The sequence below is a fragment of the Cloacibacillus sp. genome (genome assembly GCF_020860125.1).
In the GTDB taxonomy this organism is placed as follows: domain Bacteria; phylum Synergistota; class Synergistia; order Synergistales; family Synergistaceae; genus Cloacibacillus.
In genome coordinates this window covers 1-57,671 of sequence record NZ_JAJBUX010000059.1, presented here as the reverse complement: position 1 = coordinate 57,671, position 57,671 = coordinate 1, and the positions used below count along the sequence as shown (strand labels likewise).

Genomic DNA, 57,671 nt, shown 5'->3' with positions numbered 1-57,671 from the left:
TCGTCCCGGCGTCGGAGAGCTCCTTCGTCGAGATCCCCGCCTCTACCGCCTGCGCGGCATTCAAGAGGCTCTCTTTCTCCTTTACGGCGGAGAGGGTATTTTGCGCCATTATCGTAAGCTTTATCGCCGCCGTCGTCGTCAGCGCGAGAACCATGACGGCGACCATCACCTCTATAAGGGTAAAACCTCTCCTTCCCCGCACAGGACAGATCCTTATTTCACCTGGTACTTAAGCTCAAGGGGCTTTCCCTTGCGTTGTACGGTGACATCGAAGCGCGTCCCAGCCATCAGCGAGTTCACGGCGTTCGCGGCATCCGCCATATTAGAAATGGTGACGCCGTTGACCGCCTGTATGACATCCCCCTGCGCGACGCCGACACGGGCGAATACGCTGTCTGGCGCGATACGCTCAAGCTGCATGCCGGAGCCGTCCTCGGCCGGCACCATCCTAAGCTTGCCAAGTTCGTCATATGGGTTCATCAGCAGCGCGTCGACAAGCTCGCGCGGCACGGCCCCCTCTTTTCCCTCCGCTGCCGGTTCAACGCCGGAAAAATCAAGCTTCGGCGAGGCTGCCGGCGGGGCTTTCGGCGAAGCAGGCGAAGGCGTCTGCGCTCTGGGTGCAGTTCCTCCCGAGAGGAAGAGATAGAGCGTATGTTCACCTTTACCGTCGGCAAGTACCACCTCTCCGTATTTTATCTTTTCCAGCGTATAGCCGTTTATAGTCTGCCCCTTCAGGAAAAGCCGCGTTCCCTCGGGATCGCTTATCCAGGCGCCGATGTTCGGCAGTGTTCCCTGAAGCGAGAGGGAGTCAAGCGCCACCGTGCGCGTCGCCGCTTTATCCTCTTTTACCGGCAAATCAGCTTTGAAGGGGTTCGCGGCAGTGAAGTCTCCCAGCCCGCCTCCGCTCTTCGCGTTCGCGAAGGAGGGCGCGCGTCCGCTGACCCTTGAGGCGGCGGCGATGTCGGCGTCAAGGCGCAGAGAGAGCAGCGCGCCCTTTACCATCCAGCATAGGCACAGCCCCGCGAATAGACCGCAGACAAACAGCGCCGGCGTCAGCATACGCGAGCCGTCTCTCTTCACGGCCTTTTCTCCGCCGGTAAATGAGGAGCGGAGACCACCGTAAAATTTTACTATCTGTTCGTAAGAGCCATCGTATTTAAGACGGTCTGTTATCTTGTTTTTTATGGAGGCGATAAAGTTCATCTCTCGATCCTCCATTCCCCGCTTTTGACCTTTGTCAGCGGAACCATTCCCATCTTGCCGGCCATTTCAAGGGCCCGGTCAAGCTCCGCGGGCACCTTGAGCAGCATCTTCGCGCGCGTCAGCTTCCCCGTCTCGCGCGAAAGCTCGGCAAAGCCCGTAACGGAAGTTTTGCCGGTAAAGGCGATATTCTCTACCATCAAAGACTGCGGCGTGAGCGAGATATCCGCCGTACCGCCGTTCCACTCAAGAGCCTGCCGTGTCACGGGCACCACGCTGCCGCGCCCCATCTCAAGCCGGCAGCTCTTCGTCTGCGAGAAAAGCGAGGAGGTTACCGATGGCGTGAGGGTGACCTCTGCCGCGCTGAACCTGAATACCGGAAAATCGGCGTTCACGCCGTTGTATATAAAGCTCTTTGAAAAGAGTCCCGATATGCCGGAGGAAGCGACCGTGAGAAAAATCCCATTTTCCGCCGCTGTGCTCATGGCCATTGAGGCAGAGGTCCCCGCGAGGGTGGACCAAGGGAAGAAGATCAGCAGTCCGCAGAATAATCCAATTATGGCCGCCGCGGCGGCGTGTAAGGTCTTTTTCATTGATCTTCACCAACTATCGTCAGCGTTACGTTGATCAGCTGTCCGTCTTTCTGTCCCGTCAGCGAACGAAGCTCCGCTGTCTTCACCGAAAGGCCGTTTCGCTGGATATCCTCAACAAGCTTGCCCAGCTCCTCGTGATAGAGTCTATTGATCTGCAGCACAAGTCCCGACGGCGAGGACGACAGCTGGTTGACCTTGCTCTGGAGTCCCAGTTTGTCAATTATCTCCGATACCGCCGAAAGCGGCTCTTTACCGGATACGGCGCCCTGCTGCGGGTAAGCTTTTACAGTTATCGCAGCGTTGAGGATCTTCTCCGCGTCGCTGAGCCGGTCTTCGTTTTCACTCATGGCGGAGAGCGCGGCGGAAAAGACAAGCAGCGCGGCGAGCCAGATCATCACCGTAATCAGCGCCGCCCTTTGCAGACGTTTCGCCCCGGGCATCGCACGCAGCTCTTCAAGAGAGAACATCTTCAGCGCCCTCCTTCGGCAAGATTCAGCGTAAAACGCATGCCTCCGCCCGGTATCTGCTGAACATCGCCGAGCTTGACGGCGAAGCCGTTCTTAGCAAGCGCGTCGCGCAGCAGCTGAATATCATCGGTCTTAGGCGCCTGTCCCTCGATCTCCGTGCGCTCGCGTCCGTAACGTATCGCGTCGACCTTGATATCCGTCCCCGCCGGCAGCGTCTTCCAGGCCGCGGCGAAGTTAGCGAGCGTACCTTCCAGCTCTTCAAGAGAGAACATCTTCAGCGCCCTCCTTCGGCAAGATTCAGCGTAAAACGCATGCCTCCGCCCGGTATCTGCTGAACATCGCCGAGCTTGACGGCGAAGCCGTTCTTAGCAAGCGCGTCGCGCAGCAGCTGAATATCATCGGTCTTAGGCGCCTGTCCCTCGATCTCCGTGCGCTCGCGTCCGTAACGTATCGCGTCGACCTTGATATCCGTCCCCGCCGGCAGCGTCTTCCAGGCCGCGGCGAAGTTAGCGAGCGTACCTTCCAGTGTGAGCTGGACACCGCCGCCCGTCAGAAGGCGCTGCCTCTTGGTTATATCTGCGAGGGGACTGCGGCTCACCTCTCCGACTGCGAGCCTGTATACCTCGGAGGGAGCGGCGGCAAAGGACTCCGCCGTGTATTTGTTTTGTACAAGTATGAAAAGCGAAAGAATCAAAAACATCAGCCCCGCCGCCGAGGCGATCTTTATCGCCCGAAAAGCGGCATTGAAAAAGGCCTCATACTGTTCGGCCATCGAGGCTCCGCGGTTGGATAGGTCAAGGCGCGCAAGGCCGGGCGCGGCGGCAAAGGTCGCCGCGGCGGCACGCCGCAGCTCCTCGCGCGAGACATCTTCCGCGAAAAATATGCGGACGTTCTCCGCCGGTATCTCCCCTCCAGTTGAGGATACATAGCTGCGCATCCACTGCGCGAGTTCTTCCGCGCCGCCGGAGGCGTATCTGTAAAGCTGCGGCGTATAGTCCTTAAACCATACGGCGCAGGAGGCCTCACCCTCCTGCCAAACAATAAGGCCGTCGCCGCCTATTTCGGCGGCAAAGGCCGCCGGCGCTGGAAGAAAGATACTTTTTTTGCCCAGCCGCTCCTCATATTCCGATATCTCTTCCCTGGAGACGAACCAGGCCGCGCCGCGCGTGAGGTTCGCGCGCTGCTCGGTGACCTGCGGCACCAGTGAGAGCCGGGACTCCTGTTCGCCGAGGATCGGCCTAAAGGTAAGGGCTATCGCGCTCCTTAAATTGACCTTGCGTCCAAAGGGAAAGGAGAATGGAAATACCGCAGCCGTACGAAAAGGGATAAAGTAGGCTTCGGTCTCGCCAGCCAACAAAAGTTCCCCCCTCTCACAGGAGAGGTGGTAAAACTTTACCTTATTTGGAGCCTTCGCCGGCTTAGCCGCAAAGGAAATTTTTTCCATTATCTTATGACCCTTTATCAGCACTGATCCTTCCTCTCCGGCCGACGCCGCGGCTTCGTCATTATAAACGCGGGGAAAGCTACTCTTCCCAGCTGAATATTTTGCATTTTTTACCGCTGCGTTCCACTATCACCCGATAATTCCTTGTATTGCCGACCTTGTCTTTTACATTTATTTCAAGCAGAAAATGCGTGCTTTCAAAACCGATGACATTCGCCAGTTTCGTCGCCAACGCCGCGGGAAATCCCGGAAGGCGCTTCAGATCTTCCATACTCGTGAGCGGCGAGACGAGACGCTGCGCCGCGATATCCTGCGCGTGTGCGAGAGAGAGGCCGTCGTCCAGCTTCTCAATCACCTCGGGCGCGACGACGTTTATATTTATCTTCTGCCCTCCGGGAACGGTAAGATACCTCGCCAGACCGCCCGGATGCTCCTTGTCGCCCCACAGCACCTTGTCGTTGATCTCCGGCATCGCCTTAAACTCGTTAAGATCCGAGACAAGCCGATTTATATTGCCGTCGCGCTCCGCTCCGCCAAGCTTCTGGTTTTTGTCCTTATCAATAAAGTCAAGTACCGGCGCCGCAAGCTCCGCGTGCTCTAATTCCTCCCAGATCGCGTTCCACGCGGTCTCATATTCCGAACGGAGGGTAACTCCGTCGGGAAGCAGGAGCCCATTCACTGATATTTTATCATTTAACGGCGTGATTTGAACGGAAATATCATAATCACCGATCTCTATTTTCGTTCGCTGCCCAGGCGCGTATAGCGGCTCGGTGAAACCGTCGTATTTATTGTCGTCTGCGGCGATCTTCCGTCCGATGACCCCCACCGCGATCTCGGCGGCGTTGCGGCATTTGAGTATATTCTCGCGTGTCGACACCCGCAGCGCCTCGGTACGCGCAAACCAGGCGAAAGCCGTCGCCGATGTGAGAAGCAGCGTAGTGGAGAGCAAGACGGAGACGAGGATAAAGCCGTTACTTCTCCGCCGCATTGGGAAACCTCTCCGTGTGTGAATAACTGCCCTCTTTAGTGATGATCTCGGTCTTCAGAAGATTCGGGAGCTTTCCGTCATATTCCTGGGCCCATTTGTTCCCCTGCCAGACATAAAACTTCACGCCGATCGCGTCGGCAAGGACAAGCTTCGCCCCTTTAGGATCAAGCTCGTCGGTGTTGACATCCATCGGCGTATCCGGCTCCGAGGGGGAGCGTCCGGAGATGTCTCCCGATACGGTGGCCTCCGAGGGGACATTGGCCAGCACCCAGCGGTAGAGTCCGGGTTTTGCGTTGTTAAGGATGCCTTTCGTCACGATCTTATAGACCACGACGCCGACATTTTTGCCCTCGTACTTGGGGGCGGCGCTCCACATCACGAGGCGGTCGTCGGCCTCGGTCGAAAAACCGCTCTTATGGATGATCTTAAAGGTTGAAAAGGAGGGATTGGGAATGACGCGGCGGATATCGGAATATATTTTATCCACCGCGGCGGCGGTGTTGTGAGAGCTCCCCCACCGCCGTTGCGCATCTTCCAGCGAACGGATCGTAAAGACAAGCGGGGCGAGGGCGGCGGCGGCGATAATGCCGACCAGCCCCACTACAAGCATTATTTCGATGAGGGTAAATCCAGGACTGACGCCGCGCCTCATTCTATTTTGAGAGCGGCCCCACGTCGCCCGAGACAACTCGGTATTCCGAGGGGTGCAGATACCGCACCAGCTCTGAGAGAAGCGCCTGGTTTCCCGTGCGCTGCGCTAAGTTTATCAGCTCAAGCAGCTGCTTTGCCTGCGGTCTGGTCTTGAAGCTCCGATATAGCTGCTCGATACCGGCGGCAAGATCCTCCGGCTTCTTCGTGACGTTTGCCACGGCAAGCAGATGATAGGCCAGCTGTTCGTTCGCCTCGTCCCTGCCCATCAGGCTATGGCGCGCCTCGTCTATGCGGTAGCGCTGCAGTGAAGCGCTGTTCGTCAGCGAAGCCGCGCGCAGATACTTATCGGCGCGGCAGCCCGAATAGAGAAAGAGCATCCCCATCACGGCGACCGCCGCCATAAAAAATCCTAGCAGCCGGTAGATGAAACCATGGCTGATCTCACTGAATTTCGCCGAAAGCGGCAGCAGCTGCCGGTTGGCTACCGCAAAGGCCAGTGACAGCCAAATGACATTCTCTATCCGGTGGAACGGACGGCTGAATATAGCGTCGAACCAGATCAGATAGACAAAGGCACAGCCCCACATCGCTGCATAGGAGAGATCCTTTTTCCGCGTCAGCGCGCGGATAAAACTCCATATCCACCAGAGAGCCGCCCCCAGCAGAATCAGAGTCCCGAAGAGGCCGAACTCCGCCATCCACTGCAGATATTCGTTGTGGGCCCAGTAGGTGAACTGCCACTTCATCTCCGGGTAGTCTTTGAAGGCATCGCGCTGCCCATCGAGGTAATGCCACTTATAATGTCCGAGTCCTACGCCAGCGATAGGATGTTCTTTGACCACATTCCAGCTCGTGAGCCATATCTCGCGGCGCGCGCCGAAATTGGCGGTGTTCAAAAGCATGTCGGAGGTTTTGTTTATCAGCGCGTAGGCGCGGCTCCAGCCGAAGTAGCCCATACAGATGTTGACGACAAGCATCACAGCGACCAGCAGCGAGGCAAAGCCGACATTTTTCAGCAGCTTCCGCGGCTTGCAATTCCAGATTATGACCGAGAGGATTATTGTCCCCGTCATCAGGGAGAGCATCCCCGCGCGCGTCGTCGAATTCCAGAGCCCCCACGAATTAAAGGCCAGCATGACAAGGTTGGCGTACTTCATATTCCGGTATTTTTTCGGCTCGGCCTCGGAGAACTGCGAATACACCATATGGAGGAAGATGCCGTTCATCGCGGCCATCGCCATCCAGAGGCCGAACATCTCCTGCTGTCCCGTATTGCCGATATAGTTCCCCGGCACGTTCATGATGAACCAGAAGGGACCGTTCATATCTCTGATCAGCAGTTCGGCGAAGACGATGTTTACCGCCGCGTTGAGATTCGCGCACCAGAGCAGACAGCGCAGCGCCTTTTCTCCGGTGAAGAGGTTATAACAGAAAATATAGGCGGCAAGCAGCGTCGCAAAGAAGAACCATTCCTTCATATAGGTGGAAAGGGCAAAGATATCGGCCCACAGCGGCTGCAGCGAGACAAAGGCCAGCAGCGAAAACCATACGCCGCCGAAGATATCAAGGCGGAAGCCGGTACGCTCCGCGCCGTAGAGGGCGAGGATAGAACCGCCAATCAGCGATATCAGAGCGACAGGCACCATCGCCCAGGCCCATTTCATTATGTGAAGCGTATCGAACCAGTTAATACCCGAGAATATCAGGTTCGGCAGAGCGAGTGAGACGAAAATCAGCGGATAAAATATCCACCGCGGCACCAGCGGTACTGGGCCGCCGTCAAGCAGTCCCCACGAGGATTTACTCTCTGTAGTTCTCTTCTTATTCGATGTTTTCACCAGGAATCACCTTTTTTCGCCGCGCCGCACATTGGCGGACGCGACTTAATATCCGCTGCTGTAACCGTTTTCAAACCGCGCGAATTCGCGGAAGAAGACAAGATCGACCTTTCCGGTTGGCCCGTTTCGGTTCTTTGCGATAATAACCTCCGCAGTCGCGTCGTTCGTATCGTTCTCCTGCGCGTAATAGGCTTCGCGGTAGAGAAAGATGACCATGTCGGCGTCCTGCTCTATCGCGCCGCTTTCGCGAAGGTCGGAGAGCTGAGGCTTCTTCTTGTCGCGCTTTTCAACGTCGCGTGAAAGCTGCGAGAGCGCGAGCACAGGCACCTTGAATTCACGCGCGATGCTCTTCAGCGTGCGCGATATCTCAGAGACCTCCTGGGTACGGTTCTCTATCCGCCGCGCCGCGTGCATCAGCTGGAGATAGTCGACGACTATGAGGCCGCGCCCCTCGCCGTATTTCGCGAAAAAACGGCGGCAGCGCCCGCGCAGCTCCATCGTGTTCAGCGGCGAACTGTCGTCAATAAAGACGGGGCTCTTCTCGATCGCCGCCGCGGCGTCTTTCAGCCGTTTCCACTGTTCGTTCTGCTGGCGTTTTGTCTCAAAGAGAGCCCTAAGATTGACCTTCGCCTCCGAGGATAGCATTCGCTGCACTATCTGCTCCGCCGACATTTCCAGGCTGAAGACGAGAACGGGAATGTTCTCCTGCATCGCCGCGTACTGAGCGATGTTTATCGCGAAGGCCGTCTTTCCCATCGAGGGACGCGCCGCCAGTATATAAAGCCCGCCCGGCTGCAGGCCGGCGGACATGCTATCAAAATCTTTGAATCCGGAGGGAACGCCCGTGACGGCCAGCCCTCCGGCGAGACGCTTTTCGATATCGGCCATCGCCGAGACCAGCACTTCGCGCGTGGAGCGTATGTTGGTGGTCTTTCCCGTGCGCGCAATCTCGAATACCCGCTGCTCCGCGGTCTCCAGCGCGTCGTCCACCTCGACGTCCTCGCTGAAACCGAGACGCGAAATATCGCTGCCGACGACGATGAGCGCACGGTGTATCGACTTGTCGCGCACGATGCCGATATGATATTCGATATTGGCGGTCGTCGTAACAGATTCCATCAGAGAGGCGATAAAGGATATTCCGCCGAGGCGCTCTTCAAGGCTCTGCTTTTTTATCTCATCACGAAAGGTGAGAGAGTCTACGGCGACGTTGCGCGAGGCCATCGACTCCATCACCTCGAAGGCCTTGCGGTGGCGCGGGTCGTAAAAATCCTCGGAGGAGAGGCCTTCCATAACGGCGGTCAGAGCCTCCGAGTCAAGAAGGCATGAGCCAAGGACAGACCTCTCAGCCTCAAGGTTGAACGGCGGTATCCTGTCTATGGCGCTGTTGTTCTCCAAAACTTATTCAGTCTCCACCTTGAGCGTCATCTCAGCCTCAATGCCGGGATAGAGCTTTATCCTGAAGGTGTGCGAGCCAGCCTGCTTGATAGATTCGTCAAGCTTGATATCTTTTTTATCTATGTTTACCATGAACTGAGCCGACAACGCCTCGGCGACCTGCGCGGAGGTGACGCTGCCAAAGAGCTTTCCGCCCTCGCCCGCGCTGACCTTTACGGGAACAAGCTTGCCGCCAAGTTTTTTCTTCATATCTTCCGCGGCCTTCTGACGCTTGTCGTCGCGCGCCTTCTGCGTCTTCTGGTATTCCTGATATTCGCGCATCCTTCCAGCCGTAGCCTCTTCGGCGAGCCCGCGCCCGATGAGGAAGTTGCGTCCGTAGCCGTCGGAGACCTCTATCAGTTCTCCCTTTTTACCAACCTTTGCGACATCCTGCTTTAAAATTACTTTCATTTCTATTTCCTCCTTAATTTAATACGCCTGCGTAAATCGTACCATATATCAAAGATACCGATCATTGAGAGCACATACGACACCGGGGCGAAAAAGGCGCAGAAGAGCGTCAATATCACACGGATCGCCTTGTTCACCTTGTAGGCGCTCATGAAATACCAGAGCAGTGAGAGCCCCTCGACAAGGAATATCCCGCGCAGCACCTCCATGAGGTTCAGCGAAAGCATCCGGTAGAGTCCGTCGTCGGGAAAGGCCTTGGAGGCCATATCAAGAATGAGCGCCGCCAGCAGCGCCCAGAATATATTCTTAGGAAAACGCCAGTGGACGAATGGCGGCAGCGCCGGCAGCTTCACGCCTCCGGCCCGTTTAAAATAGAGCCGCGTAAGCACATAGCCAGTCATGGTATCCGCCGCGGCAAAGAGAATCAGCATCGCGGGCATCATCAGTGAAATGGTCTGCGCCATCGTCTCCACATACTCATTGACGCTCTCCGGCGATACGGGGACCCCTCCCTGTGAAAGTGCCGCCGAGACGGAGGCCGCCAATCCCTGCGCCGCCTCCGGCGTCATCATGAAGGGATTGACCCCCGCGGCATAGTGGAAGCCTCCCATCATCAGCATCTTCACCGCCAGCGAGGCAAGCAGCGCGAAGATGACATAGTCCGCCCCGCTGCGGACCTTGATCATCAGGATACCCATCAGAAGGCCTAGCAGAGCGAATTCACAGGTATAGAGAAAGGCCGAGACCGGCCCCATAATGACATAGACAAAGAGGGTCCCGAAGACGGCCCCCAGCGTCCCCTCACGCGCCCCCTGCCGGCAGACGAGAATCATCAGCGGCACCGGCGCGGCCAAAATTATCAGCGGCGACAAGAAGGCGATCTCGATGCCAGCCATAAACATAAGAACGCTCAGCAATATCCAGAAAAACCACTCAAAAATAACTTTACCCTTCACGTCAAACCTCCGCCAGTTTTATCAAAAAGAGAGCCGCAGACTCCCACATATTATAACAGCAGTTAAAAGAATTGTAGGTGCCGCAGGCGACATCTTCCCGAATATCGTACTGGCGTCTCCGCTTGAATCGGCTCCCGCATAAAAAAACTATAAAATCGCGCCTCATCAACGCTTGCAAACACACGGCCCGCGCCCTCGGGCAAGGGCTCCAGAGTCTCTGGATGCCGGGCCAAGCCCGGCATGACAAAACAAAGCTAAATCGTAATTTATCTCTTTTCCCATCCGAAGGAAATCGGCGTTTAGAAGTGCGAGTTGCTAAATGAAATGGGGGCTCCGATACCGGAACCGTATCTTCATACGGTGAGGATTCGGAGCCCCCATTTTATGACGCAAATCGTGCTTATAAACGCCGATTTAGTCGGATGTGAAGGGCAGCAGCGCGATAAGCCTCGCGCGCTTGATCGCGCGCGTCAGCTGGCGCTGGTGCTTCGCACATGTACCCGTTACGCGGCGGGGGATTATCTTGCTGCGTTCCGTTATATATTTCTTAAGTTTGTCTATTTCTTTGTAGTCGATGTGCTCGACTTTATCTACGCAGAAATGGCATACCTTCGGCCTGCGCTTGCGACGCTTGCGGTTGAATGCGTTTTCCATTGCCTATCCACCTCTTTCTACTAGAACGGTATCTCTACATCTCCTGACGAATCAGGGCCTCCGAGCTCGGAAAAATCAAGCGGGAAATCATCCTCAAAGCCGGCCTCGCCTCTCAAGCTGCCCATATCTGGAGCCGCCATGGCGTTGGACTGCGGCTGCGGCGCGCGTCCGTAACCGGACTGCTGGCCTCCGCCGTAACTCTGCTGCTGATAACCGCCGGAACCTTCATCTTCTCTGCGGCCTGAACTCAGAAGAACGATGTTCTCAGCTACGACCTCCGTGACCCAACGGTGCTGGCCTGTCTTGATGTCGTCGAAATCACGCACGGTGATTCTTCCTTCGACCAATACAGGGCGCCCCTTCTTAAGATAACGCTCACAGAGATCCGCGGAGGCGCCCCAGGCCACCACGGGGATAAAATCCGTATGGCTCTGAAGCTCGCCGGTGGCTTTGTTCTTCCACTGGCGTCCTATGGCTACTGTGATACGCGCCACCTTCTGTTTGTTGGGCGTAAATCTTACATCCGGATCGCGTGCCAAGTTGCCCATCAGCACTGTCCTGTTATATCCTCTGGACATAAGACCTACTTCTCCTCAAGGTTGACGACCATCTGCCGCACAACGTAAGGCTTGAGGCTAAGGAGACGTTCCATTTCCTTAACCTGCGCGGGGTCGAGCTTAAACGTGTAGAGAGTGTAAAAGCCCTCTAGCTGTTTGTCGATGGGGTAGGCAAAACGCTTTTTGCCCCAAAGGTCGATCTTCTCAACCTCTGCTCCCAATCCGCGCACAATCTCGGCCGTATCTTCGGAAACTGTTTTATGATCCTCGATATCAGCCTTAAATATTACAACCATTTCGTAAGACCGCACGTACTTCACCTCCTCCCTTTGGACTCTGGCCTCTTCTATGGAAGAGACAGGGAAACACAATTTAGTATTATACTTCAAGCGGACCGCTATTGCAAGCTGTCCTTTGACGTTATCTCGATTTTATAGATCCGGTCGCCGGACTGCACCAGATTGAACTGCTCGGTGGCAAGACGCGCAATTCCCTCCGGAGTGCTGTAGTAGCGGATATCCTGTTTTAGCTTCTGGGTTTTTCGCTCCTCTTTGACCAGCTCTTCCATCCTGCTGTCGAGCGCGGAAGTAAGCACGTCGATCTTCTCGATCTCCTTGAAGAAGGAGGTCAAAAGCACCGCGATCATAAAGGTCACCGCCGCTCCGAAGAGCACCCAGCGCAGTTTCGGCGCGTTCATCCCAGAGACGGGGCTCCGCCGCCCGCCCTACATCTTCTCGGGAGCCGACACTCCGAGGATGCCGAGAGCGTTTTTCAGCGTGACGCGCGCCGCCTCCATGAGAAGGATACGGCTCTTCATCACATTTTCCTCAACACCAAGGACACGCTGCGCGTTATAGAAGGCATGGAAGGCCTCCGCCAGCTCCGTCGCGTAGTAGACGAGGCGGTGCGGCGCCGTCTCCTCGGCGGCCTTCATGATCTCTTCAGGGAAGCGAGAGACCGCCTTCGCGAGATTTATCTCGGTCGGGTCCGTGAGCAGGCTCACGTCAAAATCTTCCATCGTCGGCATCGGTATGCCGCGCTCGGCAAGCTCGCGCCTGATGCTGCAGATGCGCGCGTGCGCATACTGGATATAGAATACAGGGTTCTCAGACGAGGCTTTTTTCGCCAGTTCAAGGTCAAAGTCGACGGTGCTGTCACAGCGGCGGATGACGAAGAAGAAGTGCGCCGCGTCGCGGCCCACCTCGTCCATGATCTCACGCAGCGTCACGATCGTACCCGCGCGTTTCGACATCTGCACCGGCTTGCCGTCGCGGAGAAGGTTCACCATCTGGATAAGGAGCACGTCGATGCCGTCGTCAGGGAAGCCAAAGGCCTTATTCACCGATTTAAGACGCGGCACGTAGCCGTGATGGTCGGCGCCCCAGACATATATATTCTTCTCAAACCCGCGGTCATATTTATTCTTAAGATAGGCGACGTCCGAGGTAAAGTAGGTGGGCATCCCGTTTGAACGGATGAGGACGCGGTCCTTGTCATCGCCGAACATCGTGGAACGGAACCAAAGGGCCCCCTCGTCCTCATAGGCGTAGTCGCGCTCTTTGAGGGCCTGCATCGCGGGCTCCACAAGGTTGTCGTCATAAAGCGACTTCTCCGAGAACCAGACGTCAAACTTGACGCCGAAATCTTCGAGGTCTTTCTTGATCAGTTCCAGGACCAGTCTGCCGGTCTCCTCGGAGAAAAACGGCAGCGTCTCCTCAAGCGGCTTCTGCGCCAGCGAGTCGCCGTATTTTTCCACGTAGGACTTCGCAATATCGGACATATAATCCCCATGATAGCCGTCCTCGGGCATCGGCGCCTCTTCGGCGCGTCCCAGCGCCTCAAAGTAGCGGGCCTGAGCCGATTTGCCGAGCAGCTCCATCTGAAGGCCGGCGTCGTTTATGTAATATTCACGCTCGACATTATAACCGGCAAAATCCAGCAGTGAGGCCGTTATATCGCCGACCGCCGCGCCGCGGCCGTGCCCCATGTGGAGCGGCCCCGTCGGGTTCGCGCTGACAAATTCGACCTGTATGCGGCGTCCGCCGCCGACATTGCTTCTTCCGTAGCCGTCACCCTTTTCGATGGCGTTTTTCACCGTCTCCGTCACCCAGTTTGAGGAGAGGGTGAAGTTCATAAAGCCGGGTCCGGCGACCTCGGCCCTCTCGATCACCGAATCCTTGGGAAGTTTGGCGATTATATCCTCGGCCAGGTCGCGGGGTTTAACGCCAAAGGGCTTCGAGAGCTGCATCGCGATGTTCGTCGCCCAGTCGCCGTGCCCCTCCTGGCGGGGACGCTCAAGGCGTACAATAAAGCCCTCCGGTATCTGGTAGTTCTTCTCGGCGGCCACAGCCTTCACGGCCGTATCAAGCGCCTGTTTCAGTTCGTCTGTCATGTTCTGCAAGTCCGACACTCCTTATATGTAAACTTTCTAAAACTATGCCTCATACGCGCCGCGCCTGCCGGCTCATGCAGGAAAATGGCGGGGACGGCGTATACTGCCGGCTTATATTATTTCCTGAACGGCAGGTCGAGAACCGGCCACCGCAGCGAGGCGGCAAGCTCTTCTCTCAGCACCTGCGCCAGCGTGCCGTCTATCTCGCGGCTCTTAACAACCCAAGTACTGTCCGCAAGCAGCTCGGCCTTCTTTGGCCAGTGCATGATCGACTCCTTGAGCACCGCCTTAGTGCCGGTGCCAAGCTGCTTCAGCGGCGGCGTCTGGAGCATCCTGAATCCTTTGGGCATCGACATCCTCACCTTCTGATCGATGATGAAGGGGAAGCGCAGAGTATATTTTTTCTCCCTGCCGATCATTTCACTGACACGCAGCGGTATGCCGCCCGGCAGCCGCAGCAGCATGCTGCCTCCGTGGATGATACCAGGAACGCACCTGACGTCGAACGAGAGCTTGTAACCGGTCGGGAGCGGTTCCACCGCAGTCGGAGTGATATCCATTCCCGGTATAGCGAAGTTTATCTTCGCGAGAAGGAATGTCCCGATCTTGTTCAGCGACGGCACCTCGTTGCCGGAGAAGATATCGCTCCAGCCGCCGGTGACCGTCACGTCGAGTTTACCCTCAGCTTTGCCCTGATCGTCAAGCTTGAGCCGCCACAGAAGCGCGAGGCGGTTGTCCGACGACGAACCGGCGGGAAGCCTCTTCGTCACATATTCGTCGTCCTTCAGCCCATAGAGCTCGGTTCCGGCAATCGACGAGGGCACACGGTCAAACGTAAAGGGCAGCCCCGCCTTAAAATAGGAAGACTTCGCCCCCTCGCGCGGCTTCAGCTCAAGGACGGGATAGGCAAAGAGCGTCGTGGAGGCCGGCGTCGTGTCGTCAAGGGGCATCCTGCCCTCAAGCCAGAGCGAGACCGTCCAGCCCTGCGAGGCAAGCCACTTATTGAGCAGCAGCGTCTGTTCCCACGGCGTCCACGGCCCCTCCGGCGGGATCTGGTCCGCAGCGCGGACCCAGTTTTCCGGATAACCGGCCAGGGTACGTTCCGGGGCGCCGATCCATTCGATCAGCCTCGCACCGGCTCGCGCCGAGTCGCCCTTCATCGAAACGGGCAGAGGCAGCGAAGGCATCGAGGCGGCCATTTCACGAATCATACGAAGGCTGTGAAGCACTCCTTTTTTAGAGCTGAAAGAGAGCATCGGACGCTCATTTGTAACAAACCCCTCTCCGTGCCATGGCAGTTGGTTCATAACCTGCCAGCTATAACGCTGGACGTTGTTCTGTTTTGTGATGAGGGGCTCTTTCATATCGCGGCCTGTCCAGAATATCTCCATGCCCTCGGGAAGTTCGACACTGACGTTCTGCTCCCAGATTGGCAGGCTTCCGGCCATATTGACCGTCTCATCCACGCCGTAGCGGTTCGCGCGGTTCTCTTTGACGACGATCACGACGGCGCGGCCGACGGTATCATCGGGCACCGATATGACGCTCGCAGCGGCGCCGCCCGCAAGCTTTTCCTCGCTTACGGGCAGAGAACCCTCTTTCATGCCGGTCATAGGGTTGTACCAGGCGGCCTCCTCTACGACGAGCGAACCGTCAGCCGGGACCGGATAGCGCAGCGTCTTCCAGTCCTCAGGCACCCGCTCGCCCATCATTATGATGGTATAGCGCCTGTTTTCCATCGATCCGTCGGCCAGCATCCTTGATTCATTATTGCGGAGCCATATGACCGCGCTGTTGTCTCCGAAGGTCTCCAGCGAAGGGACCTCCTTTTTCAGGCGCGCGATCTCATCCCCGCTGTTCCATGCGCAGGCGGCGACGGCGCTTGAGGAGAGAATCAGCAGCGCGGCCGCAAATACGGCGGCCTTCTTGAAGAAATTATCCTTCATAATCGTGATATCGCGCCTCCTATCTCTATTTATCTCTTCCACAGCACTGTTTGTATTTTTTCCCGCTGCCGCAGGGGCAGGGGTCGTTACGCCCGATCTTTACTTCGTTCACTATCGGCTGCGTCTTCTGTGCCGTCGCGAGCGCGCCGGGGTTTTCCATATCATCATTGTAGGAACCGCCGGATGCCGCCGGAATATCTAAGGCGTCACGGCTTTCGCGCCACTTCTTACTGCGCTCTTCCCTCTCCGGCTCCCTGGTAACCACCGAGACGCGCAGCGCAAATTCGGTGATACCCTCGCGTACCTGATTGAGCATCTCCTGGAAGAGGTTGAATGATTCAAACTGGTATTCGACAAGCGGGTCCTTCTGGCCTATGGCGCGCAGCCCGATGCCGCGGCGCAGCTCGTCCATCGCGAGCAGGTGTTCCTTCCAGTTCTTGTCGAGCACCTCGAGGAATATATATCTGAATATCTGCTCCGAGAGCTCTTCACCAAGCTCCGCCGTCTTCTGGTTAAAGCGCGCGCGTATCTCTTCGATGATCTTCGGACGCACCTCTTCAAGTTCCGCCTCCGCCTGCACGCCGTCAAGGTGGCGCGCGATGCCGGGCCAGAAGAGAGCGTTCAGACGAACGCTGACTGAGGCCACATCCGGCTCGTCGGCGCTCTTGTCTGCGAATATCTTGTCAAGCTGCGCTTGGGCGGTATCCTCAAGAACCCCAAGGGTACGCTCAACGATATCCTTATCGTCAAGTATCTCCGCGCGCTCGCGATAGACCGCCTCGCGCTGGCGGTTCATCACGTTGTCATAGGAGAGGAGCTGCTTACGGATGTCAAAATGCATCTCTTCGACTTTTTTCTGGGCGTTTTCGATCGCCTTGGAGAGCAGCGGATGTTCTATAGATTCGCCCTTTTCCATGCCCAGCTTGTCCATAATGCCGGAAATCCGGTCCCCGCCAAAGAGGCGGATCAGGTCGTCCTCAAGGGCGATATAGAAGCGGCTCTCGCCGGGGTCGCCCTGGCGTCCGGAACGGCCGCGGAGCTGGTTGTCTATACGGCGCGACTCATGGCGTTCGGTGCCGATGATGCGCAGTCCGCCCGTCTCGATGACCTTATCGTGTTCTTCGGCGCAGGCCGCCTTATATCTTTCAAGGGTCTCGGCATAGAGCTGAGGCTCCGCCGCCGTATCTATGCCCTGCTTCTCAAGTTCCTCGCGCGCGAGGAACTCAGGGTTTCCGCCAAGAACGATGTCGGTTCCGCGTCCCGCCATGTTGGTGGCGACGGTGACCGCGCCTAGACGGCCCGCCTGGGCAACGATCGAGGCCTCTTTATCGTGTACCTTCGCGTTGAGCACATTGTGCGGTATCTTACGCACGCGCAGCAGCTTGCTGACCCGCTCCGAATGCTCTATGGAGGCCGTACCGATCAGGATCGGCTGTCCCTTGGCATGGAACTCCGCCACCTCGTCGGCCGCCGCGATATATTTTTCTTCGGACGTCTTGTAGACCGCATCCGGCTGGTCGACGCGGATCATCGGCCTGTGTGTCGGGACCACGATTACCTCGAGCCCGTATATCTCCTTAAACTCTTCCGCCTCTGTGAGCGCGGTGCCGGTCATACCGGCGAGCTTCTTGTACATGCGGAAATAGTTTTGCAGAGTGATCGTCGCGAGCGTCTGATTCTCGCGCCCTACCTTCACACGCTCTTTGGCCTCGATAGCCTGGTGCAGCCCGTCAGAATAGCGGCGGCCGAACATCAGGCGTCCCGTAAATTCATCTACGATGACGATTTCTCCGTCCTTGACGACATAATGTACGTCGCGCTGGAAGAGGTGGTGCGCCTTAAGCGCCTGCACGATCTTATGCGCTAGCGAGGAGTTCGCGAAGTCTGTGAAGAGGTTCGGCAGTTTCATGATGCGTTCGGCCTTGGAGATACCGTCCTCCGTCAATGCGAGGTTGCGCTCCTTTTCGTCAAGCTCAAAGTCAGCGCCCTTCACCAGCTCGCGGGCGACTCCGTCCGCGACGCGGTATGGTTCCGTATCGTCCTCCGAGGGACCGGAGATTATCAGCGGCGTCCTCGCCTCGTCTATCAATATGGAGTCGACTTCGTCGACGATACAGAAATAATGGCCGCGCTGTACCTGCTGTTCCTTCTGGATCGCCATATTGTCGCGCAGGTAATCGAAGCCAAATTCGCTGTTCGTACCGTAGGTTATATCGCAGCGGTAGGCTGCGAAACGCTCCTCCTCGGGCATGAAGGGCGAGATAACCCCCACCGACAGCCCCATTCCCCTGTAGACCGGCCCCATCCAGGCGGCGTCTCGCGCGGCGAGGTAGTCGTTTACAGTGATGACATGTACGCCCTCTTTTGCCATCGCGTTCAGAGCGACGGCAAGGGTCGCGACGAGAGTCTTTCCTTCGCCGGTCTTCATCTCCGCGATGTTTCCGTCATGGAGCGCCATACCACCGATAAGCTGTTCCTTGAAATGGCGCAGCCCCAGCGTGCGCTTTGAGACCTCGCGCACCCTCGCGAATACCTCGGGCATGATATCGTCAAGAGATTCTCCCTTGTCGAGCCTCTCCTTAAAGATTACCGCGGACTGCGCCAGCTCTTCGTCGGTGAGTTTTTCAAGCTCCGCCTCGTAGGAATCTATGATCTCCGTCTTCTTCTCGTACTTTGCCACGGCCCTGTCATTCGGATCAAAGCCTAGCGCCTTTATTACACCGTTCAAAAATCCCATCTATAGTTTTTCCACCTTTCAGGCGGCACAACACAACATGCCGCACATTTCATGCATTCCATATCAGGTGATTATATACTTATATATATATCTAAGTCAAAATAATTTGCACGAAAAGAGAGCTTCACACTGAATTAGTCCCTAAATAAACATGTCAGATATGCAGGCGAAAAAGCAAAGGGGCTCCGGCAGAATACCGAAGCCCATTGATTTTTCCGATGTGTTTCGTATGCTCACTTTGTCAGTGGAGAAGCTACTTTTTCTTTCCTCCAAGATAGGCCGCTTCGATCTCCGGGTTATGCAGAAGGTCATCCGACTTGCCCTCCATCACGATCTTGCCCGTCTGAATGACATAGGCGCGGTGAGAGAGCTGCAGAGCCTTTCTCGCGTTCTGCTCGACGATGAGAATCGTCATGCCAAGCTGCCGGTTGACCTCTGTCAGCTCTTTGAATATCTCATTGATAATGATTGGGGCAAGTCCGAGCGACGGTTCGTCAAGAAGAAGCACGCGGGGCTTTGCCATCATGGCTCGGCCGATCGCAAGCATCTGTTGTTCGCCGCCGGATAGCGTACCGGCGTACTGGTTTTTACGCTCAAGCAGACGCGGAAAGAGTTGGAATACCTCCTCCTTCTGTTTCTCTATCTGGCTTCTGTCAGAGAGTGGAAAGGCTCCCATATCAAGATTCTCAAGTACGGTCAGCGGGGCGAAGACCTTGCGCCCTTCGGGAGAGAGGCTGATTCCCGCGGAGACGACCTGATAGCTCTTGCTGGGCAGCTGCCTGCCATCAAGCAGTATCTCACCGGAGGCGCGCGGCACGTCGCCCATTATCGCGTTCATCATCGTCGACTTTCCGGCGCCGTTCGCGCCGATGACGGCGACGATCTCCCCTGCGTAGACGTCAAGCGAAGCTCCCTTAAGAGCCTGGATCGCGCCGTAATTTACTACAAGATCCTTTACGGAGAGGATATGGGTTCTCTCTTCCATGGCTATTCCTCCTCTCCAAGATAGGCCTTGAGCACGTCAGGGTGGCTCTGTATCTCCTCCGGCGTTCCCTCGGCGATCTTTGCGCCAAAATTCATACAGACAATATGCGGGCAGATCTCCATTACCATATCCATGTGGTGTTCGATAAGCAGGATTGTGAGGTTGAAATCTTTGTGAATGTCGGTTATGAGGTGGTTGAGCTGTTCGACCTCCTCGGCGTTCATACCTGCGGCAGGCTCGTCAAGCAGGAGCAGCTCCGGCTTGAGCGATATCGCGCGGGCTATTTCCAGACGCCTCTGAAGACCGTAGGGCAGCGTACCCGCCGCCTGGTCGGCGCGGTCGGCGAGACCTACGCGTTCGAGAAGCTCCATGCTCTCTTTACGTGTCGCGGACTCTTTATCCTTCCAGCGCCCGAGATGGGAAATGGCCTCAAAGAAGTTATATTTATAATGCTGCTGCGCGGCGGTCATCACGTTTTCGAGGACGGAGGAGGCGGCGAAAAGGCGAAGGTTCTGAAAGGTACGCGCGATGCCAAGCGAAATGACCTGAAAAGTCTTAAGCTTATTGATGTTATTGCCCTTAAACTCGATATCGCCGCTCGTCACATCATAAACGCCGGTGATAAGGTTGAAAATCGTCGTCTTTCCAGCCCCGTTGGGGCCAATGAGCCCGGCTAGCTCGCCCCTGTTTATCACAAAGCTCATATCATGGACGGCCTGGACCCCGCCGAAGGCTTTGTTGACATTTTTTAATTCAAGTACGGTGCTCATCAGCGGGCTCCCTCCTCTGCGGCGTCAGTCTTTTTCTTGCGTGAAAAGAGTCTCTTTATGTAGCCGGGCGTAAGTTCGCTGGTCCCCATGATACCCTCGGGACGCAGGACCATCACCAGCACCAGCACAAGGCCGTAAATGAGCATACGGTACTGCGAAATGGGACGGAAAAGTTCCGTAACAAGGGTCAGGATCGTGGTACCGATCAGACAGCCGCTCATAGAACCTAGGCCTCCGAAGACGACGACGGAGACAAGTTCCGTCGATTTCGCCATGTCAAACATCACGGGCTGTATAAATGACATATAGCCGGCCAGAAGCCCGCCGGAAACGCCGCAGTAAAAGCCGGATATCGCGAGGCTCAGGACACGGAAATGAGCCGTATTGAAACCCAGCAGCGAAGCTGCCACGTAGTCGTCGCGGCAGGCCTTAAAGGCGCGGCCGTAGGTGCTGTTGACGAGGAAGAACATCGCCACCGCCAGCACAATAAAGAATCCCAGCGCCACCGGCAACGTGGTATAGCCGTCGATACCGGGGTAACCGCGCGCACCGCGCGTGACGGAGTTCCAGTTTTCGATAATGAGCCTGATAGCCTCGCCGAGACCGAGTGAAACGATGGCGTAGTAGTCGCCTACAAGTTTCAGCGTCGGAATACCGATAAGATAAGCGATGATCATGGCCAGAATGCCGCCAGCAGCGATGGCCACGACATAATGGACGCCGTACTCAACCGTCAGAATGGCCGCGGTGTAGGCCCCGATCGCCATGTATCCGGCATGACCGAGGGTAAAGACTCCCGTAAATCCCGTAAAGAGGGATACTCCAAGGGCGGCGACACAGTTGATCGCAAGAAGGGTGATAACACCAATGGCATAACCTTCCATAAATATTGTCCCCCCTTACACCTTTTCTCCGACGGATTTTCCGAAGAGCCCCGTAGGACGCACGATCAAAGTCACAATAAGAATGCCGAAGACGACCAAATCACGGAACTGGCTTGAGATGAACCCGGCCGTCAGCATCTCCGCGAGGCCGAGGATGAGGCTGCCGACAACAGCGCCCGGCAGCGAGCCGAGCCCGCCGATGACCGCGGCGACAAAAGCCTTCGTCGTTATCATTCCAAGCTGCGGATAGAGCGTATAACGGACGGAGAGGAAAATGCCGCCGACGCCGGCGAGAAGTCCCGCGACGAAAAAGACTATGGAAATGAGCCTGTTCACGTTGACGCCCATCAGTCCGGCCGTTTTGAGGTTATAGGAGGCGGCGCGGATGGCGAGCCCCCATTTAGTCTTGACAAGGAATATCTGCAGTCCCACAAGAAAGACGACGGCTGTAACAAGCGAAAGGATGTCAAAGGCGCTGGTGGTGGCCAAACCGAAGAAATTTACCGGATTAGTCGGAATCACAGGCGGCAGGGCGCGGAAGCGGCCTCCGACCGTGACCACGAAAATATTCTCGATCACGATGCTCATGCCCATGGAGGCTATAAGCATATAGAGAGTGACAGGGGTACGTTCCCTTATGGGACGATAGGCGAGGCGTTCGACGATGATAGCCGAGAGCCCCGAGCCGACCAGCGCCGCCAGCGACGCGAGCCAAATATTCATCCCGCCGGCACGAAGCGCGAAATAACAGATATATCCGCCGATGACCAGAAATCCGCCATGGGCGAAATTGGAAAATAAGAGAACTGAATATACTAGCGAATAACCAACTGCGATAAGGGCGTATACAGAACCCAAGGACAGTCCGTTAATAAGCTGCTGGATAAGGGTCTCCAATTGCAACACCTCAAACCTTTCCTGCTGATAAGCAAATAAGCGGGGCCTTGTGTAGGAAAAAGCGCCCAAGGTTCAGTCAAGAACCTTGGGCCGCGTGTATCAGATATTTATTTCGGTTCTACCTTCTTGTAGAATTTAGTTTTAAGGTCGTCTCCGACTTTAAGGATGATACCTGCCTTATTGATCGGGTTATGGGTCGCGGGGTCGATGGTGAGCGTGGCGTGATGCAGCTTCAGCCCCTTCGTCTCTTCGAGGGCCTTGGCGATCGCCTGTCCGTCGGCCTTGCCGGCGCGATTGATCGCGTCGATGAGCCAGTACATCGCGTCATAGGCCATCGTACCGTTCACGAATTCTTTGCAGTCGTCCTTGTAGACTTCCTTATAACGCGCGAATATCGGCGCCATTTCGGGGTCGTCGAGGTATGTGTGGTTGACCCAGAACGTTCCCTTCATCGCGGGTCCGGCGATTTCATTCATAAATTCGGCATAGCCGTCTCCGCCGATGACCGTCACCTTAAGCCCCAGTTCCTGCGCCTGCTTGATGGCGAGCGCCATATCCTTGCCCATGCCGGGCAGGAAGAGCAGGTCGGCGCCGGAGTTCTTGATCGTCGTCAGCTGAGCGCGGAAGTCGACGTCCGTCTCGCGGAAGCCTTCGTCGGCAACGATCTTTCCGCCAAGCTTCTCATAGTCCTTGACAAAGAATTCACGCAGCCCCTGCGCGTAGTCGGAACCTACGTTATAGAGGATAGCGGCCTTAGTCTTTTTAAGGTCGTTGTAGGCGAGGTCTGCCGCGAGAGCTCCCTGATAGGGGTCCGTGAAGCAGATACGGAAGGAATAGGGGCGGACTTTGCCCTTATTGTCAACCGTTACAAATGGGTTGGTCCCGACAGTTGAGATCTGCGGGGTCTTGCCCTTGGCGACGATAGGCGCGGTGGCGATGTTGATGCCGCTGGAGTTGGCTCCGACGATCGCGCAGACCTTGTCGCTTTCGATCATGCGGCGTACGGCGTTGACCGCGTCTTCATTACGGGTTTTTGTATCGTAGGGGATAAGTTCAATTTTACGTCCAAGGATACCGCCTTTGGCGTTGATGTCGCCGACGACAAGTTTAGCCATGTTGACTTCCGTGATCCCGTATTGGGCATAGTCTCCGGTAAGGGCCGCGAGATAACCGATCTTGATGGGCTCCGCAGCCATCGCGGTTCCCGCCGCAAATACGATGATAATAAGAGCTAGTAAAGCTAGTACTTTTCTCAATATAGTGCACCTCCATATTGTATTGTGTATCAGCTTGACGCTTTACTTATTTTATAGTTTTGTCAGCAATATGTAAAGGTAATTTGCCGTGGTTAATTAAGTTTATCAAAATTTTTGAATTGAACGGCGAATTGAGTTTATTTTTTTTGATAACTATTTACAAAAATAAAAAGAGCTCTCCAAAAAGGAAAGCTCTTAAAGTCTTTCTTTATACTTTTAGTATTTTATTTACGCGTTCACCTGCTGGCCGCCCTCTTTCGCGAGCTCTTTCAGCAGCTCGCGCTCCTTAGCGGTGAGGCTCTTGGGCACCTTGACCTTAACGAGGATGTTCATATCGCCGCTGCCTTTGCCCTTGAGCCGCGGCATTCCGCGTCCGCGAATGCGCAGCTTCGAACCGGCCTGCGTACCAGCCGGGATGTCGAGTTTTTCCATGCCGTCGAAGGTCTCCACTTTGACCTCACTGCCAAGCGCCGCCTGCGGGAAGGATATCTCAACCGTCGTATTGAGGTCGTCGCCCTTGCGCGTGAACCGGCTGTCGGGCATCACTTCGGTGAGGATAAAGAGGTCGCCGGCCGGACCGCCGTTGATCCCGGCCTCCCCCTTGCTTGAGACGCGAAGTCTCGTGCCGGTGTCAACACCGGCGGGAATTTTAACTTCGACGTTCTGTATACGTTTTACGCGTCCCTTGCCGCGGCATTCAGTGCAGACCTTGTCGATGATCTTGCCCTTGCCGTGGCAGGTGGTACAGGTCACAGACTGCTGCATCTGACCAAATGGAGTGTTGACCACCTCGTGCATCTGTCCCGTGCCGTGACAGGTCGGGCAGGTCTCTACCTTGCTGCCTGGCTCCGCGCCGCTGCCGCCGCAATGTTTACAGGTATCAAGGCGCGGTATCTCAAGCTTGCGCTTAAGTCCGCGGTAGGCCTCTTCAAGGGTGATCTTGACGGTGGCCTCAAGGTCGGCGCCGCGCCGCGGCGCGTTCGGGTTTGAGGCGCGGCGGCGTCCGCCTCCGAAGCCGCCCGCTCCGAAAAGATCCCCAAAAATATCGCCCAGGTCCTCCTGCGAGAAGGTCTGTCCCTGTCCGCCAAAGCCTCCGAAGCCGCCCTCTCCGCCGAAACCGCCGGGCGGCATATCACCCACGTAGCCGAACTGGTCGTACTGCGCCTTTTTTTTCGGATCGCTCAGCACTTCGTTCGCTTCGTTGATTTCCTTATATTTAGCCTCCGCCTCGGCGTTGCCCGGGTTTGCATCGGGATGATATTTCCGCGTAAGGGTACGGTAGGCCTTCTTTATTTCGTCAGCCGATGCTCCCCGGCTAACACCCAATATTTCATAATAGTCTTTTTTACCGGGAGCAGCCATCAGCGCTTCACCTCGCCATAAGATTTAAAATCTGCGCCGCGCCCTATAAAACCGATTGACCATATATCCGCCGGTGCGCGGCCTTTATTATTTGCCGCACAGGATTATACACCTGTGCGGCTATTTGTCAAGATTAGTTAAAAATTTATGAACTGCCGTTTGAGCAGTCGTTCATTTTCGGACGCGCATGCCGCAGGGCATTCGCCCGCGGCATGCGCTTTAAAAATGTTTTTATTGATTTAATTGTCTTCTTCGTGGAATTCGGCCTCAACGGTCTCCCCGTCGGGGTTCTCTTCCTGCTGCGGCGGCTGCTGCTGCGCGCCTGTCTGGGCTCCAGCGCTCTGGGCCGCCTGGGCGAGCACGTTCATCTCGTCCATCAGCTGCTTCGTCTCCGCTTTGATGGCGTCGGCGTCCTCTCCGCTCATCTTTTCGCGGACCTTGGCAACCCTGTCGTTGACCTTCGCCTGGGCCGCAGCGTCGGCAGAGCCTGATTCCTTCACAAGTTTCTCGGCCTGATAGATCACGGACTCGGCCTCGTTGCGCGCCTCGATAAGCTCTTTGCGCTTCTTGTCGGCGCTTTCGTTGATCTCCGCGTCGCGGCGCATCTTCTCGATCTCCTCATCGCTGAGGCGTGAGGACTGGATCGTGATGTTCTGCGCCTTACCGGTAGCCTTGTCCTTCGCGGTGACGTTGACGATGCCGTTGGCGTCGATGTCGAAGGTGACCTCTATCTGCGGGATACCGCGCGGCGCCGGCTTGATGCCGTCTAGGAAGAAACGTCCCAGCGAGACGTTGTCTCCCGCCATCGCGCGCTCGCCCTGCAGGACGTGTATCTCGACCTGCGGCTGATTGTCGGCCGCCGTTGTGAACACCTGGCTCTTGGATACCGGTATCGCGGTGTTCTTGTCAATTATCTTCGTAAAGACGCCGCCTAGGGTCTCAAGTCCGAGCGAGAGCGGCGTAACGTCGACGAGGACGATACCCTGCTGCTCTCCCGAAAGGATCGCGCCCTGGATCGCCGCGCCCATCGCGACGCATTCGTCGGGGTTGATGCCCTTGGTAGGCTCTTTGCCCATAAGCTCGGTCACGAGCTTCTGCACCATCGGCATGCGGGTGGAGCCGCCGACGAGAAGGATCTTATTGATCTGCGAGGGCTCGAGTCCGGCGTCCTTCATCGCCGTCTTGACAGGGGCGATGGTCTTGTCCAGCAGGCTGCGCGTGAGGTCCTCAAACTTTGCGCGGGTAAGTTTGAGCTCAAGATGCTTCGGTCCGTTGGCGTCCGCGGTGATGAAGGGAAGCGAGATCGTCGTCTCCTGCATTGATGAGAGCTCTATCTTCGCCTTTTCCGCCGCTTCGCGGAGGCGCTGCGAGGCCATCTTGTCTTTCAGGAGGTCGATGCCGTCGCTCTTCTTGAATTCCGCCGCGAGCCATTCCACTACCGCGTTATCCCAGTCGTCGCCACCGAGGAGGTTGTCGCCCGCTGTGGAGAGGACCTCAAAGACGCCGTCGCCCACATCGAGGATCGAAACGTCGAAGGTGCCGCCGCCGAGGTCGTAGACCATGATCTTATGGTCGCCCTTTTCCAGGTTCACACCGTAGGCGAGACAGGCCGCCGTCGGCTCGTTGATGATACGAAGCACGTTAAGCCCCGCGATGGTCCCCGCGTCCTTAGTAGCCTGACGCTGAGCGTCGGTGAAGTAGGCCGGGCAGGTGATGACGGCATCCGTAACGGCGGTGCCGAGATATTCCTCCGCGTCCTTCTTTAGTTTCTGCAGAATCATCGCCGATATCTGCTGCGGCGTGTAGGCTTTGCCGTCGACAGTCACCGTCTTGTCCGTGCCCATAGAACGTTTGATCGAGATGATCGTACGGTCGGGGTTAACGATCGCCTGACGCTTCGCAAGCTGTCCGACGAGTATCTCGCCGTCTTTGGTAAAGGCCACGACGGAGGGGGTCGTGCGCTGTCCTTCCGGGTTTGGTATTACTGTGACATTGTCTCCCTCTTTTACAGCCACGCAGCTGTTAGTTGTTCCAAGGTCTATTCCAATAACTTTTCCCATGTTCCATTCCACCTTTTATGATAATTATTTATCTGATTCGTCCGGCATCTATTTTTCTATAGCTGCCTTTCTGTTACTTCCGTTTTATTGCCTAATCAGCTTTAAGCCTCATTTATAATCAGCCGTTATACTTGCCGACCCGCACCTGGGAAGCCTTAAGCACGCGCCCCGCAAGCTTATAGCCGCGGCACAGCGCGCCTACTATATGTCCGTCCTTAGCGGCGTCATCCACCGGCTCCATACATACCGCCTCATGGAGAGAGGGGTCGAATTCGCCGTCCGTCGAAATAAACTCAAGCCCAAGCTTGCAGAGGCCGTCGGCGAACTGTTTGATCACCATCGACATGCCCTTCGCAAGGCTGCTATCCTTATCTTCGACCGCCGCCGCGATCCGCTCAAGATTCTCAAATACCGGCAGCATTTCATTTATCGCCTGCTCGGCGGCAAGCTTAGCGTTGTTCTCGCGGTCCCGTTCCATACGAGTACGCAGGTTAAAATAGTCGGCCCTGCCCCTTGCCACCTCTTCTTTGAGCTTGCGAACCTCATCTTTCAGCGCCTCGGACTCCCCCGCTTCAGACTGGGGAATATTCTCCTCGGCGGCCGGGATGCCTTCGAGCTCCGGCTCATCCTTCATCTGCGGCTCGCCGCAATTCGGTTTCTTCTGCTCGTCCATGTCTTCAGTCTCCTCTTTCGCCTGATTCGGAGTCCAGCTTGCGCAGCACTCCGTCTATCGCGGATATTACCTTTTCATAATCCATTCTCTCAGGGCCGATAACGCCGACGACGGCCTTCTGGCCTCCGGCCTCTCCCGTGGCGGCGACCAGCGCGGAATTTTTCATCCCCGGCAGTACATTTTCATCGCCGATCATTACGTTTATCTCGTTCATCGAGCAGCGGTTCACCAACGCGGTCATGTTGCTCTCCTCCTCAATAAAGGAGCAGAGCGCCTGTATCCGTCCCAGATCCTGAAAATCCTGCAGCTTCATGATCTGACTGACCGACCCCGTGAATATCTTCGTCTTCTGGACGCCAAGCAACGCGTCTATCTCAAGTAGAGCCTGACTGCAGGCGTCACGGTAGCTGCTTATCTCCTCCGTCAGCTTCGCCTTCAGCGAGCTCTTGATATCGCTCCAGGCACAGCCTGAAAAGCGGTTCAGCTTGAAGGCCAGTTCATCCAGCTCCTCCTGCGGCATATCCACCGGCATATCGATGAACTTCTGGTGAACAAGTCCGCCCTGAAGGACCACCAGCAGCAGAACGCGGAATTCGCTCATCCGCACGAAGCTCACATGATGGAAGCAGACCGTGTCAAGCGGCGTGATGGCGGCGATCCCAACATAGTCGGAGACGCGGCTCAGCATCTCGGAGGCCGATTCAAGCACCCGTCCCAGCCCCTGCCGGTGTTCCATCATCTTTTTTAGTAATTTTACAGACGGGCCGGCGTTATTTACACGTTGAAGTACCGAATCGACGTATAGTCTATATCCCTGAGTTGTGGGGATCCTGCCCGACGACGCATGAGTCTGTTTGAGAAAGCCCATGTCCTCAAGATCGGACATTTCATTTCTGATCGTCGCAGAGCTGCGTCCGGTGAGATAACGGCGGGATACCGTGCGTGAGCCTACAGTTTCACCGCTTTTAATATATTCATACACCACGGAGAGCACGACTTCCAGCTGTCTTTCAGTGATCACCAGACCTCACCTGCCTAGAAAAATTTTTCATTCTCTGTTAGCACTCAATGCTCACGAGTGCCAACACCTCAATGACGAATAAATAATAATCGTCATAGAGGCTTTTGTCAATACAGGTCAAAGATTTATTTTTAAAATTATAGGTAAAATTTTTTAATTCAAAAAATTAACAAAAGGCCGTATCGCCACGCTGTTGTTGTATAATTAACAGATGTTTGAGCTACCGGACCGGCGGTTCTTTTATCGGACGGCAACGAAAGAAACTCAAAGGTTCCCAGTATTTCTGCATTATCTGCAATCGTAACAGAAGTGAAGAATATTGAAAAAAGACAAAACGTTTATCTATCTTATCAGACACGGCGAATGTGCCGGCAACAAAGAAAACCGCATCCGCGGATGTATGGATTTCCCCTTAAATGAAAACGGCATCCTCCAGGCCCACGCCCTCGCGAAGGCGATGAAAGACAAGAATATAGAGTATATCTACTCGAGTCCGCTCTCCCGCGCGACGACCACCGCAAAGATCCTCGGCGAGACGCTGGGGCTGCCATACGAGGCGCGCGAGGGCTTCTGCAACATACACCTCGGTCCCTGGGAAAACAGAAAGAAGGCCGAGCTCGCCGTTGAGGAACCCGATAAATGGCAGACATGGCTCGACCAACCGGAAGAGCTCAAGATCGACGGAGGAGAGACGCTTGACGAGGTGCGCGAGCGCGCCCTCGCCGAACTTGACCGCGTCATCTGCGAGCACCGCGGCAGCAATATCGCGCTCGTGGCTCACCGCGGCGTGCTAAAACCGCTAATGGCGGGGGCTATAGGCGTAATGCGCCCCAGCTACTGGCGGCTCCACGTCGATACGGCCTCATACAGCCTCCTCACCCACGACAGCCTCCACGGCTACTGCCTCATGGGACTCAATTTCACGGAACATCTCGCCGGACTGCCGATAATCCAGGAGTTCGACTAAAAATGTCCGCCCACCTCATCCGCTTCGGAGACAAAAGGGAGCTGTCACAGGCCACCGAGAAGGCAGGCTGCGACATAAACTCCCTGCCCTACTTCGAAAATCGCCGCGAGATGCTCCAGCTCTACGTCACGGACATTCCCGCACCGGCGGCCAGCATCATCAAACAGGAGATGCTCTCACGCGGCGGCGACGCCGCCGTGCATGCGCAGGTCATTACCTGCGGCGTTAAAAAGAGCGACGTCATCCTCTTCGGCACGGCAAAACAGCTCGGCCATCTCGCAGAGAAGCTGACGCGGATGCCATGGTGGGGCCTCGAACGCCTCGCAGACGAAATACGCGGCCTGATCGCCCCGTCGCTGCCAAGCGCGAGAAAACTTCCCTGCGGCACTGAGCTTCCCTTTGGAGAAAGGATGCTGCTGATGGGGATCATTAACCTCACCGACGACTCCTTCTTCGCCGGCAGCAGAAGCGGCGCCGAGACCGCGGAGACCGTAAAAAGGGCGCTGCGCATGGCCGAAGAGGGGGCCGACATCCTAGACCTCGGAGCGGAATCCACACGGCCGGGTGCGGGACGGGTTCCCGAAGAACAGGAGATATCACGCATGGAGGCGGCGGTGAGGGCGATACGAAACGAACTTCCGCGGATGCCTCTTTCGATAGACACCACGCGCTCCTCCGTCGCGCGCGCCGCGCTTGCCGCGGGCGCGGACATAATCAACGATGTTTCCGGGCTTCAGTTCGACGAGGATATCGCGCGCGCCGCGGCCGAGTACGGGGCGATGCTCGTCGTTATGCACATGCGCGGCACCCCCGGGGACATGCAGTTGATGTGCGAATACGAAAATCTCATCGCCGAGGTCTGCTCTTTCCTCCGGGAAAAGGCAAAGAGGGCCGAAGAGTTGGGCGTGCCGAAAAAAAATATTATAATAGATCCGGGCGTCGGGTTCGCAAAGGACTACAACCAGAACTTGCTGCTGATGCGCCACTGCGAAAGCTTCAAAGCCCTTGGCTATCCGCTGCTGGTCGGAGCCTCGCGAAAGGGCGTCGTCGGCGCCGCCACGCAGACAAAAAAAGCGGAGGAGCGGCTCTGCGGCACGTTTGCTTTGACCTCCGTCTGCTGCTGGCAGGGTGCGGACATCATTCGCGTCCACGATGTGAAAGAGAATAAAGAGGTCATCATGATGACAGAGGCGGTACGGGGAGCAAAATATGTCTGATCATAAAGTGGTACTGGCATTGGGCGCCAATCTCGGCAACCGCCTTGAGGCGCTCAAAAAAGCGATCATAAAGCTGGAAAGCTGCGGAATACGGACGGAGGCAAAGAGCCGCATTTGGGAGACGAAACCCTGGGGTGTAACGGAGCAGCCGCTCTTTCTCAACATGTGCATGACGGCCCGTACGGATCTGGAACCAATCGAGCTGCTCTGTCTGCTGAAAAAGACTGAGGCTGAACTGGGCCGTTCCGCAGGTACGCGCTGGGGTCCGCGTGAGATCGACATAGATATTATCTTTTTCGATTCTCTGTCACTCAAGGTCCCCAAGCTGGAGATCCCCCATCCGCGCATGCATGAACGGGGATTTGTACTGAGGCCACTCACGGAGATCGCTCCCGACATGGTACATCCAATACTGGGAAAGAGCGTCGCCGAACTTTTTGAAGAGCTGCCCGATTCGGAGAAAGACGGGATGGTATGGATATCAGAGGTATGACCTCAATCAAAAAAATCTTCTCCGAGCGCCGCGCAGGCGACCGGAAGAGGAACCACGCGATGTGGTTCCTGCCGCTTCTCTTTGCCGCCGCGGCCCTGACCCTCTATCTGCTGCCAGCGGCGGAACTGGGAGATAAAAATATCAGCATCAGGACGCTCGAGGTGCCTGAATTCCCCATCATCGTCGTTCTTGAACAGGATAAGGGCACGATAACTTCTGCATGGCTGCGGACCCCGGCCGGGGCCAGAAAACTTGACCAGCTGGACGGGCTTTCATTCATCTCCAGCGACCCGGTCATCTCCAAAGTAGACCAGGATTCCAAAAACGACCTGCTCTGGCGTCTCTCGTTCACAAACCTGGAGGGAGAGGGCGTACATCTCTGGATCGGCATGACGACCTGGGCTCCCCGGGTATTTATCGCCTCGACCCCCTTCCAGTACACGCGGTGGCACGCCCTGCCGGCGAAGGTCGAGGTTCCCAAAGGCACAAGCATCTACATCGCCCCCGCCGCGCCATTTTACAGAATGCTCGACAAACAGTACAGCGGCAAAGACAGCTACTCCTTCATATACACGATAATGCTGACGCCGGAGGGACCGGCCTTCGTTCCCGTGCCATCCGTCTACAAGCAGCTGGCGATACTGCTCAAAGCCGGAATGCACGGAGAGACCTCGCCGAAAAAGAGGCTCGCCTACGTGCGGATGCTGACAGAATTCAACCGTCTCGCCGAGGGCAAAGCCCCCCAGGCAGACACGCTTCTCAACTTCCCTCTGGAAAAGCTCGACACGCTTACCTGGAAGAGATAACGGCCATATAATAACATGCGATTTGAGCAGAACGTTCCGTACCGCTCCGGTACAATACGTTCTGCCTGTTTGCGCATCTGTATTTTTGCGTAGTTCTATGCTAATATGTCGGAAACATATATTCATAAACCTGTTATTCCGTTGTACATACCGCTTTTGAGGAGACGGATGATAATGCTGGATCATTTTAAAGATATTGTAAAGGTACAGGAGGTGCTCCACGAGGCCCAGACCGGCCTGTGGGCGATAGAGCTCGACGAGGGACGGGAGCCGCGGATGTATGCGGACAACGTCATGCTCGAACTCCTTGGCCTCGACCACGCCCCATCTCCCGAGGAATGCTATCAGGCATGGTATAGCCGCATCCACAAAGATTATTATCCCGCGGTACACCGCTGCGTGGACAGGGCCGTCTCAAATGAAAGAGCCGAGGTGGAATACCCTTGGAGCCATCCGCTCTGGGGAACGATATATGTGCGCTGCGGCGGCGTACGGGACTGGAATTATAAGGGCGGCATCTGCATCCGCGGTTACCACCAAAATATCACGGATATGCACAAAGTTGAACAGGAGCATGCCGCGATCATCCAGACGCTGGGGGAAAACTATGACGGCATCTTCCTCTGCAATCTGCGTGACGGCTGCTTCAAGATCATCAAGACGCCGGAAAACTATCATGATATGACCCAATCTTTTTCAAATTACAACGAATTGCTGAAATGTTATATAAACGCCGTCGCCACTGAGGAATATTGGCCCTCTCTCATGGAGCTGACCGATCCCGTCCTCATAAAGGGGGAGATCGACCGCAATGTTAAACGGGTGGAGCGCCTCTACCGCAACAAAGACGGAGCCTGGAGGCGCGTAAGCTTCCTCCCCTCGCCGCGTTATTCCGAGAGCCATCCCTGGGTCATCGCCGCCTTCGATGGACAGGATGTCGAGGTGGAGAAAAAGCTCAACGAGGTCACGGCCCAGATCGCGGTATCGAATATATACACACTGGTCATGAGTATGGATCTTATAAAGATGGAATACAGCTGCATCCACTACTCCGGCAGTCTGCTGGACCTTGGGCAGCGCGGCTCATACGACACCCTGTGCGAACAGATATGCGCTAAAATGCCGGAAGAGGACCATGACGAGTTCAAAGCGATTTTTGATCTGGATAACTACAGAGAGCGGAGCTACCTGGAGGGCGATTTCAGGCTTTGGGACAATGACGGTATCCTGCACTACTATTCCTATTTCTCCACCCGTATCGGACAGGGCGCGGCGGAACGAATACTGCTGACAGTACGCGGCGTCGACGACAAACGGGAGAGCAAGCGCCGCGAAAAGGTGTTGGCCAATCTCTGCCAATACTATTACTCCGTCTACCTCTTCGACCTCGAAAATGACAGGGGAGAGGCCATGTGGCGGGAAGATCATGCGGACGGCAGCGATATCGCTCCCCAAGACAGTCTGTCGGCATATTACAAGAAGTTCGTCGAAGAACATGTGTTCCACGAAGACCGTGAGAAGATGCTACGCGCCGGTTCGCCTAAGTTCCTGCGCCATACGCTCTCCGCGGAACAGCCCGTTTACGACGTGGACTTCCGCAGGATCTGTCCCGACGGACATGTCGGCTGGGTGCGGTCGCGCTTCAGCGTCGGAGAGATGGAAAAGGGGCGCGTAAAGAGCGTCATCTTCGCAAATATGGACATAAACGAGCAGAAACTTAAGGAGATGGAGGAGGAGCGGCAGAAAAAGCTCTATGTGGAATCTCAAAATATAATCAAAGGCCTCTCCTCCTTCTACCACTCCGTCTATTATGTCGATCTACAGCAGGAAACCTTCCAGGTATTCATGCAGCGCAGCGATATCGCGAAATATCTTGAGGAGAGCGATAACTTCAGACTGCTGATGAAGACCTACAGCAGCCATTTGATTTACAAAGACGATCAGGAGCGGTTCCAGCACGAATTCTCCGCGGAGGAGATCCGCCGTCGGGTGAGCCGCGGCGAATCGATCTACGCCACAGAGTACCGCCGCGATTACGGCGGCATGTACGGGTGGATGAGGGTCCACACGATCGTCGCGGAAAGCCGTAACGGCACGCCGGTGAAGGTCATTTTAGCCGCCCATAATATCGAGGAAGAAAAGAAGCAGAAAGAACAAAACCAGCTCGCGCTGATAACCGCCTATGAGGCCGCCAAGACGGCAAATGAGGCGAAGAGCAGCTTCCTCGCCCAAATGTCCCACGATATCAGGACGCCGATAAACGCCATCGTCGGGATGTCCGCCATCGCGGCGGCGCACTTAGACAGCTCCGAACGCGTCACCGACTGCCTGAGCAAGATCAACATATCCAGCAAGCACCTACTTGAACTGGTAAACGAGATATTGGATATGTCAAAGATCGAAAAGGGGAAACTGGAGCTGCATGAAGAACACTTCCAAGTCAGCGCATTTATGTCCGACATCACGGTCATCGTACAGCCAAGCGTTTCGGAAAAATCCCTGCATATCAGCTTTGACAGCAGCGCCGTAAAACACAACGATCTTATCGGCGACGTCGGAAGGATCAGGCAGGCCCTTCTCAACATCGTGACCAACGCCGTTAAGTACACCCCGGCCAACGGCGGCATCAAAGTCCGCGCCGAGGAATTGCCATCGCGCGACAGCGGCAGGATATGCCTGGTCTTCACAGTAGAAGATAACGGCATCGGTATCTCCAAAGAATTTCTCAGCAACATATTCCTTCCCTTTGCCAGGGAGGACAACACCGAAGTGCGCAAAGTGCACGGTACAGGACTCGGAATGCCGATCGCTCAAGGAATAGTCGCCACTATGGGCGGCACCATCGAGGCCGAAAGCCGGCTGGGAGAGGGAAGCAAATTCACCGTCACCCTGTTTCTGAGGGCGGCGGCCCAAGAGGCGGAAGAGAGACCGGCCTGCGCGGACGACACAAAAATGGTGGAATGGAAGAGCAAAACCAGGCTGCTGCTGGCAGAGGACAACGAGCTTAACATGGAGATCGCGACCACTATCCTGCGGGAATCGGGACTAGTGGTGGATTGTGCGGAAAACGGGAAAGAGGCCGTGGATCTCTTCCTGAAATCGTCGCCGGGGAGATATCAGGCGATCCTGATGGACGTACAGATGCCCATTATGGACGGCTACACGGCGACCCGTGAGATACGCGGCAGCGGACATCCGCAGGCGCACGATATCCCGATAATCGCCGTGACGGCCAACGCCTTCGCGGAAGACGTCGCGAAAGCGCTGAGGTCAGGAATGAACGACCATATCTCAAAACCGATAAATTTTGAGAATTTAAAGAAGCTGCTGCAAAAATATTTGGCATGATGTTTGTCACAAGCACAGTGAATCCTACAAACGACACACAAAAGCTGGCTCCATAAGGGGGCCAGCTTTTAGATTTAATATCCGCAGTTAAAGGCCAAGCGCTAATATTTCAGGCCAAATATGGGATGGAATATCCTCTCGTCATGCAGGAAACTCGTCTGCTCGTCAAAGGATTTCTTCGCTTCGGCTCCAAGTGAGACCGCAAGTGACGAGGTGAGCACGTGCGTAAGGAAGATCGGGCCGATGATGCTGCTGCCGAAGGTCGGGCTGTTGGCCGAAACGTTGAGCTGAAGCTCGGCAAAACGGCAGACGGGGGCGGCGGCGCTGTCCGTCATGGTAATGACCTTCGCGCCGTTCCGGTGGGCGATCTCCACCGACTCCGTAACCTCCACGGCATAGCTTGGAAGTTCGCAGACGATAACGACATCGCCCTCGCGTACTCCGCGTACCTGCTCCCAGAGAGAAAGGCCGCCGCGGCGGCAGAGGAAGGCGCGGCATCCCATTATCGTGAGGCGTATCTGCATCAGCTCCATGACAAGCGACGAGATGCCCCATCCGATACAATAGATGTTGTTGGCGCCCTTGACTATTTCGTTGAAGCGGTCAGTCTCTTCCGGCGAAAGCTGCGCCATCGTATCGTCAAGGTTCGCGTGTTCCGCCTTAAAGACGCTGTCGGGGAATGAGTCGCTTGAATTTACCGCCCGCGCCAACAGCGCCGCGGGATTGATCTGCTCGAGGATCGTCTTCTGGAGACAGGCCTTGAGCTCCGCGTACCCCGAAAAACCGAGCATCTGGGCGACGCGCACAAGCTGCGCCTTGGAAACCTTAAGTTCGTCCGCTATATCGCCAATGGAACGAAAGGAGGCCTCGCGCATGTTGGCGAGCAGGTACTCCGCCACACGACGCGCCTTGTTTGGCATCGTATGTGCTTTTTCCATCAAAAGGTTCTGTAACTGCGTACTGTCCATCTAAATACACTCCTTAAAATCATACATTTTTTTGATAAATTTGTTCTATGAAACATTTCTTATGAATTCTAGTTTTATTTTACATGATTGTCAACCACAGTCTACTTTGTTTTATGCAAGTTCATAAAAAAAATATAAAAAGGCACGCATCCGTTGATCTAATTCACACGAAAAGACGGACGGCAAGAGCCGCCCGCGGTATTTCAGCCCAATATGCAAAGAGACAACGGCGCCGCCGCCCTATAGGGGGTCCCAGTTTCCCTCCTGCCGGTCCCTCATTATCGGACAATCTATCACACCATAGGCGGCTGTCTTGAAGCAGGCGTTACAGGAGATACAGGCGGAGGGCCTCGCGTCATCCTCCGCCCAGCGGTTTATAAGATCCGGCTCCGCGTTGAACGGGCGGCTCAGCCCAAATAGATCGGCGACGCCATCCTCCAGCAGCGCGGCCATCACGGGCAGCGAACGCAGCCCACCTGTGAGCAGCACCAGAGAGTTTTCCGGCGCGGACGCTCTTATCTTCGCCGCATAGGGGGCGAATGGCGCCTCCGATTCGCCGGCTGAGACGCCGACGACGCTCGGAATATGCTCCGAAGAGGCATAGCCGGTCCCCGAAGAGACCTCCACTACATTCACTCCGTCACGCAGCAGCGTGAGTGCGGCCTCGGTCCCCTCATCGGGGCCGTATCCGCCCACAACGCCCTCCGTTGCGCTTATCTTGAGCCATACGGAAAAATCGTCGCCAACGGCTCCGCGTACCGCGGCATATACTTCGCGCACGAGCCGCAGGCGGTTCTCAAAACTTCCGCCGTAACGGTCTTCACGACGGTTGATTAGCGGCGAGAGAAACTGCGTCAACAGAAAACCGTGGGCCCCGTGTATCTCCACGCCGTCGGCTCCGCCCTCTTTCGCCCTTTCGGCCGCCGCCGCGAAATCGCGGCAGACCTTTTTTATATCCTCTTCCGTCATCGCCTGGGCGATGATATCGCTGCCAGGGTATTCGCCGCCGCTCGGAGAATAGGTGGGCAGCCCCTTCGAGGAGGCCGACATGCGCGCTCCGCCGGCGTGGCAGATCTGCACGACAAGCTTTGAACCGGCGTCATGTACGGCGGCAGACAGCCGACGGACATCGCCGACGGCCTCCTCCACGTCGATCCCCCACTGCTTCGGCGCAGCCTGCCCCTCGAGGCTGACGTAAGCAAACTCCGATATCACCGTACCCGCGCCTCCGGCCGCCGTCTCCGCCTGGCGCGATATCGCGGCTGGCGTGGCGCGCCCCATCGCGCCGTCACAGGCGCCAAGCCAGGTAGCCGCCCTGACGAAACGGTTTCTTACCGGAAATGTTTTATTCTCAAAGGGCTTAAATAATTTTATTATCTGCGCCCTCTCATCTGTCTCCCTCATTAACCCGACTCCCTTTTATGGTCTTTGATCTGTCCTTGATTAAGATTTACCCCTCATATACTATCTGTTTCGCGGCCTCATTTTCCGATATTCCGGCGTGTATTGCAAGGCGTTTTATACCAAAACCTCCATGACCGCGAAATTTTGAGATATCGCGGCGCGGAACCTGCCAGGGGCCTTTGGGAGCAAGCTTCACAAGCCTCCGAGCTTCGGCCTCCGCAAGTATCAGTTCTCCAAGCGCCGGATGGTGCGGCCCTGCCTTAGCCTCAGCGGCGAGCGACGCCGTCTCCTGCAGGCCGATCCTGATCGGCACAAAGCCAAAATCCACGGCGAGCTCAATGAACTCCCCGCCCCACAGCACCGCCTCCTCCACCGAAAGCGGGCGGTACTCACCCTCCAGATAGAGCCGTTCAAGCTCCGTACCCGCGATCACAAGACAGGGATAGAGGCGCAGCTCCCAGCGCTCACCGCCTTTAAGCTCCGCAAGCCTCATAAGATCACACAGGCTGCTCTCCCTGCGCTGCCCCGGCAGCCCGATCATCATCTGCACGCCGACCGGCAGGGAATCCTTCATGAGGAGCGAGATATCCTCGAATATCTTTTCCGGATCAGCCTCCCGGCGGCAGGCGGCGAGAACGGCGGGATCAAGCGTAGGAACGCCCAGCTCGATGCGCGAGATGGGATATTTTTTTATCAGCGCGCGCAGCGCGTCGTCGCGCAGGTCCCCGGGATAGGTGGAAAAGCGCACGGTACTGCCCGCCGGAGCGTATTCCGTAACGCAGTCAAGGTATGCCTTTATCGTCTTTTCAGGGAAACGGCAGAAAGAGCCGCCGAAATAGCATATCTCCCGCGGCTCTTTGACATCTTCCAAAACGGCGCGGACATAATCGGGAGTCGGCACCTCAGTCACCCCGGTTATCGCCCGCTGATTACAGTATACGCACTGCCCGCGGCACCCGGCGAAGGGCAGAAAAAAGGGCAGTTTCTTCAATTTATCCGCCATCCGTCCACGCCCCTAGTTCCAGTCGCAATACTGGTTTTCCTCCCACTCAGGCCAAGCGGCGGCCCAGGCGAAGCTGTCGGCGCGGTTTTCAAAACTCTCCATTGAGACAAAGGTATGCTGCCAGAAACGCGCGCCCTTAGTATGGTTCAGCAGATGATAAAGCTCATGAAATATTGCAAAGCGCTGCCAAAACGGAGGCAGCTGTGAATTGACGAATATGCGTCCGCGCTCGCCGCGCACCAGATGTATTCCCCATACGCCTACCGGGAGGGGCTCGTATTTTATCTCAAGAGAAAGCCCCGTCAGCTCTTCGGCCTTGGCCAGAATGTCAAACTCACCGAGGCGCTGCCATTGATTCCCCTCCTGCCGTGCCCATTCCGGAATCACCGGCGGAGGGGAGGGAAAATCATCAAAACTTTCTTCCTCGAATTCCTCGGCGTCGGCGTTATTCTCCGGCAGCATCCTTTTCGTCCCAATCGTCAAGAGCGGCTTCGATGACGCGATATACCCGGCGGAGTTCCTTTTCCGATAGCTTCTTGCTGCGGTACCAGATCTCAAGCTCGCCATTGTCAAGCATCGATTCCAGCTGCACGCGCCCCGGCTTGTCGGGAGTGGAAAAGTCCATCAGAAGGTCCGTGACCTCAACGTTGAGCGCCGGCGCGAGTTTCTGAAGAAGTTTCATTGAAGGAAGACGGCGGTTGCTCTCAAGCGCCTGAACATAAATACGGCTCACTTCCACTTTGTCAGCAAGCTTCTGCTGTGTTAGGTGCTGCGCCTTACGAAGTGATTTGATTCTATTACCTAGACTCATTTTTCACAGGCTCCCTTTCCATATTAAATTTTGTATTCAACATGAGACTTGTTCCTATTATATTACAACAATATCAAGAGTATGACAACTAATAGATTATATCTTTCTGCAAAAAATTCAAAAAATATGTACAACTTAAAAGGTCCGCCGCGCCTCCGGGGCTTACGCGCAGCGGCAGGAAGCCGGCTTCCAGTGCGTACAGCGGCCGGTAGTCGGGGCGCCTGGGGTCGAACCTCGCCGCGGTATCCACGACAAGCCGCGGGTAGACATTCTTCCAATAGTCGTATCCAGCCCTGTGTATCACATTGCTGTCCTCGCAGACCGCCATTATCGCGAGCAGAGCGGCAAGCCCAGCGTCGTTTTCCGCAGCCCCGGCATCAATGGCATTCCTCAGCGCGGAAAGACCGCCTCTGACAACGGAGGGAAAAGCCCTCTCCGCTTCACCGCGAACACCGGTGATACCATATTCCAAAAAGAGCCTCTCTCCATTCGACAGGCTCCTCTCCGGCCTCTTCGCGGCCAGCGGGCCGAGCTCCCTCGCCACAGCGCCGCTTACAGCGCACGAGGCGGCCATTGCCGCGCCCTCCGCCGACGCTTCACCCTTCGTCGAGAGCATATAGCCAGCTCCGTAAAGCAAAAGCGACATGAGATAGATCAGCCCCTTATGGGTGTTTATCCCATCCGTGGCGGCAAACATCGCGCGCTCCATCTCCGCCCCTGCCGCCCTCAGCTCCCGCATCGCCTCCGAAGGCGGCGTTCCGTTGAGACCGGTACGCGCCTGCTCCTCCCAAAACGGCGCGATCGCCCGCGCGCTCTTTATAAAAAGCGCGCAGTCCATATCCTCGTGACAGCCGTTTCCCTCAGCGTCGACAAGCCCCGGCTTCGGAGTCGTAAGCACCTCGCGGACCGCAGCCTCGTGCGCCGCCGAGGCCAGCAGCTTCGCCGCTCTTGACTTCATGGACATTCTGCCGCATACTCTATAATATTTATGTAACAAGGAGCCGCCGTTATATGCATGCAATTCCCTCCGGGGTAAAAATCATCTTCAATAAAATAACGCAAAGATTCTCCGACTGCAAGCAAAAGAACGGAGGGGCGGGGAAGTTTATGCTCCGCGTTACTGTTTTATGCGCCCTGCTGGCCTGTCTCCCCCTCTTATCCAACGCGGTGCACCGCGAAGCCGCAAACGACTGGCGCGACGGCTGGGCGGAGTGGAGGCGCGGCAACGCCGCCGCCGCTCTGAACCGCTGGTCGAAGAACCCGCTGGCCTCTCCCTTTGAAATACGTCCGGCGCGCGTCGCCTACTGGAAGATACGCGCCCTTGAAAGACTCGGCAGAAACGAGGAGGCCGCCGTTGCCGCCTCGCTGCTCGCCCTGCGCCACCCTCTTGACTTTTACAGCCTTGTGCTAGCCTATGAGGGGCGTTATCCGGCCCTCACACGGCTCGTGCGCTCGGCCTGCGCGCGTGCCGCCTACATACGGCGGTGGAACGGCGAGGTCGCGATGGCCTCGGCGAAGACCGGGGTCTCACAAAATATCCTGCTGGGGCTGATCAGGCAGGAGAGCAAATTTAACGAACGGGCCGTGAGCCGCTCAGGGGCTGTGGGGCTCATGCAGCTGATGCCCTTCACGGCGCGGGAGGCGGCGGCGCGCCTTAAAAACGAGGCGCTCTCGCCCTATGACCCGACACACAATATAATGCTGGGGGCGGCATATTTCGCCCACCTGAAGACAAAATTTTCAAACAAGCTGCCGCTCGCGCTCGCGGCCTATAACGCTGGCGCGGCCTCGGTCTCACGATGGGACTCGGAGGCCGGCGACTGGGTGGAGTGGATAGAAGAGATCCCGTACCCGCAGACACGCGAATATGTGCGTTCAGTGCTGGAGAACATAGAGATATACAACGTAACGGACCAGGAAAAACAGAACGGCGAACCATCCTTCTTCGCGGAGGCGCTGAACCGCCCCCAGCTGATGAAAAAGGTCGCCGCCGGTAAAAGGCCGGAAGGAGTGGGCACAAATGCCAGATGAGGGATTCAACCCTATAGAAACGGTACGGAAATTTCTTGAAGAGAACAACTGTTCGTCGCAGATAAGGGAGACAACAGCCACCATATTTACCGTCGCCGACGCCTCCGCGGCGGTCGGCGCGTCGGAAAAAGAGATACTGAAGAGCATACTGCTGCGTGTGAACCACGGGAAGAGCTTCGCGCTCGCGCTGATGTCCGGTGTAAACCGCGTCGACACAAAAAAGATCAGGAAGCTCTTGGGGGCCTCGCACGTTTCATTCGCCGACGGCGAGACCTGCACGGAATGGTCGGGTTTCCGCCCAGGCGGCGTGCCGCCGGTGGGCTATCCCGAACAGCCGCCGACGCTGCTCGACGAGGAGCTCTTTCTCTATAATACGGTATGGGCCGCCGCCGGCACAGACCACGCTTTTTTCCCCGTCGCGCCGGACGAGCTGCTGAGGATCACCGGCGGCGCGAAGGCCGACATCAAAAAGGACTGAGCGCCGGATAACCGCAAAAGCAGCCGTCACTTAATAATATAAAGACCGCCGTCTCATCCCTATCCTGAGACGGCGGCCCTTTTATCTTCATCCGGTCATGGGAAAAGCAGCCCCGCGGCCGGAATGACGATGACCATGGACATAACTATCCTCATCACGTAGACCACCGTCATATGCCAGAAGCGCAGCGGGATGTTTGAGTGCCACACGTGCAGGCCGACCTCGGTAAGATTTATCAGCCCGGTTATCGAAAGGCAGATACAGATGAAACGGGCCTGTTCTGTGAGCAGCAGGCGTCCATAGGTGGCGGCAAGGAACTGGTCGACAAAGGAAAAGACCGTCGCGGAGGCGATTATACTCGATTCCATCGCACCCATCGCATTAAGCGCCGTCTCCGCGGGGACGGCCAATATCTTCACTATGCTTGTCGTTTCGGCGATTATGAAGAGCAACGTTCCGAAGGCCACCATCAGCGGCACGGTGCTGAAAAGCAGCGTGTATATTATCGACAGGCTCTCATGCAGATACTGCTTTGCGTTCATATGGCGCGCCCGCGCCGTCCCGCGCAGTATCGCCCAGCCAAAGAGGGAGTGCCCGTGATGCTCGCCCGTGTGATGCGCGTGGTAGTTGTCGTGCCCCAGGTAATAATTATTCGGTATCGACGAGAGCGGCCATATCCGCGGCAGCACCGCGGCCAGCAGGATCATCGTGAAATAGACGACAAAGAGTATCTGCGGCATCGCGTACTCCATGTAGAAGAGTTCGGCGATCGCGTAGATATTATATATTCCCGCGAGAGAGAAACCGCAGACGATCGCCGCCGCCTCACGGTCCGTATAATAACCGGCGTCGTACATCTTCGCCGTGAATACGACCGCCATCGAGCTGCTGCCGAGCCACGACGCGACGCAGTCGATCGCAGCGCGCCCCGGCACGCGGAAGAGCGGGCGCATAATGGGACTCGCGTAAACGGCGATAAACTGGACGAGGCCAAAATCCATAATCAGCGGCGCCCATACTCCAAGGACGAGCGCTAGCATAATAAGCCGCGGCGCCAGGTTATTAACGATAAACGAAGCCTTCGCCACAAAAACGCTGAGCGGGCCGCCGAGACCAAGATAGTGCTGAGAGCCGAAAAGCACAAAGAGCGAGATCGGCAGGGCGCAGATGCGCGCGGCAAACCATACGGGGCCTCCGGTGAGATTCTCGTGGAGAATATGGTTCTCCATGATCCACCTGGGCCTGAAAAATTTCGCGGACACCGTTAAAAACGCCACAACGAGAGAGAGCGCCGAAACTATAAGCGGCTGCCACCCGATGATCGACATCATCAAAAACTCTTTCGCGTGACCGATCAGAGTATTCATCCCTCCGTGCAGCAGGAAAGGAACGAGAAAGACAACTATCCCCAGAAGAGAGGGGATCACAAATTTCAGCAGATTTCTCCTATCATGTGTTACAGATTCCAAGTTACAGCTCCCCATGCTCCGGCAAATATTCCTCAATGAAAAATACCTCTCCCAGACACGTCTCCTCAAGTGCGGACATGGCAGGGAGATCGGGGAGCGGCCACCCAAGCTCACGGCAGGCGGAGGCAAATTCATGGATCACGGAAGGGGCCCTCGCCAGCACATCTTCCTTTGACGAACCTTCTACCCAGCAGCCGTTTAGCCCGGGGAAATTTCCGATCCACAGCGGCCCCTCGGCGGCCCGCTCCTCGTAGACGACGATCGGATAGCAATATCTCTTTATCAGCTGCCCATGACCCTTTCAAAGAGACGCAGGAAATTTTCGCCCAAAATGGCATCCGCCTCATCCTCTTTATACCTTTCGCGCACGGCCCGTATAAACCGCTCTCCCGCGTCGGTGTGATCCCGGAAAATATCCGTGTCGCCCTCCTGTACATAACCGGATTTGAGCGATTCCAGACAGGAGCAGAGGTCAAGCCCCATGCCCGCGTGCTCCGTGCCATAACGGCTGACGACATAATCAAGATGGGTGAGCAGCGCCTCCGGGGTCCTCGCGGAGCGCTCCGCCGCCGCGAAGGGACCGCAGGCATTCATCCCCGTCACGCCGCCGGCGGCGGCGAGAAAGTCCAGCTGCCAGTCGGCGAGATTCCTCGGCGACGAGGTCAGCGTACGGCAGTTTGAATGCGAGGCGATGAAAGGGACCTTCACGATATGGGCGATCTCACGGAAACCGGCGTCGTTCAGGTGGCTCACATCTATCACCATGCCCAAACGGCAGGCCTCCGCCGCCAGTTCGCGTCCGAAGCCGGTCAGCGAACCCGCCGACGAGGCGGGAGCCTCCACCTCAAACGAGATGCCGTCGCAGGCGTAATTGCGCCGCGACCATGCGAGTCCCAGCAGCCGCACGCCAAGCTCATAAAATACGCGCAGCAAAAAAATATCGCGTCCAAGCGGCTCCGCGCCCTCGAGAGAGAGAAACAGGGCGACCCTGCCGTCGGCCGCCGCCGCGCGGCACTCACTTACGCTGCGGCATAACCTGAACGAACCGGACTCCTCAATGTCGGCATAAAGCGCCGAAATCTGATCGAGAGCGTTTCTCAGCGCCCCCTCGGGAACCAGCTCGTCAAGAATAAAAACGGAACAGACGACGGCGTTTATGCCTGCGGAACGAAATCCGGGCAGAAAACGCCTTTCTAAAACGGCATGCTCTCCGCGGCGGCGCAGGGACAGCACATCCAGAAGCATATCAAAGTGCGCGTCAAGTACGATTTTCGTCTTCATTTTAATCTCAGCCTCTGCATATCGCAGCGCATAAGATCGAACCAAAGCAGAGTATGCTCCAGTCCTCCCTCAAGCCCCGCGAGGATTTTCAATGCCTCCGCCGCCTGCACCGAAGCGATGAACGGCGGTATAAAGGGCGGATTGCCCGTAGTAAGTTCTATACCCTTATCCGGGACCTCCGCGCTCTCTCACAGCGGCCTGTCCTGCGGACGCAGCACCGCCGCCTGGCCGAAAAACCCGGCCACGGCACCGTGAACGAAGGGGATGCCGAGCCTCCGGCAGAGGCTGAATACATCCCGGCGGCCGCTGTTGTTATCCAGCGCGTCAAGCACGACATTTGCCGGAGAGAGTATCTCCGCGCCGTTCGCCTCATTTATGAACATCTGATAATGTTCCGCGGTAACGCCGGAATTGACGCCTCTTACACGTTCAGCGGCGGCGGCGGCCTTCGGCTCGCCGATATTCTCCTCAGTCGCGTAGAGCTGGCGGTTAAGATTATTTTCGTCAAAAACATCGCCGTCGATGAGAATGAGCCGTCCGACGCCGGCACGGGCAAGAATCTCCGTTATCCAGCCGCCAAGCCCGCCGCAGCCGACCACAGCCGCGCAGGATTCAAGCAGCCGCGCCTGCCCCTCAAGGCCAAAGGTACCGATCGTGCGCTCATAACGCGATGGGCAAAGCCCTCCGCGCAGCGCGGCAATCTCCGCCTCTCGTACGGACAGACCGCCTAAAGAGGCCGCCTCGCGGCATACGGACAGGGGAACGGCGAGAATATCCCCGTGACGTGAAGCCCGTTCCGCCATATATTCAACCGGTTTTTTAAAAATCAAAGACATCCCTCCGCCGCCTGGGTATGCACCTTCCGGGCCTTTGCCGCACATATCCCGCGCCGCAAAACGCCGCGAGAATATTTTACCCCATAATTGTGTAATTTCACAATTTATCAGCCACTCTTTTACGTCATTTTTTGTCTTATTTCCAAGAAATTCTGTTACAATATATGGTGATATGGATTAATTAATCTCAACTTGCCGGAGGGGTATAGATGACGCTCAGGTGTAAAACACAACTTTTTCTCGGAGTAATACTGCTGTCAGTACTGCTGATACTTGATATTCTGTTTACAAATTTTTTGATCACATCAGCGGAACAGACAGACAGAGAGCGTATGACCAGAGACCTTTCCAGAACCTCGGTGACCCTGAACGGGGAAGTGCGCACGCTATCGGCGATAGCGGGCAACTGGGCCTACTCCGATAAAGCGTGGGACTACATGACCGGCCTCAACCCCGACTACCCGAATATATACCTCAACAGGGCCGTTCTCACGGAGATCGGCGTCTCATCTCTGATATTCATAGACAACGACTTCAATGTTAAATTCGCGCGCGACTACAGCGCCCCCGACGACAGCTCCACTCCGGAGAGCGAAGTCGCCGCGATCTTCAGCAACCAGGGAGAGGATATCTTCAAAAACCTTCCCGAAGACGGCACAAGCGGCATAGTAATGAAAGGTGAGGAACCGATATTCTTCGCCGTCAAGCACATACGCCGCTCCGACAAGGGCGGCGGCCAGGCCGGATACCTTATCGCCACGATGGCCCTATCGCCGAAAATGATCCATAAAATCACCGCCGGCCTGCATTTCACCTTCGCCGTGGAGCCCGTTCCGCAAAAAGACAAGGGGCGGGAGCTTCCGAATATGATCCTCAACAACGACCCGCGAAATTCATTCACCACGGGGCGTCTGCTTGTGCGCGACCACGCCGGCGCGCCCGCTTTCTGGATCTCCGGCATTTCTCAAAACGTGGACATCAAGAGCGCCGAGCGTGAACTGCAGATACTCTTCTCCATTCTCGCGATCGCCGCGCTCTTCGTAGTATTCCTCTTCGGGTTCTTTATGAAATACCAGATAACAAACCGCATGAAACGGCTGCAGCGCGAGATAGAGGCGATTCGCGACGAAGCCGGCGACGCGCACAGCATCACGATAGACCGTAAGCGTGACGAAATCGCGAGCATCCAGCGCACACTGAACGACTTCATGGCCTTCTTCGACTTCAAGCAGGGCGAGAAGAACAAAGCCGACGATATCACCATCTCCGTCCACAAACGCTTCGCGGAGGCCGGCAGACGTCTCTGCATGAAGACGCTTGAAGACATCGCGACGGCATTCTCTCCTGGAGACGAGAAATTCCGCGCCGCGCTCGTCAGAGGCGCCGCTAAGGCACGGGACTTCGCAAGGGAGAACGGTATCGAAGAGGAAGAGCTCATCTATATCTACCTGGGAGCGCTCTTCAGCCGTATGGGCATGCTCTCGCTGCCCTTCTCCATCCGTACCAAGACCTCGCCGCTTACGCCCGCGGAGCTGCGCGAATACAGAAAGTATCCGATAAAATCAAAGGACTTCATGGAAGCGATAGAGCTCCTGCGCCCCGCCTCCGCGCTGCCCTACGCGTGGAATGAAAACTGGGACGGCACCGGCTTCCCGCAGGGACTCTCAGGCAGCGCGATACCGGTTCAGGCAAGGATATTCGCCATCGCGGACGCCTGGAATGAGATGACGCGCCCCTGGCCCGGACGCCGCATCCCGACAGAAGACGAAGTGATAGAGAGACTGCGCGCGCAGGCCGGTACACGCCTTGACCCGCAGCTCGTGGAAAAATTCATCGCCTTTCTGAAACAGCAGAAGCATTAGAGACCGTTAATCCCTATAGCCCTATATCTTCCGCTGATTATACGCCGCGGCGCGGCTCATATAGTCAGCGGTTTTTCTAAAGAAGGAGAGAAAACATCATGACAGAAATCGACGCGAGAAAACTGGAATGCCCGAAACCGGTCCTGCTTGTAAAAGAAGAGGCGGATAAAGGTGCCGTTCAGATCCGTGCCTGCGTGGACAACGAGGTCGCGGCGGGAAATGTCACGCGCTTCTTTGAAAGCCGCGGATATGCCGCCTCACGAGAGGATGGCGCCGAAGGCATATATATCACCGGCAAAAAGAGCGGCGAAACCGCCGCTGTACAAAAGGACGGCGGGGCGCGTACCGCGCTACTCTTCACCTCAGACAAAATCGGCGCTCCCTCAGACGGCCTCGGAGAGGTGCTTATGAAGGCGTACCTCGGAACGCTGACCAAGACATCCACGCCGCCGGCGGCCATAGCCCTGATGAACGAGGGCGTAAAAATGGCGCTGCCGGAGGCCTCGACTCTCGACACCCTTAAAGAGCTGGAAGCCGCTGGGACAAAAATCCTCATCTGCGGCACCTGTACGAAGCACTTCGGGATCACCGACCAAATCACTATCGGCACCATATCCAACATGTTCGAAATATCCGAGGCGGTCTTCGGAGCGGACAAGCCGATAGTCCTCGGCTGATATGAGACATATCTATCTGAATAACGCCGCCACGACCTGGCCCAAACCGCAGGAGGTACCGCAGGCGGTCTTTGATTTCATGACGCGCGCCGGCGCGAACGCCGCGCGCGGCTCCGCCTCCGAACGGGACCTTAAAAGCCTCGACATCGTCTTCACGGCGCGCGCCCGCGCGGCGAAACTCTTCGGCGGCTGCGCGAAGGCCAACGCCAAATACGTGACGCTTACATCAAACGTCACACATTCGCTGAACATCGTGCTCAGGGGATTTCTAAAACCTGAGATGCGCGTCGTCACCACCTCGATGGAGCACAACTCCGTGGTACGTCCGCTGCGGGAGCTGCAGGAACAGGGCCTGCTGGTCGACGTGCTGCAGTGCAGCCTGCGCGGCTACCTGCCGTCCAAGGCGCTCTCCGAAGCGCTGCTGGAAAAGACCGATCTCGTCGTCATAACCCACTGCAGCAACGTCTGCGGCTCCGTCCAGCCGATCGAAGAGGTGGCGGAGATCTGCGCCCGCCGCGGCGTTCCGCTCGTCGTCGACTGCGCCCAGACTGGCGGCCTTTTGCCGATCGACGTTCAGGAGCTCGGCATTGCCGCCCTCTGCTTCACGGGCCACAAGGGGTTATTCGGCCCCCAGGGTACCGGCGGCATTATCTGGAACCCCGAGTTTGCCGAAAGATGCGCGCCCCTCATAACCGGCGGCACCGGCAGCCTCTCCCACGAGGAGACGCAGCCGACGCTCATGCCGGACAAATTTGAGGCGGGTACGCCTAACCTCCCCGCCATCGCGGGACTTGACGCGGCGCTGGAATGGCTCGAAAAGACCGGCATCGCAGCGATCGCCGCCAAAGAAGAACAGCTCGGCAGACGCCTCGAGGAGGGGCTCCTTTCGATAAAGGGGATGCGACTGCTCGGCGCCGCGGGAGACGACACGCCGCGGCTGCCCGTCTACGCCTTCAACGTCGACGGTATGGACAACGGCACCCTTGCGCGGGACCTCAGCGACCAATACGGCATTGAGAGCCGTCCCGGCCTCCACTGCTCCCCGCTGGCCCACCGGACGCTGGGCACCTTCCCGGAGGGCGCGCTGCGCCTCTCGCCGGGGTATTTCAACACGGAAGAAGAGATCGATTATACCGTTCAATCAATCAGCGAACTGGTAAATCGGCGTTTATAAGCACGATTTGCGTCATAAAATGGGGGCTCCGAATCCTCACCGTATGAAGATACGGTTCCGGTATCGGAGCCCCCATTTCATTTAGCAACTCGCACTTCTAAACGCCGATTTCCTTCGGGTAGGGAAAGAGGTAAACAGCAATTTAGGTTTGTTTTTGTGTTCAGACTGACGCTAGAAGCGGAACCGGCCGGCCTTTAGTTGGTCGGCGCGGGACGGTTCCGTTTCCGGTGATATTTAACTTCTGCCGCGTCTTATGGCGCAGAGCGGCAGGACTACGGCAAAGAGAGCCAGCAGACCGGCAAAGCCGCCGTTACATCCGCTGCCACCGCCGGAATTTGCCGCGGGGTCGTCCTGCTTTTTATCCTCAGCCGCGTCGCTGAAAGAAAAACCGCCGTTAGTGCTGGTACCCTGCACATTTATGGTATACACTTCATCGCTGTTCTTCATCTTGTAATTCAAACTTAACAGTTCAAGATTGTCAAAAGCCTCTGAATCAACGGCAAAGTTCATCTTTATCGGAGCTAGCTTTGGTCTCGTTACAGCACCGCGGCTTACCTTCACACCTGTGCTTACGCTTCTTGATAACTTCATTATATTATCGTAATAGAGGGAGGAATCGGAGGAAACCGGCGTCCCGTCGCCGTAGGTTATGCTTATATCCTCGGCACCTGGCATATCAGGGTAAATCCATTCAATCTCATTTGCCGCAGCCATGACGCTACTGCTCGATTGTCTGGACAAACTCTTACCACTAGTCTTAGTCTCCTCGGCAGTCCCTGCGCTATCAAGGTCAACGATGCAGCTGACACCGGTTCTGCCGTCAGAAAACTTATATAACACAATATCTTCCGACGTCCCCTGTTCTTCCTTCGTTATAGTACGTTCTTCATAGTCCCAACGTCCTCTCTCGCTGGCTTGAACAGTCTCTAAGTCCTCAGAGGCAGCGCCACGCAGCGCCATAATGGTATTGATATTGAACGCTGAGGACTTTCCAAAAAATCGAACTCTACCCTCTTGGGTGAGATATACATAATTGTTTTCAATAGTATTTAAACCGTGCTCTGTATCACTGATTGACTGATGTTCTGAAACTCCAGATACCGGCAAAGTATGGGGACCGTTAAAAGTAGCGTCGGTACCCTCAAATTCTTTTTTAATGAAGTTCGCCAAGCCCGCCAAGAACGACTGATTTTTAGGTATATTATGGTACGTTTCCTCCCAGCCGCTGCGCTTATTTAGTGCGTCTAAATTGGTAATATTCGGCGCAAAATTACAGCTTCCAGACGATTTTTCATACCAATTTTTGGGAGCGTTGACAAGCTTCATTCCCAGAGCGGTATTTCCTGAGAACCGCAGCGATCCTCCTTTTACACTTAACGCGCTCCACCGAATGTCGCCATATCCATTGGAAGAGTTCATATTCCAGACATCTGTTAGATGTTTCCATCCAGGATCGTCGTTTCCTCCTCCCGAAGAATTATAATTTTTCTTATAGCCGTAAAAAGCCGCTCTAGGTGACAAGGCTATATAGGGTATGTTTGTACCTACAGAAACATCACTGGCTCGCTCAGGAAGTATAATGAAATTTGCCTTACAAGTAACTTTATTCCTTGACGTACGTGCTACTACGCAAATCCTAGAAGATGAGTCGTCGGCAGGGAACGCTTTTCGTGTCGTGACAACGCCGTTCTGATCGATGGTGGCATATTCGCTGACGTCGTTAGGATTGCTAAACAGCTCTCCATCACCAACCAAAGTCCATGTAATAGGGTCATGGCTGTAGTCGACATAGTATCCGTCAAAGGCATCATCTTTCGTACCTGGGAAATGTTGTTTGTAAACCTCAAGCCTTTCCGCTATTGACAACCAGTCATTAGGATTTAATACCGCACGCGGATATGTTTTCGCAAATTCCCCATTATTTGCCCGTCTGTAATCACCGTATGTACGACCACGAATAGTAATCTTAAACTGATATACAGCACCTACTTGTATTGTTTTTATATTATAATCATTTGTATGGTCGCCTGCATAGCCGCCTGTGATATAACAGTCCGTTATCGGTGGCCTTTGGTTAACTGGATTAAATTCGATGATTTTAAAATCCTGTTTTTTATACTCGTTTATTATTATGTCCGGGAACTCCAAATCCTCCCTCGTTGTTATATGCGCAAATATTCCTTTGCGCATCCTACCGTCCGGCAGTTCGGCCTGTAAATATACGGGGTGGACACGATCCACCTCTCCCTTGCCGCCCTCACTAGAGCTGGTATAAGAGTACTCCCTATAATAGGGTTCTGGCTGTACACTCGTATTAATAATGAGTTCAACCGTGCCGCCTGTCCCTCTGGGATTAACCGTCACTGTACCAATTTTCCAGTTTGTTGGCGTCTCATCGGGAGAAACAACGCTCGCGAGCTTGAAGTTTAAGAGGCCAGTTTGATTGTCTATCGGAGGGCACACCGACCAGTTGACGGTGATACTATTACCGCCGTCAGTGTTAAGCTTTTTATATCTTTTTTTGAATACATAACTTTCTATAACGTTTGTAAATTTTCTATTGCCGCCAGGCTCCGTGGGAGGCTCGAATTGCGTATAGGAGCTCATTTCGTTTATAGTAAATTCTGGTTCCGCTCCGTCTAGCCATATATGCGAGAGATATTCCGGGCTGACCCCCAGATATATGAACTTCCCCTCGTATCCCTGCTGCAGGTTGAGCTTGAACTCATATTCTTGGTCAATCGCCATATTCTTGACTGTGAACCGTATCGTTCTCTTTTCCCCCCACTCAAGATTAATGCGGGCGGTAACCTTTCCCTCTGAAATCGTACAGCTGTCCTTGTCCCTATCCAAGTTCGTATCCAACATAATCGCAGGGTCATTAGGTATTTGCGCATGCAGCGTGAAATTTAGCGAGTTTGGCTTTGTCCTGAATGTTCTCTCACCGGCGCCTAACTCCGGCTGAGACAGGGTAAGCACGTCTTCCGTCTCGCATATATCGTGGAGAGTCAGAGATTCAAGCTGCGGAGTTACAAAGTTCGATATCAGGTTTATCTGAACCTTGTAGTCGCTCACATCCGGATTACCAGTCTGAGGGTTCTTCCGGCTCATCGTGATGCTGATGGGGAGATTCTGATCCGACTCTCCTATGGAAAAGCCTTTACTGTCTTTTCCGGATTCTATAGGCTGCGGTTGGGAACCGCCTCTGAGACCGACAAAGATATCCGTACCGTACGCCATGTTGGCCTCAACGGTGGGAACCACTACAAATGTACATTTTTCGGCTACGATGGACGAATTCAAATCCACATAATAATAGCGCCAGCCGCCCTCAGTTTTCAGATCCTGTTTAAATCCTTCTCCACCAGGGTCATTGCCGATAGATCTATATTTAAGCGTGAGTTCCGTCCTGCTTCCATTCTGAGTTACTTTATAGACTTTAAGGTCGCTAAGTTTCATGTCGTTATTGCGGCTGTTTAATTCAACTATATACGAGGCGGTCTCGCCATTTTTACCGGTGACCGTTATTTTGACAGAATATGTGTACCCGGAGGCGGGAATGCTTAGAGTCACCTTGCCGTCCTGGTCGGCAATTTCGTCGTTTATCTCGATGCTCTGCGGATCGTCTTTGGCAGCGACTTTCACCACGACACTCCTGCATGAACCCGGTATGGAGGCGTAGTATTGAAGGTAACCGTCAGCAGGCGTTATTGTATCAAAGTGTTCGCCACTCTCCGATTCGAGAGTAATGCTCGTTACGGGGGTGTAGGCGGGAGTGCCCTTATAGAGCCAGATCTCGTATGTGACAAAGCCCAGCTGGGATACGTCTCCCACCGTGAGCGTAATGCGGTTCCATCCCTCTTTGAGACCCACGTTGACACTGCCTTTCGCCGCCGTCGCGCCAGGATTGGGAGCCGCGCCGTTTACGGAGACGGACCAGTCGGACTCCTTATCCAGCGTGAAGGTCATAACAACGCTGGAGACCTTATCGTCAGCAAGAGACTCTTCAAACATCCTCGTTGGCTCTGTGGGCGTATTTTCGTCCATCAGCGTCCCATCGTTTTGACCGCTGACAGCTGCATCCAAGGCCAGCGTCTTTAACTGTGCCTGCGGAGCGGCGGCGCTGACGGAGCCAAACGCACCTGTAAGTTTTCCGGCGTTAGGGTCGGCAAGCGCAAGCGAATCGTTATGGCCTTTTAGTTCAGGATCGTAGGATACCATTGCCGAATCGCTGACGGTTTTCTCCAGTTCAACCTCTACGGTACGAAACGTCCGGCGGCCGTCCGCGCCTGTCGGCGAAGCGAGAGGAACAACTCTAAATACACCAACATTGGTACCATTATCTTCAACTGTGAACTTAGAACACGCCTGCGTTCCAACCATGCTGACGCCGCTGCCGCCGTCTCTGGTAGTTATGGTCGTGGCATATTCAAGCTCTCTGTCAAAAGTGATCTGCAAATGTGTCCCATCCACCTTGACAACGCCGATGGGGGTTAAGGGCGAATATGAATCCGCGGTGTATTTAATGATTTTTTCGCTGCCCGTTTCCGCTTGCAGGCAATAGTATGTTGTCTCGTAGGTTGGATTGTCCGCCATAACGACATGGGCGGCGAAGGGAATCAGCGCGCACAGCGCGGCAAGCAGGAGTATCAGGAACTTAAAGGGTGAGGAAAAAGGAAGAAGTTTTAACCAGCGTAAACTACGGTTGCCCCCCCCGTGGAAGGGTACTAAGGTTCGTTTTTTGCAAAAATGGCGTTCGTCCGTCTTTCATTTTTACCTACCTCCAATTAAGATATATTATCCGCGGAACGCAGGAGGCTCGTATCCTCGAACGTCACCGCACTGATAAATAATTTTTACATCCGCTGCACGGCTATCGTATCACAGCACGGCCATGTCGCGCAACAAATATTTTTTAGTGTCCACCGTAAAATTACCTAATATACGTTAAGTAACTTTTCCGAACGACACATAACAGCGAAACACCTCCGGTGCCGAACTCCGTCTTTGGTACCAAAGTACCAGCCGCACGCCAATTCGCCCTGTCGTTTATAGAGTTGGTATTTGAATTTTTAAGAAGTGACTGACTGTATGTCCATACATCGATAAACTTGCATAACGATCAGAAAGCTAAATCGCAATTTACTGCTTTCCCACCCAAAGGAAATCGGCGTTTAGACGTGTCGGATGCTAAATAACTTGCCCCCTGAGTACCGGAGCCGTATCTTCATACGGCGAGGACACTCAGGGGGCAAGTTATGACGCAGACGGCGCGTATAAACGCCGATTTTTATGAGGCGATATATCCCTTGGCTACCAGTACGGCACGGGAATACTCGTCCTCGGGACGATACCCCTTGCTCAGCAGCTCACGGATGTAGGTGCCGTTATAGGTGAAGCTGAATACTAGCTGCGCGAAAAAGAGCGTCAGCACGCTCGCCGCGAACATTATCACGGCCCACTTCGCGTCGCCCCGGCATATCGGCACAAGGAAACCGAAGAAGAATACCGTCCAGCTGAAACCCACTTTTACCGAGCGCATCTGGCCGTCCTCGGCGATAAGTCTTATCATCATATTCTATTCCTCCATATCCATCTATTTTTTTATCACATCAGGCATTGCGTTTTACCGTTTATTTGCCTATTTACGCTATAAATATTAACACGTATCATCACAACAGAGGTATAATCTACCGACAAATCAGAGATTTGGAAGGAGAAATTTCTCATGGTGTTGTGGATAGTATTAGGTATAGCCGCGCTCATAGTGGTGTGGATTATCGGGACATATAACGGGCTGGTCAAGCTGAGAAATATGGCGCAGGAGGCTTGGAGCGGCATCGACGTACAGCTCAAACGCCGCAGCGATCTTGTTCCCAATCTTGTGGAGACCGTAAAAGGTTATGCGGGGCATGAGAAGAGCACGCTGGACGACGTGACCCGCGCGCGGACGGCGGTGGTCGACGCGGGAGGCGATACCGCGGAGAGGATGAAGGCGGAAAATATGCTTACCTCCATGCTTCGTTCGCTCTTTGCCGTCGCCGAGGCCTATCCCGACCTTAAGGCCAATACGAATTTTCTTCAGTTACAGGGAGAGCTCAGTAAGATCGAGGATGAGATTCAGATGTCGCGCCGCTATTACAACGGCTCCGCGCGTAATTTGAACAACGCCGTACAGCAGTTCCCGGGCATGCTGATCGCCGGGCCGATGGGCTTTTCCACATTGCCGTATTACGAGGCGGATGAGTCGGAATGCGCCGTGCCAAAGGTCGCATTTTAACGTCAGACAGATATTCCAGATAAGATAACATTTAAATTAAGGAGGCGGCAAATGAAAAAGACAAATATCTGCTTGTTGCTCATGTTTTGTGCCGTTATTTTCTCCGCCCTGCCCGCCAGCGCCGCGGAAATCATTGAAAGTTTCCGCAGCACGATAGCGATCCGCGAGGACAGCTCTCTTGAGGTCAAGGAGAAGCTGTTGGTAAATATTGAGCATAAGAGTATAAAGCGCGGCATCATCCGGAATTTCCCTATAAGGTATAAGGATAAGAACGGACGCTCATTCGATGTCGGCTTTGACGTGGAGGCCGTCAAGCTTGACGGCGAGGACATTCCCTACAATATCTCTTATGACGGCGCTTACGCCTATGTGAAGATCGGCGATCCCGGCTCGATGATACCGCTGGGGCTCCATACTTTTACGATAAAGTACACGACGACGCGCCAGATAGGTTTCTTTGAAAATTATGACGAACTTTACTGGAACGTCACCGGCAACGGCTGGTCATGGCCGATAATGACGGCCGCCTGCAGCGTCTCTCTGCCGCAAAAATACGCGGGCGAGCCCTTTCGTTCGATAGAATGGTACGTCGGAGCCTACGGCGAGCGCGGCGTTAAGGAAGACGCCAAGCTGGCCGATAGAAATACGGTCGTCACGACGCATCCGCTGTCGCCGGGAGAGGGGCTCACCGTCGTATATACGTGGAAGAAGGGGCTCATCTCCCCGCCGCCGTCTCCGTTCGGAGACGAACGCAGGCAGAGCTGGATCGCCTTCGCGACTTTAGCCCTCTCCTGCGCGTGGTTCGCTTTCGCGGTTCTAAAACGCAGGAGCGGAGGGGAGCCACCGGCGGTGATCCCACGCTTCTATCCGCCAAAGGATTCTTCTCCCGCCTTCGTTCGCTATATAAAGGAGATGAAGGTCGACCGCGTCTCAATGACGGCAAATATCATCAGGCTGGCGGTCAAGGGGGCGCTGAAGATTGAGGAGAGCGACGAACCGCCCTCGTTCTTTGGACATAAACATAATATTTTCACGCTCGTGAAGAAGAACGGCAGTGTCGAACTGACGCGGGACGAGGACGCGATGATGATGCGGCTCTTCCCCGGGGACCGGGAGAGCGTCACGCTGGAGCAGAAGAACGCCAGGGAGCTTTCCAACGCGAATGGCGGCCTCCGGCGCGGCATATCCAGCCTCAGCCGCGGGCTGGTCTCCACGAATATCGGCCTCTGTCTCACCGGCGCGCTGATTTTTATCGCCGGACTCGCCACAACGCTGCCATTCACCGGAGACAGCCTTACGACCACGGCCGCCGCCGGCATTTTCGGAGGCGCGGTGCTCATGATCTCCCTCTCAAGAAAGGTTTCTCCCGACGGCTCTTTCATTACAAAGATAAAGGAGATCATATTCTCCCTCTTTCCCTCGATCGTCGCGGCCTTTGCCGCGTATTCGATCTTCGAGGGAGAGCGCGCCGTCCTTTTGATAGTCCTGCCTTTTATCGCGGCGGCAGCGGTGACGGCGCTGATGCGCCCCTTTGTCACCAGCCGCACTGAGAGGGGCGAGGAGCTCAACAGCGAGGTTGAGGGACTGAATCTCTATATCTCCGTCGCGGAGAAGGACCGCTTGGAGATGCTGAACGCGCCTGACGAGACCCCCGAGCTGTTCGAACGGCTCCTGCCCTACGCGATGGCGCTCGGAGCGGCCAAGACCTGGGGAGACCGGTTCGCGAAGGTGCTTGAAAAGGCGCAGTACACACCGCAGTGGTACGCCGGCCCCTCCCCCTATATCTTCATGAATACGGGCGGCTTCGGCTCTTTCTCCGACGCGATCGGCTCCAGCATGGCCGCCGGCATGAAGCCGGAACAGGCCCCGAGCTCCTTTTCCGGAGCCGGAGGCGGCGGCTTTTCCGGCGGCGGAGGTGGCGGTGGCGGCGGCTCCGGCTGGTAAAATCGGCGTTTATCAAAATCGGCGCGAATAAGCACCGTATGCGTCATAAGCCGGTCCCTGAGTGTCCTCGCCGTATGAACAATACGGCTCCGGTACTCAGGAACCGGCTTATTTAGCCTACGGCACTTCTTCGCGCCGATTTTCCTGTTATCATATAAAATTTCCCAAACATATATCTACGTTCATTGTGGGAGTAATATAAACAGCGGTTTAGTTTCTGCTCTTGTAGCCTCCCTCTCTGAGGCGGCCAGGGAGCCGAAATCTTTGATTTCGTGCGATTCGGCTGGTAGTTACATCAGAGGTGTCGGCCGCCTGTTTTTGGCGGCTGACGGAAGGAGTGTTATTCTGTTTGGCTCGGGAACCGCGCCAAACAGAGCCCGCGGCGAAAGCCGCGGGAGAACCTAAGGTCAACTCTCCCTCAGTCTCGGCGAAAAAACATC

At 55.6% G+C, this 57,671-nt stretch carries 52 protein-coding genes (1 of these 52 running past the window's edge); 12 read left to right on the top strand and 40 right to left on the bottom strand.

Annotated elements, in window-relative coordinates:
• The 28 genes from LIO98_RS07675 to hrcA all read right to left on the bottom strand — a co-directional run.
• Positions 1 to 202 carry the 5' end (the start) of a prepilin-type N-terminal cleavage/methylation domain-containing protein gene (locus LIO98_RS07675; RefSeq protein WP_291955050.1) on the bottom strand. The gene continues 260 nt to the left of window position 1, outside the view, so the window shows 202 of its 462 coding nt (coding positions 1–202); it begins with the start codon at positions 200 to 202; the stop codon falls past the left edge of the window.
• A gap of 11 nt (positions 203 to 213) precedes the next feature.
• Positions 214 to 1,203 (bottom strand): type II secretion system protein GspC, encoded by a 990-nt coding sequence (gene gspC / locus LIO98_RS07670; RefSeq protein WP_291955047.1) that lies wholly within the window; start codon positions 1,201 to 1,203, stop codon positions 214 to 216.
• A complete protein-coding gene (gspN, locus tag LIO98_RS07665) occupies positions 1,200 to 1,793 on the bottom strand; it encodes a type II secretion system protein GspN (RefSeq protein ID WP_291955044.1) in 594 nt (197 codons plus the stop codon). The genes gspC and gspN overlap by 4 nt, the downstream gene beginning before the upstream one ends.
• Positions 1,790 to 2,260: a type II secretion system protein GspM gene (gene gspM, locus LIO98_RS07660; RefSeq protein ID WP_291955041.1), complete on the bottom strand. Its 471-nt coding sequence runs from the start codon at positions 2,258 to 2,260 to the stop codon at positions 1,790 to 1,792. The genes gspN and gspM overlap by 4 nt, the downstream gene beginning before the upstream one ends.
• A 2-nt stretch (positions 2,261 to 2,262) precedes the next feature.
• Complete coding sequence (locus tag LIO98_RS07655; RefSeq protein ID WP_291955037.1) at positions 2,263 to 2,532, bottom strand: hypothetical protein; 270 nt, start codon at positions 2,530 to 2,532, stop codon at positions 2,263 to 2,265.
• 2 nt (positions 2,533 to 2,534) lie between these two features.
• Positions 2,535 to 3,728: a type II secretion system protein GspL gene (gspL, locus tag LIO98_RS07650; protein ID WP_291955035.1), complete on the bottom strand. Its 1,194-nt coding sequence runs from the start codon at positions 3,726 to 3,728 to the stop codon at positions 2,535 to 2,537.
• A gap of 55 nt (positions 3,729 to 3,783) precedes the next feature.
• Entirely contained in the window at positions 3,784 to 4,695 is a 912-nt protein-coding gene (locus tag LIO98_RS07645) for a type II secretion system protein GspK (RefSeq protein ID WP_291955032.1), read from the bottom strand.
• Positions 4,679 to 5,347 (bottom strand): type II secretion system protein, encoded by a 669-nt coding sequence (locus LIO98_RS07640; RefSeq protein WP_291955030.1) that lies wholly within the window; start codon positions 5,345 to 5,347, stop codon positions 4,679 to 4,681. Before LIO98_RS07640 ends, LIO98_RS07645 begins: the two co-directional genes overlap by 17 nt.
• Position 5,348: 1 nt before the next feature.
• A complete protein-coding gene (locus LIO98_RS07635) occupies positions 5,349 to 7,184 on the bottom strand; it encodes an O-antigen ligase family protein (RefSeq protein WP_291955028.1) in 1,836 nt (611 codons plus the stop codon).
• 45 nt (positions 7,185 to 7,229) lie between these two features.
• Positions 7,230 to 8,582, bottom strand: coding sequence for a replicative DNA helicase (gene dnaB / locus LIO98_RS07630; protein ID WP_291955025.1), 1,353 nt, complete (start codon positions 8,580 to 8,582; stop codon positions 7,230 to 7,232).
• 3 nt (positions 8,583 to 8,585) lie between these two features.
• Positions 8,586 to 9,032 carry a 50S ribosomal protein L9 gene (rplI, locus tag LIO98_RS07625; protein WP_291955021.1) on the bottom strand — a complete coding sequence of 149 codons (447 nt, stop codon included), beginning with the start codon at positions 9,030 to 9,032 and terminating at the stop codon, positions 8,586 to 8,588.
• Positions 9,033 to 9,034: 2 nt separating this feature from the next.
• Positions 9,035 to 9,988, bottom strand: coding sequence for a DUF2232 domain-containing protein (locus LIO98_RS07620; protein ID WP_291955019.1), 954 nt, complete (start codon positions 9,986 to 9,988; stop codon positions 9,035 to 9,037).
• Between the two features lie 414 nt (positions 9,989 to 10,402).
• A complete protein-coding gene (gene rpsR / locus LIO98_RS07615) occupies positions 10,403 to 10,642 on the bottom strand; it encodes a 30S ribosomal protein S18 (RefSeq protein ID WP_008713266.1) in 240 nt (79 codons plus the stop codon).
• Positions 10,643 to 10,662: 20 nt separating this feature from the next.
• Positions 10,663 to 11,220, bottom strand: a complete 558-nt coding sequence (gene ssb / locus LIO98_RS07610) for a single-stranded DNA-binding protein (protein ID WP_291955010.1) — start codon at positions 11,218 to 11,220, stop codon at positions 10,663 to 10,665.
• 5 nt (positions 11,221 to 11,225) lie between these two features.
• The gene (gene rpsF, locus LIO98_RS07605; RefSeq protein WP_066746985.1) at positions 11,226 to 11,510 is read right to left on the bottom strand and encodes a 30S ribosomal protein S6; all 285 of its coding nucleotides are present in this window, start codon (positions 11,508 to 11,510) and stop codon (positions 11,226 to 11,228) included.
• Positions 11,511 to 11,596: 86 nt separating this feature from the next.
• Positions 11,597 to 11,896, bottom strand: a complete 300-nt coding sequence (locus tag LIO98_RS07600; RefSeq protein WP_291955005.1) for a septum formation initiator — start codon at positions 11,894 to 11,896, stop codon at positions 11,597 to 11,599.
• Positions 11,897 to 11,923: 27 nt separating this feature from the next.
• A complete protein-coding gene (gene argS, locus LIO98_RS07595) occupies positions 11,924 to 13,591 on the bottom strand; it encodes an arginine--tRNA ligase (RefSeq protein WP_291955065.1) in 1,668 nt (555 codons plus the stop codon).
• A gap of 116 nt (positions 13,592 to 13,707) precedes the next feature.
• Positions 13,708 to 15,537, bottom strand: a complete 1,830-nt coding sequence (locus LIO98_RS07590) for a hypothetical protein (protein WP_291955001.1) — start codon at positions 15,535 to 15,537, stop codon at positions 13,708 to 13,710.
• Positions 15,538 to 15,562: 25 nt separating this feature from the next.
• Positions 15,563 to 18,274: a preprotein translocase subunit SecA gene (gene secA / locus LIO98_RS07585; protein ID WP_291954999.1), complete on the bottom strand. Its 2,712-nt coding sequence runs from the start codon at positions 18,272 to 18,274 to the stop codon at positions 15,563 to 15,565.
• Between the two features lie 253 nt (positions 18,275 to 18,527).
• Positions 18,528 to 19,259 (bottom strand): ABC transporter ATP-binding protein, encoded by a 732-nt coding sequence (locus tag LIO98_RS07580; protein ID WP_291954996.1) that lies wholly within the window; start codon positions 19,257 to 19,259, stop codon positions 18,528 to 18,530.
• Positions 19,260 to 19,261: 2 nt separating this feature from the next.
• On the bottom strand, positions 19,262 to 20,029 hold the full coding sequence (locus LIO98_RS07575; protein ID WP_291954992.1) for an ABC transporter ATP-binding protein: 768 nt from the start codon (positions 20,027 to 20,029) through the stop codon (positions 19,262 to 19,264).
• Positions 20,029 to 20,913, bottom strand: a complete 885-nt coding sequence (locus LIO98_RS07570; RefSeq protein ID WP_291954989.1) for a branched-chain amino acid ABC transporter permease — start codon at positions 20,911 to 20,913, stop codon at positions 20,029 to 20,031. The genes LIO98_RS07575 and LIO98_RS07570 overlap by 1 nt, the downstream gene beginning before the upstream one ends.
• A 15-nt stretch (positions 20,914 to 20,928) precedes the next feature.
• Positions 20,929 to 21,810 carry a branched-chain amino acid ABC transporter permease gene (locus tag LIO98_RS07565; RefSeq protein WP_291954987.1) on the bottom strand — a complete coding sequence of 294 codons (882 nt, stop codon included), beginning with the start codon at positions 21,808 to 21,810 and terminating at the stop codon, positions 20,929 to 20,931.
• A gap of 107 nt (positions 21,811 to 21,917) precedes the next feature.
• Complete coding sequence (locus LIO98_RS07560; protein WP_291954984.1) at positions 21,918 to 23,066, bottom strand: ABC transporter substrate-binding protein; 1,149 nt, start codon at positions 23,064 to 23,066, stop codon at positions 21,918 to 21,920.
• Positions 23,067 to 23,294: 228 nt separating this feature from the next.
• On the bottom strand, positions 23,295 to 24,428 hold the full coding sequence (gene dnaJ / locus LIO98_RS07555; protein ID WP_291954982.1) for a molecular chaperone DnaJ: 1,134 nt from the start codon (positions 24,426 to 24,428) through the stop codon (positions 23,295 to 23,297).
• Positions 24,429 to 24,667: 239 nt separating this feature from the next.
• Positions 24,668 to 26,488 carry a molecular chaperone DnaK gene (gene dnaK, locus LIO98_RS07550; RefSeq protein ID WP_291954980.1) on the bottom strand — a complete coding sequence of 607 codons (1,821 nt, stop codon included), beginning with the start codon at positions 26,486 to 26,488 and terminating at the stop codon, positions 24,668 to 24,670.
• A 118-nt stretch (positions 26,489 to 26,606) separates the two neighbouring features.
• Complete coding sequence (locus tag LIO98_RS07545; RefSeq protein WP_291954977.1) at positions 26,607 to 27,161, bottom strand: nucleotide exchange factor GrpE; 555 nt, start codon at positions 27,159 to 27,161, stop codon at positions 26,607 to 26,609.
• 4 nt (positions 27,162 to 27,165) lie between these two features.
• On the bottom strand, positions 27,166 to 28,182 hold the full coding sequence (hrcA, locus tag LIO98_RS07540; RefSeq protein WP_291954974.1) for a heat-inducible transcriptional repressor HrcA: 1,017 nt from the start codon (positions 28,180 to 28,182) through the stop codon (positions 27,166 to 27,168).
• A 319-nt stretch (positions 28,183 to 28,501) separates the two neighbouring features.
• On the opposite strand from hrcA, the gene LIO98_RS07535 reads away from it, so the two are divergent.
• The 5 genes from LIO98_RS07535 to LIO98_RS07515 all read left to right on the top strand — a co-directional run bounded on the left by LIO98_RS07535 (position 28,502) and on the right by LIO98_RS07515 (position 35,013).
• Positions 28,502 to 29,149 (top strand): histidine phosphatase family protein, encoded by a 648-nt coding sequence (locus LIO98_RS07535; protein WP_291954971.1) that lies wholly within the window; start codon positions 28,502 to 28,504, stop codon positions 29,147 to 29,149.
• 2 nt (positions 29,150 to 29,151) lie between these two features.
• Positions 29,152 to 30,366, top strand: a complete 1,215-nt coding sequence (folP, locus tag LIO98_RS07530) for a dihydropteroate synthase (protein ID WP_291954968.1) — start codon at positions 29,152 to 29,154, stop codon at positions 30,364 to 30,366.
• Positions 30,359 to 30,859: a 2-amino-4-hydroxy-6-hydroxymethyldihydropteridine diphosphokinase gene (gene folK / locus LIO98_RS07525; RefSeq protein WP_291954966.1), complete on the top strand. Its 501-nt coding sequence runs from the start codon at positions 30,359 to 30,361 to the stop codon at positions 30,857 to 30,859. The genes folP and folK overlap by 8 nt, the downstream gene beginning before the upstream one ends.
• Positions 30,856 to 31,665 (top strand): hypothetical protein, encoded by an 810-nt coding sequence (locus tag LIO98_RS07520; protein ID WP_291954964.1) that lies wholly within the window; start codon positions 30,856 to 30,858, stop codon positions 31,663 to 31,665. Before folK ends, LIO98_RS07520 begins: the two co-directional genes overlap by 4 nt.
• Positions 31,666 to 31,839: 174 nt before the next feature.
• A complete protein-coding gene (locus LIO98_RS07515; protein ID WP_291954962.1) occupies positions 31,840 to 35,013 on the top strand; it encodes an ATP-binding protein in 3,174 nt (1,057 codons plus the stop codon).
• Positions 35,014 to 35,114: 101 nt separating this feature from the next.
• Here the strand turns inward: LIO98_RS07515 and LIO98_RS07510 are convergent, their stop codons facing one another.
• From LIO98_RS07510 to LIO98_RS07485, 6 genes are all read right to left on the bottom strand, one after another.
• The gene (locus LIO98_RS07510; protein ID WP_291954960.1) at positions 35,115 to 35,981 is read right to left on the bottom strand and encodes a MurR/RpiR family transcriptional regulator; all 867 of its coding nucleotides are present in this window, start codon (positions 35,979 to 35,981) and stop codon (positions 35,115 to 35,117) included.
• Positions 35,982 to 36,221: 240 nt separating this feature from the next.
• A complete protein-coding gene (locus tag LIO98_RS07505; RefSeq protein ID WP_291954958.1) occupies positions 36,222 to 37,385 on the bottom strand; it encodes an NADH:flavin oxidoreductase in 1,164 nt (387 codons plus the stop codon).
• A gap of 46 nt (positions 37,386 to 37,431) precedes the next feature.
• The gene (locus LIO98_RS07500; protein ID WP_291954956.1) at positions 37,432 to 38,388 is read right to left on the bottom strand and encodes a radical SAM protein; all 957 of its coding nucleotides are present in this window, start codon (positions 38,386 to 38,388) and stop codon (positions 37,432 to 37,434) included.
• A gap of 12 nt (positions 38,389 to 38,400) precedes the next feature.
• Complete coding sequence (locus LIO98_RS07495; RefSeq protein ID WP_291954954.1) at positions 38,401 to 38,871, bottom strand: ImmA/IrrE family metallo-endopeptidase; 471 nt, start codon at positions 38,869 to 38,871, stop codon at positions 38,401 to 38,403.
• Positions 38,834 to 39,199: a helix-turn-helix transcriptional regulator gene (locus tag LIO98_RS07490; RefSeq protein ID WP_066747045.1), complete on the bottom strand. Its 366-nt coding sequence runs from the start codon at positions 39,197 to 39,199 to the stop codon at positions 38,834 to 38,836. Before LIO98_RS07490 ends, LIO98_RS07495 begins: the two co-directional genes overlap by 38 nt.
• 88 nt (positions 39,200 to 39,287) lie before the next feature.
• Positions 39,288 to 40,157, bottom strand: coding sequence for a triphosphoribosyl-dephospho-CoA synthase (locus tag LIO98_RS07485; protein WP_291954948.1), 870 nt, complete (start codon positions 40,155 to 40,157; stop codon positions 39,288 to 39,290).
• 53 nt (positions 40,158 to 40,210) lie between these two features.
• Here LIO98_RS07485 and LIO98_RS07480 point away from each other — a divergent pair, with 53 nt between their 5' ends.
• On the top strand, positions 40,211 to 41,230 hold the full coding sequence (locus LIO98_RS07480) for a lytic transglycosylase domain-containing protein (RefSeq protein WP_291954945.1): 1,020 nt from the start codon (positions 40,211 to 40,213) through the stop codon (positions 41,228 to 41,230).
• Positions 41,220 to 41,708, top strand: a complete 489-nt coding sequence (locus LIO98_RS07475) for a YbaK/EbsC family protein (protein ID WP_291954942.1) — start codon at positions 41,220 to 41,222, stop codon at positions 41,706 to 41,708. Before LIO98_RS07480 ends, LIO98_RS07475 begins: the two co-directional genes overlap by 11 nt.
• A gap of 95 nt (positions 41,709 to 41,803) precedes the next feature.
• Here LIO98_RS07475 and LIO98_RS07470 read toward each other — a convergent pair whose 3' ends face one another.
• The 4 genes from LIO98_RS07470 to LIO98_RS07455 form a co-directional block, all read right to left on the bottom strand.
• Positions 41,804 to 43,177, bottom strand: a complete 1,374-nt coding sequence (locus tag LIO98_RS07470; protein ID WP_291954940.1) for a hypothetical protein — start codon at positions 43,175 to 43,177, stop codon at positions 41,804 to 41,806.
• A 1-nt stretch (position 43,178) separates the two neighbouring features.
• Entirely contained in the window at positions 43,179 to 43,319 is a 141-nt protein-coding gene (locus LIO98_RS07465) for a hypothetical protein (protein ID WP_291954938.1), read from the bottom strand.
• A gap of 140 nt (positions 43,320 to 43,459) precedes the next feature.
• The gene (locus LIO98_RS07460) at positions 43,460 to 44,458 is read right to left on the bottom strand and encodes a membrane dipeptidase (RefSeq protein WP_291954936.1); all 999 of its coding nucleotides are present in this window, start codon (positions 44,456 to 44,458) and stop codon (positions 43,460 to 43,462) included.
• 188 nt (positions 44,459 to 44,646) lie between these two features.
• A complete protein-coding gene (locus tag LIO98_RS07455; RefSeq protein WP_291954933.1) occupies positions 44,647 to 45,288 on the bottom strand; it encodes a HesA/MoeB/ThiF family protein in 642 nt (213 codons plus the stop codon).
• A gap of 215 nt (positions 45,289 to 45,503) precedes the next feature.
• Between LIO98_RS07455 and LIO98_RS07450 the strand changes: the two genes are divergently transcribed.
• The 3 genes from LIO98_RS07450 to LIO98_RS07440 all read left to right on the top strand — a co-directional run bounded on the left by LIO98_RS07450 (position 45,504) and on the right by LIO98_RS07440 (position 49,007).
• Positions 45,504 to 47,156, top strand: coding sequence for an HD domain-containing phosphohydrolase (locus LIO98_RS07450; RefSeq protein WP_291954929.1), 1,653 nt, complete (start codon positions 45,504 to 45,506; stop codon positions 47,154 to 47,156).
• Positions 47,157 to 47,254: 98 nt separating this feature from the next.
• On the top strand, positions 47,255 to 47,833 hold the full coding sequence (gene yedF, locus LIO98_RS07445) for a sulfurtransferase-like selenium metabolism protein YedF (RefSeq protein WP_291954926.1): 579 nt from the start codon (positions 47,255 to 47,257) through the stop codon (positions 47,831 to 47,833).
• 1 nt (position 47,834) lies between these two features.
• Positions 47,835 to 49,007, top strand: coding sequence for an aminotransferase class V-fold PLP-dependent enzyme (locus tag LIO98_RS07440; protein WP_291954923.1), 1,173 nt, complete (start codon positions 47,835 to 47,837; stop codon positions 49,005 to 49,007).
• Between the two features lie 234 nt (positions 49,008 to 49,241).
• On the opposite strand, the gene LIO98_RS07435 is transcribed toward LIO98_RS07440, so the two are convergent.
• Together LIO98_RS07435 and LIO98_RS07430 are read right to left on the bottom strand one after the other, a co-directional pair.
• Positions 49,242 to 53,603 (bottom strand): Synerg-CTERM sorting domain-containing protein, encoded by a 4,362-nt coding sequence (locus LIO98_RS07435; RefSeq protein ID WP_291954921.1) that lies wholly within the window; start codon positions 53,601 to 53,603, stop codon positions 49,242 to 49,244.
• Between the two features lie 694 nt (positions 53,604 to 54,297).
• Complete coding sequence (locus LIO98_RS07430) at positions 54,298 to 54,582, bottom strand: hypothetical protein (RefSeq protein WP_273309384.1); 285 nt, start codon at positions 54,580 to 54,582, stop codon at positions 54,298 to 54,300.
• Between the two features lie 153 nt (positions 54,583 to 54,735).
• Between LIO98_RS07430 and LIO98_RS07425 the strand changes: the two genes are divergently transcribed.
• Together LIO98_RS07425 and LIO98_RS07420 are read left to right on the top strand one after the other, a co-directional pair.
• Positions 54,736 to 55,287, top strand: a complete 552-nt coding sequence (locus LIO98_RS07425) for a LemA family protein (protein ID WP_291954916.1) — start codon at positions 54,736 to 54,738, stop codon at positions 55,285 to 55,287.
• Between the two features lie 51 nt (positions 55,288 to 55,338).
• Positions 55,339 to 57,231 carry a DUF2207 domain-containing protein gene (locus LIO98_RS07420; protein ID WP_291954913.1) on the top strand — a complete coding sequence of 631 codons (1,893 nt, stop codon included), beginning with the start codon at positions 55,339 to 55,341 and terminating at the stop codon, positions 57,229 to 57,231.
• Positions 57,232 to 57,671: the final 440 nt, after the last annotated feature.

Bases quoted from the DNA above. Each gene is read 5' to 3' on its own strand.
- LIO98_RS07480 (WP_291954945.1), top strand. From the start codon at position 40,211: ATGCATGCAATTCCCTCCGGGGTAAAAATCATCTTCAATAAAATAACG.
- LIO98_RS07510 (WP_291954960.1), bottom strand. From the start codon at position 35,981: ATGGACAGTACGCAGTTACAGAACCTTTTGATGGAAAAAGCACATACG.
- LIO98_RS07520 (WP_291954964.1), top strand. From the start codon at position 30,856: ATGACCTCAATCAAAAAAATCTTCTCCGAGCGCCGCGCAGGCGACCGG.
- LIO98_RS07490 (WP_066747045.1), bottom strand. From the start codon at position 39,199: ATGAGTCTAGGTAATAGAATCAAATCACTTCGTAAGGCGCAGCACCTA.
- dnaJ (WP_291954982.1), bottom strand. From the start codon at position 24,428: ATGGCTGCTCCCGGTAAAAAAGACTATTATGAAATATTGGGTGTTAGC.
- LIO98_RS07435 (WP_291954921.1), bottom strand. From the start codon at position 53,603: ATGGCGGACAATCCAACCTACGAGACAACATACTATTGCCTGCAAGCG.
- rplI (WP_291955021.1), bottom strand. From the start codon at position 9,032: ATGAAAGTAATTTTAAAGCAGGATGTCGCAAAGGTTGGTAAAAAGGGA.
- folK (WP_291954966.1), top strand. From the start codon at position 30,359: ATGTCTGATCATAAAGTGGTACTGGCATTGGGCGCCAATCTCGGCAAC.
- LIO98_RS07640 (WP_291955030.1), bottom strand. From the start codon at position 5,347: ATGAGGCGCGGCGTCAGTCCTGGATTTACCCTCATCGAAATAATGCTT.
- LIO98_RS07580 (WP_291954996.1), bottom strand. From the start codon at position 19,259: ATGGAAGAGAGAACCCATATCCTCTCCGTAAAGGATCTTGTAGTAAAT.
- LIO98_RS07460 (WP_291954936.1), bottom strand. From the start codon at position 44,458: ATGAAGACGAAAATCGTACTTGACGCGCACTTTGATATGCTTCTGGAT.
- LIO98_RS07430 (WP_273309384.1), bottom strand. From the start codon at position 54,582: ATGATGATAAGACTTATCGCCGAGGACGGCCAGATGCGCTCGGTAAAA.
- dnaK (WP_291954980.1), bottom strand. From the start codon at position 26,488: ATGGGAAAAGTTATTGGAATAGACCTTGGAACAACTAACAGCTGCGTG.
- yedF (WP_291954926.1), top strand. From the start codon at position 47,255: ATGACAGAAATCGACGCGAGAAAACTGGAATGCCCGAAACCGGTCCTG.
- secA (WP_291954999.1), bottom strand. From the start codon at position 18,274: ATGGGATTTTTGAACGGTGTAATAAAGGCGCTAGGCTTTGATCCGAAT.
- folP (WP_291954968.1), top strand. From the start codon at position 29,152: ATGTCCGCCCACCTCATCCGCTTCGGAGACAAAAGGGAGCTGTCACAG.
- LIO98_RS07505 (WP_291954958.1), bottom strand. From the start codon at position 37,385: ATGAGGGAGACAGATGAGAGGGCGCAGATAATAAAATTATTTAAGCCC.
- LIO98_RS07500 (WP_291954956.1), bottom strand. From the start codon at position 38,388: ATGGCGGATAAATTGAAGAAACTGCCCTTTTTTCTGCCCTTCGCCGGG.
- gspM (WP_291955041.1), bottom strand. From the start codon at position 2,260: ATGTTCTCTCTTGAAGAGCTGCGTGCGATGCCCGGGGCGAAACGTCTG.
- LIO98_RS07425 (WP_291954916.1), top strand. From the start codon at position 54,736: ATGGTGTTGTGGATAGTATTAGGTATAGCCGCGCTCATAGTGGTGTGG.
- LIO98_RS07485 (WP_291954948.1), bottom strand. From the start codon at position 40,157: ATGAAGTCAAGAGCGGCGAAGCTGCTGGCCTCGGCGGCGCACGAGGCT.
- rpsR (WP_008713266.1), bottom strand. From the start codon at position 10,642: ATGGAAAACGCATTCAACCGCAAGCGTCGCAAGCGCAGGCCGAAGGTA.
- LIO98_RS07475 (WP_291954942.1), top strand. From the start codon at position 41,220: ATGCCAGATGAGGGATTCAACCCTATAGAAACGGTACGGAAATTTCTT.
- ssb (WP_291955010.1), bottom strand. From the start codon at position 11,220: ATGTCCAGAGGATATAACAGGACAGTGCTGATGGGCAACTTGGCACGC.
- gspN (WP_291955044.1), bottom strand. From the start codon at position 1,793: ATGAAAAAGACCTTACACGCCGCCGCGGCGGCCATAATTGGATTATTC.
- LIO98_RS07450 (WP_291954929.1), top strand. From the start codon at position 45,504: ATGACGCTCAGGTGTAAAACACAACTTTTTCTCGGAGTAATACTGCTG.
- LIO98_RS07420 (WP_291954913.1), top strand. From the start codon at position 55,339: ATGAAAAAGACAAATATCTGCTTGTTGCTCATGTTTTGTGCCGTTATT.
- LIO98_RS07600 (WP_291955005.1), bottom strand. From the start codon at position 11,896: ATGAACGCGCCGAAACTGCGCTGGGTGCTCTTCGGAGCGGCGGTGACC.
- argS (WP_291955065.1), bottom strand. From the start codon at position 13,591: ATGACAGACGAACTGAAACAGGCGCTTGATACGGCCGTGAAGGCTGTG.
- LIO98_RS07590 (WP_291955001.1), bottom strand. From the start codon at position 15,537: ATGAAGGATAATTTCTTCAAGAAGGCCGCCGTATTTGCGGCCGCGCTG.
- LIO98_RS07545 (WP_291954977.1), bottom strand. From the start codon at position 27,161: ATGGACGAGCAGAAGAAACCGAATTGCGGCGAGCCGCAGATGAAGGAT.
- LIO98_RS07655 (WP_291955037.1), bottom strand. From the start codon at position 2,532: ATGTTCTCTCTTGAAGAGCTGGAAGGTACGCTCGCTAACTTCGCCGCG.
- LIO98_RS07575 (WP_291954992.1), bottom strand. From the start codon at position 20,029: ATGAGCACCGTACTTGAATTAAAAAATGTCAACAAAGCCTTCGGCGGG.
- LIO98_RS07515 (WP_291954962.1), top strand. From the start codon at position 31,840: ATGCTGGATCATTTTAAAGATATTGTAAAGGTACAGGAGGTGCTCCAC.
- LIO98_RS07440 (WP_291954923.1), top strand. From the start codon at position 47,835: ATGAGACATATCTATCTGAATAACGCCGCCACGACCTGGCCCAAACCG.
- gspC (WP_291955047.1), bottom strand. From the start codon at position 1,203: ATGAACTTTATCGCCTCCATAAAAAACAAGATAACAGACCGTCTTAAA.
- LIO98_RS07570 (WP_291954989.1), bottom strand. From the start codon at position 20,913: ATGGAAGGTTATGCCATTGGTGTTATCACCCTTCTTGCGATCAACTGT.
- LIO98_RS07645 (WP_291955032.1), bottom strand. From the start codon at position 4,695: ATGCGGCGGAGAAGTAACGGCTTTATCCTCGTCTCCGTCTTGCTCTCC.